General features: G+C 73.7%; 41 protein-coding genes. 18 read left to right on the forward strand and 23 right to left on the reverse strand.

Annotation, left to right across the window (positions count from 1 at the left end; all coding sequences use genetic code 11):
* A partial coding sequence (locus ABEB28_RS37250) for an AfsR/SARP family transcriptional regulator (protein ID WP_345733001.1) occupies positions 1 to 992 on the reverse strand: 992 nt, incomplete at its 3' end.
* Between the two features lie 157 nt (positions 993 to 1,149).
* On the reverse strand, positions 1,150 to 1,920 hold the full coding sequence (locus ABEB28_RS37255; protein ID WP_345733002.1) for a PIG-L deacetylase family protein: 771 nt from the start codon (positions 1,918 to 1,920) through the stop codon (positions 1,150 to 1,152).
* Positions 1,921 to 2,046: 126 nt separating this feature from the next.
* Between ABEB28_RS37255 and ABEB28_RS37260 the strand changes: the two genes are divergently transcribed.
* Positions 2,047 to 3,150 (forward strand): class I SAM-dependent methyltransferase, encoded by a 1,104-nt coding sequence (locus tag ABEB28_RS37260; protein WP_345733003.1) that lies wholly within the window; start codon positions 2,047 to 2,049, stop codon positions 3,148 to 3,150.
* Between the two features lie 70 nt (positions 3,151 to 3,220).
* On the opposite strand, the gene ABEB28_RS37265 is transcribed toward ABEB28_RS37260, so the two are convergent.
* Entirely contained in the window at positions 3,221 to 3,823 is a 603-nt protein-coding gene (locus tag ABEB28_RS37265) for a TetR/AcrR family transcriptional regulator (protein WP_345733004.1), read from the reverse strand.
* Between the two features lie 92 nt (positions 3,824 to 3,915).
* Between ABEB28_RS37265 and ABEB28_RS37270 the strand changes: the two genes are divergently transcribed.
* The 3 genes from ABEB28_RS37270 to ABEB28_RS37280 are packed head-to-tail and all read left to right on the forward strand — an operon-like array spanning position 3,916 to position 7,944.
* Positions 3,916 to 6,210 carry an MMPL family transporter gene (locus ABEB28_RS37270; RefSeq protein WP_345733005.1) on the forward strand — a complete coding sequence of 765 codons (2,295 nt, stop codon included), beginning with the start codon at positions 3,916 to 3,918 and terminating at the stop codon, positions 6,208 to 6,210.
* Entirely contained in the window at positions 6,197 to 6,874 is a 678-nt protein-coding gene (locus tag ABEB28_RS37275; RefSeq protein WP_376982048.1) for an RNA polymerase sigma factor, read from the forward strand. Before ABEB28_RS37270 ends, ABEB28_RS37275 begins: the two co-directional genes overlap by 14 nt.
* On the forward strand, positions 6,871 to 7,944 hold the full coding sequence (locus ABEB28_RS37280) for a hypothetical protein (RefSeq protein WP_345733006.1): 1,074 nt from the start codon (positions 6,871 to 6,873) through the stop codon (positions 7,942 to 7,944). Before ABEB28_RS37275 ends, ABEB28_RS37280 begins: the two co-directional genes overlap by 4 nt.
* A gap of 46 nt (positions 7,945 to 7,990) precedes the next feature.
* Here the strand turns inward: ABEB28_RS37280 and ABEB28_RS37285 are convergent, their stop codons facing one another.
* The 5 genes from ABEB28_RS37285 to ABEB28_RS37305 form a co-directional block, all read right to left on the reverse strand.
* Positions 7,991 to 9,028, reverse strand: coding sequence for a hypothetical protein (locus ABEB28_RS37285; protein WP_345733007.1), 1,038 nt, complete (start codon positions 9,026 to 9,028; stop codon positions 7,991 to 7,993).
* Between the two features lie 96 nt (positions 9,029 to 9,124).
* Positions 9,125 to 10,663, reverse strand: coding sequence for an FGGY-family carbohydrate kinase (locus ABEB28_RS37290; RefSeq protein WP_345733008.1), 1,539 nt, complete (start codon positions 10,661 to 10,663; stop codon positions 9,125 to 9,127).
* The gene (locus tag ABEB28_RS37295) at positions 10,660 to 11,682 is read right to left on the reverse strand and encodes a LacI family DNA-binding transcriptional regulator (RefSeq protein WP_345733009.1); all 1,023 of its coding nucleotides are present in this window, start codon (positions 11,680 to 11,682) and stop codon (positions 10,660 to 10,662) included. Before ABEB28_RS37295 ends, ABEB28_RS37290 begins: the two co-directional genes overlap by 4 nt.
* Positions 11,679 to 12,674 carry a 1-phosphofructokinase family hexose kinase gene (locus ABEB28_RS37300; RefSeq protein ID WP_345733010.1) on the reverse strand — a complete coding sequence of 332 codons (996 nt, stop codon included), beginning with the start codon at positions 12,672 to 12,674 and terminating at the stop codon, positions 11,679 to 11,681. The genes ABEB28_RS37295 and ABEB28_RS37300 overlap by 4 nt, the downstream gene beginning before the upstream one ends.
* A 154-nt stretch (positions 12,675 to 12,828) precedes the next feature.
* Positions 12,829 to 13,386: a P-loop nucleotide/nucleoside kinase family protein gene (locus ABEB28_RS37305; RefSeq protein ID WP_345733011.1), complete on the reverse strand. Its 558-nt coding sequence runs from the start codon at positions 13,384 to 13,386 to the stop codon at positions 12,829 to 12,831.
* A gap of 93 nt (positions 13,387 to 13,479) precedes the next feature.
* Between ABEB28_RS37305 and ABEB28_RS37310 the strand changes: the two genes are divergently transcribed.
* The 5 genes from ABEB28_RS37310 to ABEB28_RS37330 all read left to right on the forward strand — a co-directional run bounded on the left by ABEB28_RS37310 (position 13,480) and on the right by ABEB28_RS37330 (position 18,224).
* Positions 13,480 to 15,159: a RecQ family ATP-dependent DNA helicase gene (locus tag ABEB28_RS37310; RefSeq protein ID WP_345733012.1), complete on the forward strand. Its 1,680-nt coding sequence runs from the start codon at positions 13,480 to 13,482 to the stop codon at positions 15,157 to 15,159.
* 72 nt (positions 15,160 to 15,231) lie between these two features.
* Positions 15,232 to 15,669, forward strand: a complete 438-nt coding sequence (locus ABEB28_RS37315; protein WP_345733013.1) for a MarR family winged helix-turn-helix transcriptional regulator — start codon at positions 15,232 to 15,234, stop codon at positions 15,667 to 15,669.
* Between the two features lie 383 nt (positions 15,670 to 16,052).
* Positions 16,053 to 16,637 carry a YceI family protein gene (locus ABEB28_RS37320; protein ID WP_345733014.1) on the forward strand — a complete coding sequence of 195 codons (585 nt, stop codon included), beginning with the start codon at positions 16,053 to 16,055 and terminating at the stop codon, positions 16,635 to 16,637.
* A gap of 70 nt (positions 16,638 to 16,707) precedes the next feature.
* The gene (locus ABEB28_RS37325) at positions 16,708 to 17,463 is read left to right on the forward strand and encodes an ABC transporter ATP-binding protein (protein ID WP_345733015.1); all 756 of its coding nucleotides are present in this window, start codon (positions 16,708 to 16,710) and stop codon (positions 17,461 to 17,463) included.
* Complete coding sequence (locus ABEB28_RS37330; RefSeq protein WP_345733016.1) at positions 17,460 to 18,224, forward strand: ABC transporter permease; 765 nt, start codon at positions 17,460 to 17,462, stop codon at positions 18,222 to 18,224. Before ABEB28_RS37325 ends, ABEB28_RS37330 begins: the two co-directional genes overlap by 4 nt.
* 159 nt (positions 18,225 to 18,383) lie before the next feature.
* Here the strand turns inward: ABEB28_RS37330 and ABEB28_RS37335 are convergent, their stop codons facing one another.
* The 3 genes from ABEB28_RS37335 to ABEB28_RS37345 all read right to left on the reverse strand — a co-directional run bounded on the left by ABEB28_RS37335 (position 18,384) and on the right by ABEB28_RS37345 (position 22,018).
* Positions 18,384 to 19,406 (reverse strand): Gfo/Idh/MocA family protein, encoded by a 1,023-nt coding sequence (locus ABEB28_RS37335; protein ID WP_345733039.1) that lies wholly within the window; start codon positions 19,404 to 19,406, stop codon positions 18,384 to 18,386.
* Positions 19,407 to 19,520: 114 nt separating this feature from the next.
* Positions 19,521 to 20,183 (reverse strand): response regulator, encoded by a 663-nt coding sequence (locus ABEB28_RS37340; RefSeq protein ID WP_345733017.1) that lies wholly within the window; start codon positions 20,181 to 20,183, stop codon positions 19,521 to 19,523.
* Positions 20,180 to 22,018, reverse strand: coding sequence for a sensor histidine kinase (locus ABEB28_RS37345; protein WP_345733018.1), 1,839 nt, complete (start codon positions 22,016 to 22,018; stop codon positions 20,180 to 20,182). The genes ABEB28_RS37340 and ABEB28_RS37345 overlap by 4 nt, the downstream gene beginning before the upstream one ends.
* Before the next feature lie 156 nt (positions 22,019 to 22,174).
* Between ABEB28_RS37345 and ABEB28_RS37350 the strand changes: the two genes are divergently transcribed.
* A complete protein-coding gene (locus ABEB28_RS37350) occupies positions 22,175 to 23,113 on the forward strand; it encodes a glycoside hydrolase family 113 protein (RefSeq protein ID WP_345733019.1) in 939 nt (312 codons plus the stop codon).
* Positions 23,114 to 23,313: 200 nt separating this feature from the next.
* Positions 23,314 to 24,093 (forward strand): SGNH/GDSL hydrolase family protein, encoded by a 780-nt coding sequence (locus ABEB28_RS37355; RefSeq protein ID WP_345733020.1) that lies wholly within the window; start codon positions 23,314 to 23,316, stop codon positions 24,091 to 24,093.
* A gap of 61 nt (positions 24,094 to 24,154) precedes the next feature.
* Here the strand turns inward: ABEB28_RS37355 and ABEB28_RS37360 are convergent, their stop codons facing one another.
* The gene (locus tag ABEB28_RS37360; protein ID WP_345733021.1) at positions 24,155 to 25,489 is read right to left on the reverse strand and encodes an MFS transporter; all 1,335 of its coding nucleotides are present in this window, start codon (positions 25,487 to 25,489) and stop codon (positions 24,155 to 24,157) included.
* A 318-nt stretch (positions 25,490 to 25,807) separates the two neighbouring features.
* Here ABEB28_RS37360 and ABEB28_RS37365 point away from each other — a divergent pair, with 318 nt between their 5' ends.
* Positions 25,808 to 26,740 (forward strand): trypsin-like serine peptidase, encoded by a 933-nt coding sequence (locus ABEB28_RS37365; RefSeq protein ID WP_345733022.1) that lies wholly within the window; start codon positions 25,808 to 25,810, stop codon positions 26,738 to 26,740.
* Positions 26,737 to 27,750, forward strand: coding sequence for a hypothetical protein (locus tag ABEB28_RS37370; protein WP_345733023.1), 1,014 nt, complete (start codon positions 26,737 to 26,739; stop codon positions 27,748 to 27,750). Before ABEB28_RS37365 ends, ABEB28_RS37370 begins: the two co-directional genes overlap by 4 nt.
* Before the next feature lie 4 nt (positions 27,751 to 27,754).
* On the opposite strand, the gene ABEB28_RS37375 is transcribed toward ABEB28_RS37370, so the two are convergent.
* The 3 genes from ABEB28_RS37375 to ABEB28_RS37385 form a co-directional block, all read right to left on the reverse strand.
* Positions 27,755 to 28,432 carry a nucleotidyltransferase domain-containing protein gene (locus ABEB28_RS37375; protein WP_345733024.1) on the reverse strand — a complete coding sequence of 226 codons (678 nt, stop codon included), beginning with the start codon at positions 28,430 to 28,432 and terminating at the stop codon, positions 27,755 to 27,757.
* A 4-nt stretch (positions 28,433 to 28,436) separates the two neighbouring features.
* Positions 28,437 to 29,663: an NADH:flavin oxidoreductase gene (locus ABEB28_RS37380; RefSeq protein WP_345733025.1), complete on the reverse strand. Its 1,227-nt coding sequence runs from the start codon at positions 29,661 to 29,663 to the stop codon at positions 28,437 to 28,439.
* 71 nt (positions 29,664 to 29,734) lie between these two features.
* On the reverse strand, positions 29,735 to 31,876 hold the full coding sequence (locus ABEB28_RS37385; RefSeq protein WP_345733026.1) for an MMPL family transporter: 2,142 nt from the start codon (positions 31,874 to 31,876) through the stop codon (positions 29,735 to 29,737).
* A gap of 136 nt (positions 31,877 to 32,012) precedes the next feature.
* Between ABEB28_RS37385 and ABEB28_RS37390 the strand changes: the two genes are divergently transcribed.
* Both ABEB28_RS37390 and ABEB28_RS37395 read left to right on the forward strand, forming a co-directional pair.
* The gene (locus ABEB28_RS37390; RefSeq protein WP_345733027.1) at positions 32,013 to 33,191 is read left to right on the forward strand and encodes a sensor histidine kinase; all 1,179 of its coding nucleotides are present in this window, start codon (positions 32,013 to 32,015) and stop codon (positions 33,189 to 33,191) included.
* 13 nt (positions 33,192 to 33,204) lie between these two features.
* Positions 33,205 to 33,873: a response regulator gene (locus ABEB28_RS37395; RefSeq protein ID WP_345733028.1), complete on the forward strand. Its 669-nt coding sequence runs from the start codon at positions 33,205 to 33,207 to the stop codon at positions 33,871 to 33,873.
* 6 nt (positions 33,874 to 33,879) lie between these two features.
* On the opposite strand, the gene ABEB28_RS37400 is transcribed toward ABEB28_RS37395, so the two are convergent.
* From ABEB28_RS37400 to ABEB28_RS37420, 5 genes are read right to left on the reverse strand one after another with little or no spacing between them, the layout of a single operon-like run.
* Complete coding sequence (locus ABEB28_RS37400; RefSeq protein ID WP_345733029.1) at positions 33,880 to 34,362, reverse strand: GNAT family N-acetyltransferase; 483 nt, start codon at positions 34,360 to 34,362, stop codon at positions 33,880 to 33,882.
* Entirely contained in the window at positions 34,359 to 34,883 is a 525-nt protein-coding gene (locus ABEB28_RS37405) for a DUF3291 domain-containing protein (protein WP_345733030.1), read from the reverse strand. Before ABEB28_RS37405 ends, ABEB28_RS37400 begins: the two co-directional genes overlap by 4 nt.
* A 40-nt stretch (positions 34,884 to 34,923) precedes the next feature.
* Positions 34,924 to 35,532 (reverse strand): TetR/AcrR family transcriptional regulator, encoded by a 609-nt coding sequence (locus ABEB28_RS37410; protein WP_345733031.1) that lies wholly within the window; start codon positions 35,530 to 35,532, stop codon positions 34,924 to 34,926.
* Positions 35,533 to 35,568: 36 nt separating this feature from the next.
* Complete coding sequence (locus tag ABEB28_RS37415) at positions 35,569 to 36,600, reverse strand: LLM class flavin-dependent oxidoreductase (RefSeq protein ID WP_345733032.1); 1,032 nt, start codon at positions 36,598 to 36,600, stop codon at positions 35,569 to 35,571.
* Positions 36,601 to 36,622: 22 nt separating this feature from the next.
* Positions 36,623 to 38,449, reverse strand: a complete 1,827-nt coding sequence (locus ABEB28_RS37420) for an AMP-dependent synthetase/ligase (RefSeq protein ID WP_345733040.1) — start codon at positions 38,447 to 38,449, stop codon at positions 36,623 to 36,625.
* 166 nt (positions 38,450 to 38,615) lie between these two features.
* On the opposite strand from ABEB28_RS37420, the gene ABEB28_RS37425 reads away from it, so the two are divergent.
* Positions 38,616 to 39,233, forward strand: a complete 618-nt coding sequence (locus tag ABEB28_RS37425; protein WP_345733033.1) for a TetR/AcrR family transcriptional regulator — start codon at positions 38,616 to 38,618, stop codon at positions 39,231 to 39,233.
* Positions 39,234 to 39,309: 76 nt separating this feature from the next.
* Here ABEB28_RS37425 and ABEB28_RS37430 read toward each other — a convergent pair whose 3' ends face one another.
* Positions 39,310 to 40,170, reverse strand: coding sequence for a mycofactocin-coupled SDR family oxidoreductase (locus ABEB28_RS37430; RefSeq protein ID WP_345733034.1), 861 nt, complete (start codon positions 40,168 to 40,170; stop codon positions 39,310 to 39,312).
* Between the two features lie 79 nt (positions 40,171 to 40,249).
* Between ABEB28_RS37430 and ABEB28_RS37435 the strand changes: the two genes are divergently transcribed.
* Positions 40,250 to 40,801: a TetR/AcrR family transcriptional regulator gene (locus tag ABEB28_RS37435; protein WP_345733035.1), complete on the forward strand. Its 552-nt coding sequence runs from the start codon at positions 40,250 to 40,252 to the stop codon at positions 40,799 to 40,801.
* 36 nt (positions 40,802 to 40,837) lie between these two features.
* Here the strand turns inward: ABEB28_RS37435 and ABEB28_RS37440 are convergent, their stop codons facing one another.
* Complete coding sequence (locus ABEB28_RS37440; protein ID WP_345733036.1) at positions 40,838 to 41,794, reverse strand: DUF6282 family protein; 957 nt, start codon at positions 41,792 to 41,794, stop codon at positions 40,838 to 40,840.
* Between the two features lie 92 nt (positions 41,795 to 41,886).
* Between ABEB28_RS37440 and ABEB28_RS37445 the strand changes: the two genes are divergently transcribed.
* Entirely contained in the window at positions 41,887 to 43,119 is a 1,233-nt protein-coding gene (locus ABEB28_RS37445; protein WP_345733037.1) for a hypothetical protein, read from the forward strand.
* Positions 43,120 to 43,132: 13 nt separating this feature from the next.
* Here the strand turns inward: ABEB28_RS37445 and ABEB28_RS37450 are convergent.
* The coding region (locus ABEB28_RS37450; protein WP_345733038.1) for a GAF domain-containing sensor histidine kinase at positions 43,133 to 44,248 on the reverse strand (1,116 nt) is incomplete at its 5' end.

Here is a 44,248-nt window from a genome sequence, read left to right on the forward strand (position 1 = left end):
CCGAGTGACAGCCGGGTCTTGCCGGCGCCGCCCGGCCCGGCGACCGTGACGAGGCGTTGGGTGCGCAGGAGCCGACGGAGCTCGGCGGCGTCCCGATCCCGGCCGATCAGCGGACCGGCGGGTCGCGCGACGGTCCCCGGGCGGCGGGAGGCGTCGGACGCCGAGGCGGCGGGGGCCGGGGCCGTAGCAGCCGAGGCGGCGGGGGCCGTAGCCGCGGGCGCCCCGGCAGCGGCTGCGGGCCGGGGCGGCGCCGCCAGGGCTCCGGCCGCGATGCGCTGCTCGAGCACCGCCACCGCCGGACCCGCGTCCAAGCCGGTCTCCTCGACGATCCGCCGCCGGAACGCCGCACCGGCCGCGAGCGCGTCCCCGGCGCGTCCCTCACCCGCGAGCGCGCGGAGGAGCAGCACCGTGGTCCGCTCCCGCAGCGGCTCCTCGGCGGCGGCCGCGGTGGCGTCGGCGGTCACCGTCCCGTCGCCGGTCGCCAGCCGTGCCTCCAGCGCGTCGTCCCGGACCTGGAGGAAGACCTCGCGCAGCCCGGTCGCTTCGGCGGCGAGCGCCGGGACGTCCGCGAACTCGGCGAGCGCGTCTCCCCGCCAGAGCGCCACCGCCGCCGTGGCGGTCACGACGGCCGCCGCCGGGTCGCTGGCGAGTGCGGCCGCCGAGTGCCGGGCCGCGGCCCGCAGGCGCGCCGCGTCGACGTCGTCCGGACCGACCCGCAGCGCGTATCCCGCACCGGCGCGCTCCAGCCGTCCGGCGGCCGGACCGAGATGCCGGCGGAGCCGGGAAAGGTGGCTGTGCACGGCACGACGCCCGGTCTCCGGCGGGTCGGTCGGCCACAGCGTGTCCACCAGCGCCTCGGTGCTGACGGTCCGCCCGGCAGCCAGCGCGAGCAGCGCCAGCACCGCGCGGCGACGGTGTCCCGGCACGTCGACCGGCGCGCCGTCGACGAACAGGCGCAGCGGCCCGAGCACCTCGATCCGAACCGGAACCACTCCGCCCCCTGGCCGTTCGGCCCGTGCATCTACCCACCACTGTGCCCTATCGACCGGCCGCTCCGCAGGACGCCCACGCCCGCCCGGCCCGGGCTCGCCCAGCCGGTGTTCCTCCGGACCGGCGCCGAGCAGCCGGGGTTCCGCTGCCCGCATCCGCTCAGGCGTGCAGCGCGGCGTCCGCGAAGCTCTCGACGCCGACCCAGTCCGCATACCGCTCGACACCGAGGACATCGACCAGAACAGCGGTCTGGCTGGCGTGCGCGCGCAGCGCGCCGAGCTTACGGTCCAGCAGGCCGCCGGAGAGCTCCAACCGCACGGCGAGTTCCCCCGGCTCGCAGATCCGCGGCTCCCCGAGCGTGTAGACGCCGAAGAGGTCGGCGATGTCGCGTCCCGCGGCCCGGTCCGTGGCGGTCAGCACCGGGTGCAGCAGCCGTCCGCGCCAGCCCAGATCCCGCAGCGCACGGCGGGTCCAGAGGCCGACCGCGATGTGGTCCGGGTGGCCGGTGAACCCGTCCAGGCCGAACGTGACGACGGTGTCCGGCCGGGTCGCGGCCACTGCGCGGCGGACGGCCGCCGCGCCGGTGCTCAGCGCGACGTCGGCGCACCCGCCGTCCGCGAAGCCGAGCTGGTGGTGCTCGGCGACGCCGAGCTGCCGGAGCGCGGCGGCCAGCTCGTCGGCTCGGGACGGCGGCGGAAGGTCGGCGAAACCGGACCGGGGTGCCGGGCCGGCCAGCCCGGCCTCGCCCAGCGTGGCGGTCACCACGGCGGTGCGGCGCCCGGCCGTCTGCAGCGCGGACAGCAGCCCCGCGCTCAGGTACGACTCGTCGTCCGGATGGGCCCAGACGCAGAGCGTGGTGCCGAGCGCGGCGACGCCGTCGGCGTCCAGCGGCGACGTGGTGGAGGTCAGCGAGGTCAGCGAGGTATCCATGCCGGGAGCGTGAACCGTGCCGGTGTCACCGCGGTGTCACCGGCCGCGGCACCGCCGTGCCACCGCCGTGACACCCGAGCCCGCGACCGTCGTCGGGACCTGTTGATCGAGCCGGAAAGGCACATCATGACGACGACGACCGAGCCCGCCGCCATCGACCTGGAGCGCGTCCAGGCGTTCGCGCAGAAGGTCTCCGGCGACGGGGCACTAGCGGCCAACGCGGTCCTCGCGTACCTCGGGGACCGGCTGGGTCTGTGGCGGGCGCTGGCGGCGGTCCCACGGGCGACCAGCACCGAGCTCGCCGAGCGCACCGGGCTCGCCGAGCGGTACCTCCGCGAGTGGCTGGCCGCGCAGGCCGCCGCCGGGTATCTGGAGTACGACCCGGTCACCCGGGCGTTCACGCTGCCCGCCGAGTACGCCGCGGTGCTGGCGGACGACGACTCGCCGGCCGCGCTGGCCGGGGTGTTCGAGTTCATCGCCGCCGCCTGGGCGTCGTCCGACCGGCTCGCCCACGCCTTCGCCACCGGCGCGGGCATCGGCTGGCACGACCAGGACCCCCGGCTGACCACTGCGGTCGAGCGGAACTTCCGTCCGTTCTACACCGGCTACCTGCTGCAGGAGTGGCTGCCGGCGCTGGACGGCGTCGCCGAGCGGCTGCGGGCCGGTGCCCGGGTGCTCGACGTCGGCTGCGGGCTCGGAACCGCGACTCTGTTGCTGGCCGAGGCGTTCCCCGCCTCGGTGTTCACCGGCGTCGACGCGGACGCCGAGTCGATCCGCCGGGCGCGAGGCGCCGCTGCCCGGGCCGGTCTCGCGGAGCGGGTCACGTTCCGGGAGGCGCACGCGGGCGCATCCGACCCGGAGACGACGACCGACCCGGTCGAGGGCGAGTGGGACCTCGTCTGCTACTTCGACGCGCTGCACGATCTGGGGGACCCGGCCGGCGCACTGCGGCAGGCCCGCGCGTCGCTGGCGCCGGGCGGCGTCGTGATGGCGGTCGAGCCGTTCGCCGGTGACGCGCTGGAGGAGAACCTGAACCCGGTGGGGCTGACCTGGTACGCGTCCAGCGCGCTGGTGTGCGTCCCGAACAGCCTCGCGCAGCCGGGGGCCGCAGCACTGGGCGCCCAGGCGGGCCCGGAGCGGCTGCTCGCGACGTTCCGCGAGGCCGGCTTCACCCGGACCCGCGTCGCCGCCACCACCCCCTTCAACCTGGTGATCGAGGCGCGAGCCTGAGTCCTACGGATCGTCGGGAAGACCACTTCCCGCGAGGGGGTCTTCCCGACGATCAACCCCGGTACTACCTCTACGCGCCCGCCTCGATCGGGGCCAGGTAGCCCACGAGCGCCCGGCGCAGCTCGCCGATCAGCGCGTCCCGTTCGCTCCCCGACGCGGCGACGATCGGGCCCATCAGCGCCCGCACGATCTGCACGGCGACGGTGGCGTAGCGCGCGGCCTCCACGTCGGACAGCCGTGGCGACCGCGCCGCGAGCACGGCAGCAACCCGGCCGGTGACGGCCTCGTGCAGGGGGCGCGTGGCCGCCGCCAGCGCGGCGGGCATGTCGGTGTTGCCGAACAGCGTCTTCGCACCCGGGTTCCCGACGTTGAACGCGATCAGGGGCGCGGTCATCCGCTCGACGAGCTCCTCGAGCGGTAGCTCGACGACGTCCCGGTCGCCGAACGCGTCGGCGTGCGCGGCCCGGAGCGCCTCGACCAGCCGCTCCGACAGCGCGTGCGCGATCTCCTCCTTGTTGCGGAAGAACTGGTAGAGCGAACCGGGCGAGATGCCGGCCCTGGCGGCGATCGCGTTGGTCGACGCGGCCGCGTAGCCCACCTCGGCGAAGAGCGCGAGCGCGGCGTCCAGGATGTCGGCGATCCGCTGTTGACCACGCGCCTGGCGTCGAACCACGCGCACCCCTCCCTTGACTTTTACGAGTGGTCGCTCGTACTTTTTTACGAGCGACCACTCGTAAATCTACCCCGTCGGAGGGGCGGTTCCGCATGCCCGCAGTCGGTTCTATCCTCGTTCGCCACCGCGTCGCCGCACTGTGGACGGGCGTCGCACTCACCCTCGTGCTCGGCCTGGTGGCCGCCGGCGCGATGAACGCGTTCGTGCTGAGCCGCTGGGAGGCTCCGGGCAGCGAATCGGTCCGCGCCGAGGAGGTCCTCGCCCGCGACTTCGCCACCGGCAACGCCAACCTCATCCTGCTGGTCACGGCCCGCGACGGCACGGTCGACGATCCGGACGTCGCGGCGGCGGGCGCCGCGCTGACCAGGGAACTCGACGCGAATCCGCAGATCGGCGACGTGTGGTCGTACTGGTCCCAGGAGCGCGATCCGACGATGCGTGGCCGCGACGGGCGGCAGGCGGTGGTGCTCGCCTGGGTGACCGGGGACGCGACCACGACCCGGGAACACATCCGGGAGACGCTGCTGCCGGACTTCACCCGCACGTCCGAGGGCCGGACACCGGGTGCGATCGACGTCGCCGTGGCCGGGTCGGAGGCGGTGTCGGCGCAGGTGAGCGAGCAGGCCGCGCGTGATTTCGTGCGCGCGGAGCTGCTCATCGTGCCGCTGATGCTGCTCCTGCTCGTCGTCCTCTACCGGCGCGTCCGGCTGGCGCTGCTGACGCTCGGGATCGGACTGTTCGCGGTGATCACGACGCTCGCCGCGCTCCGGCTACTCACCGGCCTGGTCGAGATCTCGACGTTCGCCGCGAACATCACGCTGGTGATGGGCATCGGTCTCGGCGTCGACTACTCGCTGTTCCTGATCGCCCGCTTCCGCGAGGAGCTCACCGGCGGCGCCACCGTGCCGGACGCCGTCCTCACGATGCTGCGTACCGCCGGGCGCACGGTCGTCGTCAGTGGCCTGACCGTCGCCACGTCGCTCGCCGCGCTGCTGGCCCTGCCCTACCCGTTCCTGCGATCGTTCGGTTACGCCGGGGTCTTCGTGGTGCTGTCGGCGCTGCTCGGCGCGCTGGTCCTGCTGCCGGCGGCGCTGGCCGTGCTGGGCCACCGCGCGCTGAGTCGCGCGCCGCGCCCGGCCGCCCGTCCGGCGACGGGCTTCTGGCACCGCGCCGGCTCCGCGGTGATGCGCCGCCCACTGCTCTTCTCGCTGGTCGGGTTGCTGATCGCCGGCACGCTGGCGGCGCCCGCGGCGGGCCTCCGCATCGGGCTTCCGGACGACCGGGTGCTGCCACCGACCGCCTCCACCCGGCAGACGTACGACGCGCTGCGCGCTGCGTTCGCCACCGAGGCCAACGACGCGGTCCACCTGATCGCGCCGGACGGCCGGGACACGTCACCGGCGGCGGTCGAGCGGTACGCCGCAGCGCTCTCGACGGTGCCGGGCGTCGCGCAGGTCAACTCCACGGCGGGTGTCTTCGCCGAGGGCCAACGGGTGCGGCCGGCGATCCGCGCCGAGCGGCTGGTGAGCGCGGACGGCGTCCGACTGGAGGCCGTCCCGACGCGCGAGGTGCTGGCCGGGATCGACGTTCCCGGGTTCCTCGACCGGATCCGCGCCGTGCCCACCCCGTTCGGCGACGACCTGCTGGTGGGCGGGTACCCGGCCGAGCTCACCGATTTCCGGGCCGCGCTGGCCGATCGGGTACCGCTGGTCGGGCTGCTGATCCTGGGCATCACGTTCCTGCTGCTGACCGTCGCGACCCGGAGCCTGCTGCTCCCGCTGAAGGCCACCGTGCTCAACCTGCTGAGCCTCGCGACGATGTTCGGCGCGCTGGTGTTCGTGTTCCAGAACGGCGCATTCGCGGACGTGCTCGGCTTCACGCCGATCGGGACGCTCGACCCGGCGTTCCCGATCCTGATGTTCTGCGTCGCGTACGGGCTGTCGATGGATTACGAGGTGTTCCTGCTGTCCCGGATCGTCGAGCGGTACCGGGCGACCGGGGACAACCGGCGCGCGGTGCTGGAAGGGTTGGAGCGGAGCGCGCCGCTGGTCACCGCGGCCGCGGCCATCCTCGCCGTGTCGTTCGCGCTCTACGCGACCGGCGAGGTGATGTACCTGCAGATGATCGGGGTCGGCACCGCGCTGGCGATCCTGGTGGACGCGACGATCATCCGGACGGTCCTGGTGCCCGCCTTGATGACGCTGGCCGGCCCGGCGAACTGGTGGTTCCCGTTCCGCCGCCGCTCGACCGCGGAGGCCACACCCGACGCGGTGGCGGCCCGGGCGGACGCCGATGCGACGATGCACCGTCGGACCGACGTCCACGATGGCGCGGACCCTGCAACACACCGGCCGGTGCCGGTCTCAGGAAGATGTGACGACTACTGATCCACCCGACGACCGCCAACTCTGGGCGGCCGCGGCCGGTGGCGACCGGGACGCGTTCGGAGTGCTCTTCGACCGGCACGCCCGGGCGGTCTACAACCACTGCTTCCGGCTGTCCGGGAACTGGGCGATGGCCGAGGACGCCACCGCGGCGACGTTCCTGTCCGCCTGGCGCCACCGGAGCGATACCACGCTGACCAGGGCGTCAGCGCTGCCGTGGTTGTTGACCGTGGCGACCAACACCGTGCGCACCGAGCACCGATCGTTACGCCGCCAGGTCGCGCTGGTGCAGCGGGCCGGGCCCCCGGCAGCCGTTCCCGACCACGCCGACGACATCGCCGGCCGCGTCGACGACGAACGCCGGATGGCGGTCCTCCTGGCCGCTGCCCAGAAGCTGCCGCGGGCCGAGCGCGAGGCGCTGGCGCTCTGCGTCTGGTCGGAGGTCTCGTACGCCGACGCCGCCGCGGTGCTCGGCATCTCCGAGACCGGCGTCCGGTCCCGGATCAGCCGCGCCCGGGCACGCCTCAGCGCGATGTTCGCCGATTCACGGGGCGCCGAGACCCCCCGCGGCACGGAGAAGCCGGTCGGCACGGAGAAGCCGGTCGGCACGGAAACGCCCGCCGGCACGCACCGCTCGGCCGACACGGAGACGAGGACCCAGCGATGACCGATCTTCCCCCGCCCTCCCGCGACCTGCCGCCCGGTGCCCACACCGCCCTGCGATCGCGCGTCCTCGCCGCGACCTACGAGGAGGAAGCGCCGCGCCGTCGCCGGCTGCTCCCGCTCGCCGCGGCCGCGGCCGTGCTCGTCGTCGTGTTCGGCGCGATCGGCGTGCTCCGCAGCACCGGGGAGAGGCCGATGCCGACCGTGAGCGGTCCGGGAACCCCAGCCCCGACCGCGGTGGCGCCGACCGGCGTGGCGACGACCGGGGTACCACCGACCACCGTGGTGGCCCCGGCCGCGTTCGAGCCATTGTTCACCCGGCTGGCGCCGGGCTGGCTCCCGGACGGCGCCACCGTGGAGTCCCACGGGGTGTCCCGCAGGTCCGAAGGCTTCCGCGCCGCCGACCGGAGCGGGGTCGAGGTCGAGGTGGATGTCGAGCTCCTGCTGCGCGGTGGACGGTCCGTCCTCGACCCCGGGCTGCCGGGGGCCCGGCCAGGACCGGACGTCAACGGAGCGCCCTCCACCTGGGTGACGGGGGCCGGCAACGGCGGCGGTTGGCTCCGCTGGGAGTGGGCGCCGGGCGCCACGGCCGTGCTCCTGGTCAAGGGTGTACCGGACGCGGAGCGGGTCGCCGCTCGCGTCGCGGAGAGCCTGCGGCCCGGCACCCGGCGGTCGGTGGCGATGCCGTTCACGATGGTCCGCCCTGCCGGGCTTCCGCTCGCCAGCCACTCCGTCGTCGAGTGGGCGGGCGGAGGGTACGAGGCCAGGTTCCAGTTCGGACCGGGGACCGGACCTGTCCGAAGCATCAACGTCACCTGGATCCCCGCGCGGTACGCGACCAACTACCCGCCCAACGTCACGGTCGGCGGGCGTGACGCGAACGTGCGGACCGAGGGCGAGTACCTCGTGGTGTGGCAGCGCTTCGGCCCGGACGTGGTGGAGGTGCACTGCCGGACGCAGAAGAGTGGATCGGTCGATGCGGTGCGCGCCGAGTGCCTGCGGACCGCCGGGACGCTACGGCCGGCCGGCACGAACGAGCAGCCGTCGACGTGGAGCACGGAGCCCCTGCGCTAGTGGCGCGCCCGGGCGCCTCGCCGGATCAGGATCCCGCGGGGCGCCGTCAGTGGCGCGCCACCTCCCGCCACGAACGGGCCCGGCCCGCGACCGCGGTCAGGCACTTCTCCAGCCGCGGCCGGGCCGTGTCCGCGAAGAACCGCTCGCGCTCGGCGGCGTCCATACCGATCGCTTCCTTCCAGACCGAACGCCCGGCGATGAAGCCGGAGGCGCCGCCTTCGTCGCAGGAGATCGCCAGGACCTCCTGGAACTCCTCGAACGCGACGCCCGCGGAGAGCACGGCCCACGGGCCGGTCAGCGCCTCCGCGATCCGGCGGCAGCCCGCCGCGGACCCCGGGTACTCCAGCTTGAGCAGGTCGGGCCCGAGCGCGTCGAGGGTGCGGGCCGACTCGACGATCAGGTCTTCGCGCTGCCGCGCGGTCAGGTCCTCCCCCGGCTGCGCGTAGATGAGATTCTCGACGACGGACGGGATGCCCGCCGCGGAGCAGTCCGCAACGACCTGGCGGACGACGTCGAGCGCCTCGGCCTCGAGGTCGGGCTCGCCGAGGGTGCGGCTGCGGTGCGGGCGGTACTGGATGAGGAACTTGACGGCGTCGCCGCCCAGCTCCTGCACCCACCGGCCGTTCTGCTCCGGGTCGCGGGCCGCGCGCGGCTCACCGTTCCAGGTGGGACGCTTCTCCGGCTCGGCCGCGATCAGCAGGCCGCAGCGTGGGGCGAGCGCATTCGCGGCGTTCACGGCGGGGACGCCGATCGTCGGATCGAGCAGGATGCCGCTGGCCAGCGGTGTGAGGGCGGCGGCAACGTCGACCTTGGCGCGGTTCATGTCCTCCGGTGTCGCGTCGACGCCGACCGCGGTGAACATCCGGCGCAGCGTGTTGCGCTGGTCCATCGCGATGATCGAAAAGACGCCGTCCGCGTCGGCGATGTCGTCCAGTGCGGTGAACCGCCGGTTGGACTCAGCGGTGAACCGCCGGTTGGACTCAGCGGCGAGCCGCCCGTTGGACTCAGCGGCGAGCCGCCCGTTGGACTCAGCGGCGAGCCGCCGGTCGGCGTCGGAGGTGGCGGTGACCGAGTCGGTCGTCATGAGGTCCCTTTCGTCGGACTCTTCGAGGGAAGGAGGGTTAGGTAATCGATTACCTAGGCGGCCCGCCGGTGCGGCGGTGGAACGGCGGACCGAGGTCTAGGAGCTGAGGACGGACTTCGAGTGGTGCATTCCGGCGGCGTTCGCCGGAGCCCCCGCAGGGTGCGACCCGACGCCGTTGGCGGGGTGCGACGCGACGCCGTTCGCCGGAGCTGCCGCACGGTGCGGTCCGGCGCCGTTCGCGGTGCGGCCCGGGGTCCGCGGCCCGGCCGCGTCGGCGGAGCGCAGCGCGGCGGCGAAGTCGGCGACCGTGCCGGGGTTGCCGGCCGCCGCCCACGCCGCGAGCACCGCCGCACCGAACGCGCCGGGCTGGTCGAGCGTGCTGAACCGGAGTCCGGGCAGGATCGCGCTCTTGCTCGCCCGGATCCCCGCGAGCCGGAGCCAGCCCCCGGCCGCGACCGCTCGCCCGTACTCGCCCGCGACCGGCGCGACCCGGGCGAGGAGGTCCGCGGTGTGACCGGCGGTGTGGCGCAGCGCGGCGGCCCAGACATCCGCCGGTGTCGCCCCTTCGCGCACGGCGATCACGACGTCGTCGGCCTCGATGTCGCTCCCGGTGACGACCGCGCGGGACGGATCGGCGTCGGCCCACCCCGCGTCCAGCCGGGCGGTCGCGTCCGGACCGGACGCACCGAGCGCCAGCAGTACCCGGCGCAGCACCAGCCCGGCCCGCGACGGCGCGTTGACCAGCGTCGTACCGGGCAGGATGTGCCGGCCGACCTCGACGTTCGCCCCGGTCAGCAGTCGCCGCTCGGCCAGGGTCACGACCCGGGGGATCGCCCGGAGCAGCGTGTCCGCGGTCCCGCACGAGTTGAACAGGTCGTCGCTGCCGACCGCACCGGCGCCGAACGCCGCGACCGGGTGGTCGTGGCCGGCCACGCTGATCGTCGCTCCGCGTAACGCCGCCGGTGCCGCGTCGCCGCGCACGACGCCGGCGGGCTGACCCGCGTACCGCCGCTCCGGCACGAACGCCGGGGCGACACCCAGCAGGTCGAGCGCCGCGCTCCACGTCGTCCCCGTGTCCAGGTCGAGCAGGCCGGTGCGGGAGGCCAGCGACGGCTCGGACACCGGGTGCGCGCCGAGTGCGAACGCCACGTACTCGGGGACGTTCAGCCAGCGGCTGCCCGGCACCAGTTCGAGCCCGTGCTCGACAGCCCAGAGCAGCTTCGCCACCGTCCACTGCTGATGGAACGGCAACCCGGTGGTGACACTGAACGCGTCGCGGAACGCGTCCGGTACCCGGGCCAGTTGGTCGGCGCCGCGGGGATCGTGCCACGCGATCACCGGCCCCCGCGGCCGTCCGGCGGCGTCCACGACGACACCGGACTCGGCCAGCCCGGTCAGGCCCAGCGCCGCGACCGAGGGTCGCTCCGGTCCGAGTGCGGTCAGCGCATCGCCGATGACCGCGAGCACACCGTCGAGCAGTGTCTGCGCTTCGGTCTCGACCCGCTGTCCGGGTAGTCGACGCCAGACCGTGGGCCGCCGCCAGGTGCCGATCCGGCTGCCGTCCGCCCGTAAGACGAGGACCTTCGTGTCGGAGGTACCGAGGTCGACGCCGAGCAAGAGTCCGGTGGCGCTCATGTCCGTCCCGCCGGAGGTTGCTCGCCGGAGCCCCGCATCACCAGCCGCAGCGGCAGCGTGCGCTCCAGGTCGACGGCGGGCGCACCGGCCAGCCGCTCGAACATCGTCTCGGCGGCCAGCACGCCGATCGCCTGCGGGTCGTGGTCGATGACCGTGACGCCGGGCGCCAGCACGTCGGCGAGCGCGAAGTCACCGAAGCACACCAGCGCGACGTCGGTGCGCTTGCAGGCGTGCAGGGCCGCGACGACCCCGAGCGAGCAGCGAGTGTTCGACGAGAAGATGGCGGTCGGCGGCTCCGGCAGCGCCAGCAGCTCGGTCGTGGCCGCGCGGCCCTCGTCGGCGGTGTTGCGGGCGGCCCGGACGAGGCTCTCGTCGGCGTCGAGCGCGGACGCCGCGATCTGGTCGCGGTACCCGGCCAGCCGGTTGCGGGTGGTCGCGACGTCCATCTTGCCGCCGACGAAACCCACCCGCCGGTGTCCCTGCGCGGCCAGGTGCGCCACGGCCTGACGCGCCCCGGCGTTGTCGTCGACCAGCACGGTCTCGCCGTCGAGACCCTCCGGGCGGCGGTCGACGAACAGCACCGGGCAGGGCGCGTGCCGCAGGTAGGAGTGGTCGGTGGCGGTGGGCGCGATGATCAGCCCGGCGACGCGGCGCGCGAGCAGGTCGTTGACCACCGTGCTCTCGATCCGTGGGTCGCGCCCGGTGCTGGCGATCATCACCCGCAGGCCGCGCGCGATCGCCAGCCGCTCGATCGTGCCGGTGACGCTGGCGAAGAACGGGTCGGCGATCGAGTCGACGACGATGCCGAGCGTGTCGTCGGTGCCCTTGCGCAGCGACCGGGCGGTCGGGTCGGGCCGGTAACCGAGTTCGCGAACGGCGGCGAGGATCCGGGCGCGGGTCTCGTCGGCCACGCGGGGGTCGCCGTTGATCACACGCGAGGCGGTCTTGGTGCTGGTGGCGGCCATCTCCGCGACGTCCTTCAGCCGAACCTGCGTCTTCACCGTCTGCCGAGGAGTCACCGGGCACCCACTTTCGCCGAGAGTGCCTCGATCTTGCCGCGCAGTGCCTCGGCGCGCGCAGGGTCCACCCCACCGGCGAGTGGGGTCTCGCAGGACGCGGTGGCGGTGGCCACGCCGCGCACGACGGCGGCCCGCCAGTCGTCCCGCCCGGCGTGCGCCGCTCCCTCGCGAGCCAGGAGTTCCAGGGCGAGGCCACCGACGAACGAGTCCCCGGCGCCGACGGCGCTGACCACGGTCACCGGCACGGTGGGGATCCAGTCGAGGGACTCTCGCGTGGCGAACGCGGTTCCGGCGGCGCCCGCGGTGACCGCGGCGCGGCGCGCCCCGGCGTCGACCAGGGCCTGGGCTGCGGCGCATGCGCGGTCCCGGACGTCGGAGCCGTCCGGGACCGGCCGGACGTCGTCCGATGCGCCGGACAGGGCGGCCTCGGCCTCCTCCAGGTTGGGGGCCACCAGGTCCGGACCGGCGGGCAGCGCAGCCGCGAGCGCCCCCGGGGCGGCGTCCAGCACGACGACGGCGTCGCCGCGGTGGGCCAGCTCGACCAGCTGCCGGTAGCCGGAGGCCGGCACGCCGGTCGGCAGGCTGCCGGACGCGGTGAGCAGCTCCCCCGGACCCAGCCGCGCGGCCGCCGCGTCGAGATAGGCGTGCCAGGCGGCGGGGGGCACCGGATCGCCGGGTTCGTTGACGACCGTGATGCGTCCGGCCGCCGCCTCGCGGAACACCAGCGCCTGCCGGACCGTGCCGGGCGTCGGCACCGCGACGAGGTCTGCCCCCTCCTCGGCCAGCAGGCCGGCGAGCAGCGCGCCGTCGCCGGAGCAGAGCAGACCCAGCAGCGGAACGCGGACGCCGTGCGCGCGCAGCACGCGCGCGACGTTGACGCCCTTGCCGCCCGCCGACAGTTCGGTCCGGCGGGACCGCATCACGGCGCCGGGCACGATCTCCGCGAGCGTGACCAGCCGGTCGAGAGCCAGGTTGGGGTTCGCGATCAGCATGGGGGCAACACCGCCTCTCGCGGTAGGTAATCGTTGTCACGGATTCGGCCGCCGGTCCGATGCGGAGCGTTGGGAGGGGAGGACCAGAGGGCGAGCGGAGCGTAGGTAATCGTTGTCACGCCTTACCCAGCGTGCGCTCCGCCGCGCGAAGATGTCAAGCGAGTGAGGAGACGATCTCCGCCAGCTGCGACTCGGGTGGGGCGCCTGCGTTCACTGCGATGTGCGGGACCATCGGGGCGGCGAGCACGCCCGGGGTGAAGTAGCCCGCGGGGTCGGCGAGCTTGCCCGCGTCCCGGTCGGCGCCGCGGGCGGCCATGCGTGCGAGAAGCACCCGCATCGGGGCGGTCAGCCACACCAGCGTCGTCGTGGCGCCCACCGTCGCGAACCGCTCGGCGAGCACGCGGTACGCGTCCGCATCGGACCGTTCGGTGGTGAACGGGGCAACCAGGACCGCGGACGTGCCCACCGCGAGGCAGTCCTCGGCGGCGGCCACGATCGCTTCGTACCGGGCCGCCCGCAGCGCGCGGCCCACCGGACCGTCGAGGCCGGCGTCCCCGGTCAGCGTCTCGACCGCGGCGACGAGCGGCCCGGTCACGACGTCCTGGTCGAGCAGGGCGGCGTGCAGGGCCCCGGCGACCAGCCGTCCGACCGTGGACTTGCCGGTGGCGGGCGCACCCGTGATCAGAACCGCTCGCGGTCGCGGCGTCGGCATGGTCGGCCAGCCTAGGGCCTTCCGGGGGCGGGTGACGGAGCGTCCGGCGTCGACAAGGTGTAGGCGACCGGGCAGGCGGGGTACCGCGCAGCCGTGACGACAGACGACGAGCGGCGCCGCCGCCGCAGGCGGTCGCCCCTCACCTGGGCCCGCCGCCGCAACGACCTGAAGAAGCTCCGGACGATCGCCGCGAAGCTCTACGGCTGGGACGAGCTGCGGCCTGTTCAGGCCGACGCGATGCTGCACCTGGCCAACGGCGTCGACACCCTGGTGGTGGCGCCGACCGGCTCCGGGAAGTCCGCGATCTACCAGGTTCCGGCGGTACTCATCGACGGTCCGACGGTCGTCGTCTCCCCGTTGCTCGCGCTGCAGCGCGACCAGATGGAGGCGTTGGCCGACCACGGTGCGCCGACCGCCGTCGTGGTCAACTCCGACCAGTCCGAGAGCGAGAACGCCGCCGCGTTCGAGGCGCTCCGCGAAGGCCGGGCCGAGTTCGTCTTCCTCTCCCCCGAGCAGCTGAGCAAGGCCGAGGTCCTCGACGCGCTCGCGGCGGCGAAGCCGTCGCTGTTCGTCGTCGACGAGGCCCACTGCGTCTCGGCGTGGGGCCACGACTTCCGCCCGGACTACCTGCGTCTCGGCGAGGCGATCGAGTACCTGGGCCACCCCACGGTGCTGGCACTGACCGCGACCGCCGCCCCGCCGGTCCGCAGCGACATGATCGCCGTGCTGGGGCTGCGCGACCCGGAAGAGGTCATCGGCGGCTTCGACCGCCCGAACCTCTGGCTGGAGGTGTCGCGCCAGGTCACCGCGGACGGCGTCCGCAAGGCGGTGATCGAACGGGTCGCCACCGAGTCCCCGAGCGGCCTGGTCTACGTGCAGACCCGTCGCGAGGCCACCGACTACGCGGACGCGTTGCGCGAACTCGACGTCCCCGCCTACGCCTACCACGCCGGGATGAAGCAGTCCGAGCGCGAAGCCGTCCACGATGCGTTCCGCGGCGACGAGCCGGTGGTCGTCGTCGCGACGTCCGCGTTCGGGATGGGCATCGACAAGCCGGACGTCCGCTTCGTGATCCACGCCGGGCCGGCCGAGTCGCTCGACTCGTACTACCAGCAGATCGGCCGGGCCGGACGCGACGGCGAATCGGCCGTCGCCGCGCTCTACTTCCGCCCCGAGGACCTGCACATCCCCCGGTTCTTCACCGGTGGGACGCCGAACGAGGACCTGCTCGTCCGGGTCGGCACCGGCCTGAAGCACCACCGTGGGCCGGTCCGGATCGCCGCGCTCTGCGAGGAGTTGGACCTCACCAAGGCCCGGGTGACCCGCGCGGTGAACCTGTTCGAGCAGTCCGGTTCGGTGCTGGCGACGCCGGATGGTCCGCGGTGGCACGGACGCCGCACCGTGGAGAAGGCGGTGGAGGCGGCGGTCGAGTGGGCCGCGCAGCGCCGCCGGATCGAGCAGACGCGGGTCGAGATGATGCGCGGCTACGCCGATACCGAGGGCTGCCGGCGGCAGTTCCTGCTCGGCTACTTCGGCGAGGACCTCGCGGAGCCGTGTGGCTTCTGCGACACCTGCCGGGACGGCACGGCGGAGGAGACGCCGTCCGGTGAGACGGGGTTCCCGGTGCAGTCGCGCGTGCGCCACAAGGAGTGGGGCGAGGGCACGGTGATGCGGGAGGAGGAGGACCGGCTCACCGTGCTCTTCGACGAAGAGGGCTACCGGACGCTGTCGCTGGCGGCGATCCGGGAGAACAAGCTGCTGGTGCCGGTGTAGGCGGCGTCCGGCTGGCGGCTTACGCGTACCGCGGGTCTAGGTGCGCGCGCACGCTTCTCGTAGGCTGCGCCCATGGCCGACGAGGACCGGATCGCCGCATGGGCGGGGGTGCTGCGTACCCAGGCTGCGGTGGTGCCGAAGCTGGAACGCGCGCTCGCGTCCGTCGGGCTGCCGTTGACCTGGTACGACGTCCTGCTCGTGACCAATGCCGCCGAGGGGCGCCGGCTGCGGATGACCGAGCTCGGCAAGCAGGCGGTGGTGAGCCGGGAACGGGTCAGCCGGGTGGTGACCGAGTTGGAACGGGAAGGGCTGATCGAGCGTCAGGCCAATCCGGACGACAAGCGGTCGTCGTTCGCGGCGATCACCCCGGAGGGGCGCCGCCGCCTGCGCGCGGCGGCGCCGGTGTACTTGGCGGCGGTCGAGAAGCACTTCCTGTCGCACCTCTCCCCCGCCGAGACGGCGACCCTCGCCGCGGCACTGGGCCGAGTGACGCGGGCCGAGGAGTCCTGACGCGGCTCGTTGTCACCGAGTCCGGGTGGGTGCCGGGGATGGTTGTCGCCGTTCCTGGGCGGGTTCGGCGTGATTGTCGCCGTCCCGGGCGGACGCCCCGACGGGTGTCGCCGAGTCCGGGCGCGCACCCCGGTGGTTGTCGCCGTTCCCGGGCAGGCGCGCGAGTGGTTGGCGCGGATTCCGTGCCATTGCGCGGAGTCGACGACAACCATCCGACCGGGCACCCGGAGTCGGCGACAACCACACCTGATCCGATAGCTCATCCTCGGCGCGAGGCCAAGAAATGTGCGCACGCACGCACTTGACGCGCTCCTTCAAACCGAGCTATAAATGTGCGTGCGCACGCAAATGTCGAGCGCTTCCGGAGCGACAGGAGCCCCACGATGAGCACCACCACCAACCACGCCGCCACCCGCACCCTCGCCGGCGCAGTCCTCCCCGCCCCCGGCGTCTGGGATATCGATCCCGGCCACGCCGACGTCGCCTTCGTCGGGCGCCACTTCATGGTCACGAAGGTGCGTGGCCGCTTCACCGGCGTCTCCGGTGCGGTGACGATCGCCGACGACCCCGCCGACTCCCGCGTCGACGTCGTCATCGACCTCGCGACCGTCGAGTCGGGCAACCCGACCCGCGACGAGCACCTCAAGTCCGCCGAACTGTTCGACGTCGAGACGTACCCGCAGGCGACGTACAGCAGCGTCGCGGTCGACTGGCACGGCACCGAGGGCACCGTCGAGGGCAACCTCACCCTGCACGGCATCACCCGCCGGGTCCCGCTCCAGGTCTCGTTCGAGGGGTACGTCCGTGACCCGTGGGGCGGCGACCGGGCGATCTTCGCGGCGCGCGCCGTCGTCGACCGGGAGGACTTCGGGATCACCTGGAACGTCGCCCTGGAAGCGGGTGGCGTCCTGGTCTCCAAGGAGGTGAAGCTCGAGATCGACCTGGAGACCGTGCTGCGGCGATCCTGACGAAAGTCAGGGGTCACCGCTGCCGAACGGCGGCACCGGACGCCCTCCCCCGGTGCCTAGCGTCACCGCCATGATCACCCTCCGACATGTGACCAAGAGGTACGGCGACCGGGCGGCCGTCGACGACCTCACCGTGGACGTCCACCCCGGCCGCGTCACCGGATTCCTCGGCCCCAACGGGGCCGGTAAGTCCACGACGATGCGGATCTTGCTCGGTCTCGATCGTGCCGACGCCGGCGAGGCGCTGATCAACGGCGCCCGGTACCCGGAGTTCCGGTGGCCACTGCGGGAGGTCGGAGCGATCCTCGACGCACGCAGCGCTCACCCCGGCCGCACCGCCCGCGCGCACCTGCTCGCGCTGGCGCACAGCAATCGGATCCCGCTGCGGCGCGTGGACGAAGTCCTGGCCCAGGTCGGCCTCGAATCGGCGGCGGGAAAGCGCGCGGGCCGGTTCTCGCTCGGCATGGGACAGCGGCTCGGCATCGCCGCCGCGCTGCTCGGCGATCCGCCGGTGCTGATGTTCGACGAACCGGTCAACGGCCTCGACCCGGAGGGGGTGCGCTGGGTCCGGGAACTCGCCCGGTCGCTGGCGGCCGAGGGACGCACCGTGCTGCTCTCCTCGCACCTGATGAGCGAGGCGCAGCTCACCGCCGACCACCTGGTGATCCTCGGTCGCGGGCGGTTGCTCGCCGATGCTCCGCTGGCCGAGTTCGTCGCGTCCCACGGTTCGCTGGAGGACGCCTACCTCGCGCTGACCGCGGACGCCGTCGAGTACGGGACCACCCGGGAGCAGGGGACCACCCGGGAGCAGGGGGCAGCGCGATGAGCGCCGCGCTGGCTTTCGAGTGGACGAAGCTGCGGACGCTGCGCTCGACCTGGTGGTGTCTGGCGGTGGCCGCGATGCTGCAGGTCGCGTACGCGGTGCTGGTCGGGCTCGACGCACGGCTGGACCTGGAGGGCAGCGGTGGCTCGTCGACGCTGCCGGTGGGCGACGCCGGCCTGCTGTCGATCCAGTTCGCCCAGTACGCGCTCATCGCCGCCGCGCTGCTGGCGATCACCGGCGAGTACTCGACCGGCACGATCGGCGTCACGCTGCGGGCCGTGCCGCTACGCGGGCGAATGCTCGCCGCCAAGGCCGCCGTCGTGGCCGGCGGCGCGGCGCTGACCGGCGTCGTCCTGATGCTCGTCGCGGCGGTCGCGGCCGGCCTCGCCGCCGGGACACCGGCCGTGTGGGGCATCGGCGACCTGCTGGTCGACTGCGCAACGGGCGCCGGTTACGCCGCCGCGCTCGCGGTCTTCACGCTCGGCCTCGGCACGGCGGCACGCAGCGCCGTCGGAGGGCTGACCGCCGTGCTGGTGATCGCGGTGGTCCTGCCCACGGTCCTGCCCCGGATCGGTCTCGACGTCGTGGCCGACGTCAACGACTACCTGCCGGGCTCGGCCGGGGTCGCGGTCCTCTACGGCGCCGTGTCGGACGCCGCCACCGACCAGCCGTACGGGCCGGCGATCGGGCTGCTCGTGCTCGCCGCGTGGGCGGCCGCCGCACTCGGTACCGGCTACGCCGTCCTGCGTCGCCGCGACGCCTGAGCCGGCATCCGTCGCCGCGTCAACCGGCCGACGCGCGCGGCGACGGCGGAGCGGCGGAGCGGCGGCCACCGAGTCGCCGCCGCTCCCAGCCGGAGCATCGTGCCCGCCCATGGCGCTGAAAGACCACGGAGCGTCTGGTCGCGTGCGGCCTGGGCGGGGTCACCATGCGGAGACGTCGGGAAGGGCCACCGGTCGGGAACCTTCGGCCAACGACCTCGCGCCGTACACGCCGACCAGCGACGCCGCGACCGCTGGACGGACCGGTACCCGGGGCGGCACGGACGCAGTCACCGTGTCCCGGAACGCCGCGACGATGAGGGCGGACCCCTCCTGGCCGCGCGGGACCGTCGAGTCGCCGGTGAGGGTCAGCGGCGGCGGGACGATCGTCTCGTCACGCAGGTGGCCATCGTTGGCCCACGGCTCGCTGCGCCACCGCACCGACCAGGCTGCCTCCCCCGGCATCCGCAATGACTCGGCCAGGCCGCGGGTGCCTCGCACGGACAGCCAGGACGAGTGGCTGTCCGGCTCGCCCTGCAGGAACGTCTGCCGAGTGAGCGCGAGGGCGCCACTGGACAGCCGGAAGGCGAGGACGGTGGCCATGGGGCGATCCTCTGACTGCACCGGCAACGCGGTCACCTCCGTGGGCCACGCCTGGGTGACGTCCAGAACGGGAGACACAGTGTGGGTGCAGTAGGCCGTCGGCGAGATCCGCCCGCGCCAGTGTCGCGGGTCCCCGGTCAGTGCGGCCACGTCGGCAGGCGCGAGCCCGTGCAGGTAGTCACACTCGATCAGCTCGACCGCGCCGATCTCGTCGGCCGCGACGATCTGCTTGATCAGTCGCACGTGCGGGTGAGCGACGTAGTTCTCCGCGAACGAATAGGTCGCGGTCGACCGCTTGTCGGCGGCGATCAGTGCCTGCCCTTCGGCCTCGTCCACGCAGGCGGCCGTCTCGCTCAGGACGTGGACGCCACGATCGAGGAAGGCGATGGCCAGAGCGGCGTGCTGGTCGAAGTCGTTGGCCAGCACCACACCATCGAGCCCTCGGTCCAGCATCTCCTCCCATTTCGTCAATCGTGCGGCACCGGGGAACTCCCGTGCTGCCGCGGTCAGCAGGTCCGGATCGTGGTCGCAGAGCGCGCCGATACGAAGCCCCAGGCGCTCGCACCACCGGGCGAGCACCATCCCCCGCTTGAGTCCGACCACACCGACGTGCGTCACCGGAGCAGTATTCGACTGCACGAAACCGCGCACAACCGGATAAACAACCGGCCTGGCCGGCCGCTGCCACGACCCCGGTCAGGCGTCGGCGTCGGCCGCGAGCCCGGCCTCGTGGGCGAGCAGGGCGGCCTGCACCCGGTTGCGGACGCCGAGCCGGCTCAGGATCGTGCTGACGTACGCCTTGACCGTTCCTTCGACGAGGAACAGCCGCCCGGCGATGTCGGCGTTGGACAGTCCCGCCCCGACCAGCGACAGCACCTCCCGCTCCCGATCGGTGAGCGCCGCGATCCGCTCCCGGGCCGCCGCCGCCCGACCGGTGCGGCCGGTGTTCCAGGCCGCGATGACCCGCTGGGCCACCTTGGGCGAGAGGAACGCGGCGCCGTCGGCCGCGGCGTGCACCCCGGCGAGCAGCTCACGAGGGTCACCGGACTTCAGCAGGAATCCGGCCGCGCCCGCACTGAGCGCCCGGTCGATGTACTCGTCCTCGCCGAACGTCGTGAGCACGAGCACGGCCACCGACGGCGCGGCCCGCTTGAGCTCCTCGGCCGCCGCGAGGCCGTCCATCAGCGGCATCCGGACGTCGAGCAGCACGACGTCCGGCCGGTGCCGACGTGCCGCCTCCACCGCCTCCCGGCCGTCGGCGGCCTCGGCGACCACCTCGATCTGCGGATCGGTGGTGAGGATGGCCCGGACACCGGCCCGGATCATCGCCTCGTCGTCGGCCACTACGACCCTGATCACCCACGACCTCCTCGTGCGGTCCGTCCGGGGATCAGGTCGATCCCGGCCACCCGTCCGTCGGCGAAACACACCCGGTACACGTCCCGGACCGGGGGAAAGAGCGTGCCGCTGGTGTTGTAGTACTCGCACTCCGCGCCGGGTGGACGCGGTGGCTCGGGAACTTCCGGTCGTTCGGTGACCTGCAGCAGCGGAAGCAGCTCCCGGGCCTCCTCTTCGGGCTGGCCGACGTGCAGGCGGGCCGCATCGGCGGGGCTGAGCACCGAGCCGGTGGTCTCGATCGCGTACCCGCCGACGACGATCCCGACCAGCAGAACCGCCGCCGCCATCGGCACCAGCACGGTCAGCGCCAGGCCGCGGCGGGTGCGCCGACGCGCGAGCGCGAACCGTCCAGACGTCGCCGCCGCTGCGGCTTGCGCTCCGGTCGGCCCGGAACCGGCGAGCGCTCCAGCCGCGCCGTGTGCCGCCACCCCGTCCGGTGCCCCAATTCCGTCCGGTGCCCCAGCTCCGTCCGACACCGCCGCCCCGAGCGGGTATGCGCGGGACGCCGCCGGATCGGCGCCGGATGCTGCCGCCGGATCGGCGCCGGATGCTGCCGCCGGATCCGCGTCCGTCTGCGCCGCCTGAGCCGCCTGCGCGGGATCGCGGGGCAGCGTCGCGGTCACCGTGAAGAGGTCGGAGGCATCGGTGTGGAACGTGCCGCCGGCCAGCCGGACGCGCTCGGCGAGGCCGAGCAGCCCGGAGCCGTCCTCCGCGACAGGCGCGCCGGTTCCCCCGTTCGCCGTGCGGTCGACCCGCTCACCGGAGATGTGACCCGATCGGCGGACGGCCCTCGGGTCGCCGACCGGGTTCGACAGCACGACGGTCACGGCCGACGGCCCGACCGTCAGGCGCCCGGTCACCGCCGTTCCGGGCGCGTGCCGGGTGGCGTTCGTCAGCCCTTCCTGCACCACCCGGTGGAGCGCCCGGTCGGCCAGCGGCGCCAAGCCGAGATCCGCGCTCGCCCCGGCGTCCGCACCGGGCTGAGCAACCACCTGCCAGTCGATCACCAGACCGGCGCGCCGGACGCGGTCGACCAGCGTGTCGAGGCTCTCTTCGGCGGGCTGCAGCGGCGCGTCGGCGCCGGCCCGCAGCACCCCGATCACCGCGCGCAGGCGCTCGGTGGCCGCGGCGGCACCGGCGCGCAGCTCCCCGACCGTCTCGCGCTGCGCGGGTCCGAGCGACCCGTCCAGCTCGAGGGCGCCGGCCCGGAGCGCGATCAGGCTGAGCTCGTGGCCCAGGGCATCGTGCATGTCCTCGGCGATCCGCGCGCGCTCCCGCAGCCGGGCGCGCTCGACGACGAGCGTCTGGCCGCGCTCCAGCTCCTCCGCGAGGGCCCAGCCGCCGACCGCGAGCTCGCGGCGCTGGCGGAGGTACCGCCCGACCAGCCAGGGGAAGATGCCGCAGAACACGACCTCGGCGACCACGTAGTACGCGACCCAGCGGTCGGTGCCGACGACGATCGCGCGGGCCAACGCAGCGGCCGCGCCGCCGACGCCGATCGCGGCGAACGTCCGGAGCGCCGAGCGGGGCCGCACCGCGGAGCGTCCGACCAGGAACGCCAGGACCGCGAACGGACCGGCGAGCCACACGTCGACGACCAGCAGACCGGCCGCGAGCACCAGGGACGCCAGCGGTGCGATCCGGCGCACACCGACGGCCACCGCAAGGACCAGGCTCGCCACCACCAGCCCGTTGACGTACGGCCCCTCGTCGATCCGCTCGCCGTTGAGGGGCAGCAGGGCGGACAGCAGGAGCCAGAGCAGCACGTCCGCCGCGAATCGCCGCAACACCGTCACGGGCGCGACGGTACCGACACCGGTCGCGTCGGCACACTGCCGAAAGACAGGAGGTTGGCCGGACCGCCTCGGAGCTGGACGCGATGTGCTTCCCTGCCCACCACGGCCGGCGACGCGGACCGGATCGCGGCGCCGGCACCAGGACGGAGTGGGATCATGCGTGCACGCGGCATCAACTACGACACCGGTTTCCTGCCCGGGACCGCGTCCCGGCCCACGTTCTCCCCGGCCGCCGTGCGGCACCACCTGGACGTGATCGCCGGTGACCTGCACTGCGACGTGGTGCGGGTCTCCGGCGGCGATCCGGAGCGGCTCCGGGTCGCCGCGACCGCGGCGGCGGAGGTCGGTCTCGAGGTGTGGTTCGCGCCGTTCCCGGTCGATCTGCCCGCCGACGACGTGCTGCCGTTCCTGGAGCAGTGCGCCGAGGTGGCGACGGAGGTCCAGCGCGGCGGCGCCGAGGTGGTGTTCGTCGCCGGCTGCGAGATCAGCGCGTTCTGCGGCGGCTTCTTACCGGGCACTACCTACGGCGACCGGATGGCGACGATGGCCACGGCCGACGTGGAGTTCTGGTCGTCGCTCGGCCCGGTGATCGAACGGTTGAGCGGATTCCTGGCCCGGGTCGCGGCGGCGGTCCGCACCCGGTTCGACGGCCGGGTGACGTACGCCGCCGCGCCCTGGGAGTTCATCGACTGGACGCCGTTCGACATCGTGGGGGTCGACGCGTACCGGGCCGCGTACAACGCCACGACGTTCCGGGACGAGATACGCGGGCACCTGGCGCACGGCAAGCCGGTGGCCGTGACCGAGTTCGGCACGTGCGCGTACCGTGGCGCCGCCGACCGAGGCGGCATGGCGTGGCAGGTACCGCCCGGCGCCGTGCGCGACGAGGACGAGCAGGTGCGGTACTTCACCGACTTGATGGACGTCTTCGAGGCCGAGGGGGTGGACACGGCGTTCTGGTTCACGTTCGCCGGGTTCCACCGCCCGGACGAGGAAGACCTGGGGTCGTACGGGGTGGTGCGGTTGCTCGACGAGACGCGCTGGGAGCCGAAGGCCGTGTTCGCGACGATGGCCGAGCGGTACGCGCGGCGCTGAGCCCCGGGTCACCCCACCGACCGACGAGTGCACGCCGGCCGACCGGTGGCGAGCGGCCGGTCGCGGGCGCGGGGTGGGTTAGTCGGGTGGTGGGTCGAGGAGGAACGGCGTCGGCCGCGCACGAGATCGACGTCATACGCGGCGGCGTCGCCCGGCCGCCCGTCGGCGCCTCCCCGCCACGCCTTTGATGCAATACGCCCATGCGGTACGCAGCGATCGGGGACAGCTTCACCGAGGGCGTCGGCGACGCGCGGCCGGACGGCAGCGTGCGCGGATGGGCCGACCGGGTCGCGGAAGGGCTGAGCGCCGCGCTGGCACCGGCCGGGGAGCGCGTGGAGTACGCCAACCTCGCGATCCGCGGACGGCTGCTGCGGCCGATCGTCACCGACCAGCTCAGCGCCGCCCTCACGCTGCGTCCGCTGCCGGACCTCGTCACGGTGAACGGCGGCGGCAACGACATGCTCCGCCCGGGCGTGCGCCTCGACGACCTGCTGGCCCTCACCGAGAACGCGTTCCGCCGCTGCGCGGACGCCGGAGTGCGCCTCGTGGTGCTCAGCGGCGCGGACCCCACCGCTCAGCTGCCGCTCGGTCGGGTCGTCCGTCGGCGCGGGGCCTACCTGACGGCCGGCCTCGCCGACCTCTGCGCGCGGTACGGACTCACGTTCGTCAACGTCTTCGGCGACGACGAGATCCGCGATCCGCGCTACTGGTCGCCGGACCGGCTCCACCTGGCCGCGGCCGGGCACGCCCGCGTCGCTGGACTGGTCCTGCACGCGCTCGGGCACGGACCGGTCCCGGCGCCCGCTCCCCCGGCGCCGCCGATCGTCCGCTCACTCGCGACGACCACCCGCTACTACCGCGAGCACGTGCTGCCGTGGGTGAACCGCCGGCTGCACGGGACGTCGTCCGGCGACAACCGCGACCCGAAGCACCCGGTCTGGTACCCGGTCGCACCCGCCGAGCCGACCGCCACCGGCTGAGCCGAGCCGACGGCCGCGGCTGAGCCGAGCCGACCGGCGGCCCCGGGCTGAGCCGACCCGCTCACCGTGCCGGGAGGTCGGTGAGCAGCGCGTCCGGATGCGCGGGCGTCCGCACCCGGGACGCCAGCCCCGCCGCCACCACACACGCCACCGCGCCGACCAGCAGCCCGGCGCGCGGACCACCGAGATCGAGCACCCATCCGGTCACCGCGCTACCGATCGGCGTCGTCCCGAGGTAGACGAACACCCAGAGCGCCATGATCCGCCCGCGGTAGGCCGGCGACGAGTGCAGCTGGAGCGTCGTCGACGCGAGCGTGACGAACGTGAAGCCCGCCGCGCCGGTCAGGAACAGCGTGACGTACGCGACCGCCGGCGTCGGCGCAGCCGCGGTCGCCGCCAGCGCCAGGCCGAACGCGAGCGCCGCCCCGACCAGGTACGGCCGCCGCGGATGGCGGATCAGCCCGACGCCGAGCGAGCCCAGCACCGAGCCGACGCTCAACACCGTCGACATCGCGCCGTACGTCCCGCCGGACCCGTCGAACGTCTCCTTGGCCAGGACCGGCAGCACCACGCCGAAGTTGAACGCCAGCAGCCCGACGATCGCCATCATCGTCAGCGGAACCCACAGCTGCTCCCGCCCGCGGGCGTACCGGAGCGCGTCCCGGAGGCCGCCTCCGCCCGACCGCACCACCCCGGCGGAGAGCGGACGGACGAAGACCAGCGCGACGAGCACGGCCAGGTAGGACACCGCGTTGACCGCGAAACACGGCGTCGTCCCGATCGCGGCGATCAGGACGCCCGCCAGCGCGGGGCCGACGACCCGGGCGCTGTTCATCACTACACCGTTGAGGCTCACCGCGCTGGCCAGGTCGTCCGGCGGCACGAGCGCGCTGACGAACGCTTGCCTGGCCGGCGAGTCGACGACGCCGACCAGCGCGCCGGCGACCGTGATCCCGATGACCACCGGCACTCCTGCCGCACCGTTCGCGGCCAGCAGCCACAGTGCGGCGGCCAGCAGCCCGTAGGTCGCCTGGGTGACGATCAGGAGCCGGCGGAGGTCGAACCGGTCGGCCAACCCGCCTCCGAACGGCCCGAGCAGGAGCGACGGGATGCCCCCGACCGCGAGCACCAGCCCGAGGGACGCCGCCGAGCCGGTCAGCTGGAGCACCAGCCAGGCGACCGCGGTCTGCTGGACGAACGTGCCGCTCGCGGACGCGATCTGCCCGGCGAAGTACCAGCGGAACGGCGTCGACCGCAGCGCACGGAACGCCCCCCGGCGCCGCGCCCCGGACGCGGCGGAACCCGCCGCCCCGGTCCCGGCGGAACCCTCGGAACCGGCCGGACCGGCCGGACCGGCGGTCGCTTCCGGCACCACCGCGAGCCCGTCCCGATCCATGCGCGCCGCCTCTCCGGAGCCGGCCACCGCAGCCGACAACCGGCACCGACGCTGCCACCGCGCATCCGGGCGTACATCTGTCGAACTACTGCATCCGCCGCGGAACTCGTCACACCGGACGGTAGGGACGCCCGCCGGAAATCGTCCCCAGCGGAATGTGCCCGGCCGATTTTCGGTCTTGTTCCCGACGACCACTCAAAAGCGTCTTCCGCGCGCGGAGTACGCGTGCCACCCTCGGTTCCAACTTCTCGGGGGAGGAACGATGACCGAGGTTTCATCGCACGCTATTTCGCTGCACCCGACGCGCGGGTGATCCCAATGGCGCACATCATTACGGATAAACAGCTCCGCGAGGCACGAGACGGCACGGCGTGGCGCCGGGAACCGCTCGATCGGCGAATCGCCTACGCGAAACGACAGGGAATTCCGACCGCGGGAAATCCGCCGGAGGTGGTGGACGCCGCCCTCGAACGGCTCCTGGAAGGCTCCGACCTGCTGCCGGCGCTCTGGTTGGCCGCGGGATTACGGCGGGCGGACGCCGTCGCGCTGGTGAGGACACCCAGCGGCCCCGGCACCGGCTTCCTGGTCTCGCCCGAGCTGCTGCTGACCAATCACCACGTCCTGCCCGATCCGGACGTCGCGCACGCCTCGTCGGCGCGATTCCGGTACGAGGAGGACTCCGACGGCAACATCACCCGCGCAAAAGCATTCGATTTCCGACCCGATCGGTATTTCGTCACCAGTCCCGCCCACGAACTGGACTACACGGTCGTCGCGGTCGAATCCCCTACCGACGGAACGCCGGTCGGCGCGGAGTACGGCGTGATCCCGTTGATCGCGGCGACCGGAAAAATCATGATCGGACAGCCGGTCAACATCATCCAGCACCCGCGCGGAAGTCCGCGCGAGATCGCGATTCGGAACAATGTCCTGCTGACCGTCGACGGAACGACCCGGATCACGTATCTCACCGACACCGAGCCCGGCTCGTCCGGCTCACCCGTGTTCAACGACCACTGGGAATGCGTGGCACTGCACCACAGCAGCGTTCCCGCGCGCGACAGCGAAGGGCGCGAGATCGACGTCACCGGCGACCCGGTGACCCCGGACACCCCGGACGCCCTCCGGAAGTGGATCGCCAACGAGGGCATCCGCGTCTCCGCGATCGTCGCCGACCTCCGGGCGCGCACGTTCCTCCCCGACCAGCAGAACCTGGTCGGCCGACTCCTCGACCCGGTGGAGGACTCATGAGCACCGGTCTGGTCTTCATCCACGGCCGCGGCCAGCAACTGTCCCGGGGCCTCCGCGGCGACCCCGACCGCGTCACGGCGCACATCGCCCGCCGGAAGCGCGCGTGGCTCGCCGGTCTCTCCAAGGGGCTCGTCCTGGCCCGCCGCCCCCTCGTCGCGGAGAAGGACGTGTGGTTCCCGTTCTACGGCAACACGTTCGCCGACCGCATCGACGCGCACGTCGCGGCGGGCGGCCACACGCCCGACCTGGAGCGTGCCGCCGAGAGCCGCCCGGACGCGGCGGCGGCCGCCACGAAGGAACGGCTCGTCCTGGAAGCGGCGGCGGAACTCGGCTTCCGCGCCGACCGGGAACTCGGGTACAGCGACCCGGAGGCCGCCGCACAGGCCCGGCAGCGCCCCCCGACGGTGGATCCGGCCGCGGAGATCGCCTGGGGATCGGTGCTCCGGCTCCCGGTGGCGCGGTCGGCGCTGCAGTTCCTGGCCCGAAAGACCGGCGCCGCCGAGTGGGTCATCGAGGAGTTCCTCGACGACGTCGCCTACTACCTCGAGGTTCCGGCGATCCGCCAGGCGGTGATGGGTACCGTCCGCCGGGCCGTTCTGGAGGCGCGCGGGGCGCACGACGACGTTATCCTGGTGTCGCACAGCCTCGGCACGATCGTGGCCTACGACCTGTTCGACGACCTGCCGGCCGACATCCGGGTGCGCCTGCTGGTGACCGCGGGCTCGCCGCTGGGCTACCCGATCGTGCAGAAGAACCTGCGCCCGGCCGCCCGGCGCGGGCTGCCGCTCGTCCCCCGCATCCAGCCGGCAACCGACGTCGCCTGGCTCAACGCCTACGACGTGCGCGACTTCGTCGCGCTGGTGCACCCGCTCGGTACCCGGTTCCACAACGGACGAACGGCGATCCGGGACGAGGTGACGCACAACGCGTCCGATCCGCACTCGATCGCCGACTACCTCTCCGACCCCGACGTCGCCGGTCCGATCGGTGCGGCCATCGGCGGCGGCTGACGGGTCACAGGTAGGCCTTCCGGACCCGGAGCAGCCAGTCCTCGACGGCCCGCTCGTCCGGCGCGGAGGGCAGCGGCGAGCGGGCCGCGGCGAACCGCTCCCGGGCGTCCGCGAGCACCGGTCGCGCGGCGTCGGGGTCCGCGGCCACCTCCTCGCCGAACGCGCGGTACTTCTCCGGGTCGTCGACGCGCAGCGTGAGCCGTCCGGTCGTGTAGTACTCGTAGCCCTGGTCGAGCAACCGGAGCAGGTGCCGTGCGTGCTTGGCCTGGCGCTTGCGCATCTTCGACTGGAACTGGCCGGTGGCGAGCAGCCGTTTGAACTGACTGGCGGCGTAGCCGTAGTACGCGTCCCGGACGCGCGGCGCGCTGGCGAACGCGCAGCGGATAGCGACCAGCTCGGCGCCGAGATCGGTGCGGACCTCGTAGAGCTCGTCCGGCAGCCAGAGTAACTCGGTGACGGTCGGATTGGCGTCCAGGCACAGCATCGCCAGCTTGCGCGCCTCGTGCACGGTCTGGTCAGGATCGTGGCGGACCACGGTGGCGGCGCGATCGATCGGCGGGCGCAGGCCGTGGAACGCCTCGGTGGGGGCGGCGAACACGCCGAGGCGGTCCACGTCGGAACCGGCGTGCGCGAGCCCGTACGCCATCGACCCGACGATGCCCAGCAGCAGGGTGTTGTTCACGCCCTCATTGTGCGGCGGTGTGTGATTCCGTAGGGGGCACCCTCGGCGGCACCAGCACGCACCGGCTGCGCTGGAACGTCGTCGGCATGCACTTGTTGTTGTGGTTGCAGAGCGAGCGGGCGCCGGGGTCGGCGCGCAACCGGTTGATCAGGTCGGGCTCGCGGAGCAGCGCCCGGCCCAGTGCGACGAACTCGAAGCCCTCGGCCATCGCGGTGTCCATGATCGCCTTGTTCGTGATGCCGCCGAGCAGGATCATCGGCAGTTTCACCGCGGCGCGCACCTGGCGGGCGTCGTCCAGCAGATAGCCGTCGGAGTAGGGGTACTCGCGCAGGAAGCGGTGCCCGGCCAGCCGCGCGCCCGTGCGCACCGGCGCCGGGAGCACGGCCGCGAACTCCCGGACCGGCGCGTCCCCCTTGAACAAGTACATCGGGTTGAGCAGCGAGCTGCCCGCGGTCATCTCCAGCGCGTCCAGCGTGCCGTCCTGCTCCAGCCAGCGCGCGACGACGATCGCCTCGTCCAGCCAGAACCCGCCGCGCACCCCGTCGTCCAGGTTGAGTTTCGCGAGGACCGCGATCCGGTCGCCGGCGGCGTCGCGCACCGCACGCATGATCTCCCGCGCGAGCCGCGCGCGGTTGGCCAGGCTGCCGCCGTACTCGTCCTTCCGCCGGTTCAGGCGAGGGCTCAGGAACGCGCTGGCGAGGTAGTTGTGGCCTAGGTGGATCTCGACCGCGTCGAACCCGGCGTCGATCGCCAGGCCGACCGCGGTGCCGTACGCGCCGACGATCCGCCGCAGGTCGGCACGGCTCGCGGGTGTTCCCGCCAGCGTCGCCGGGCTGCCGGACCGGCTGGGCACCAGCACCGGCTGCCCCAGGCCGCGGGAGATCCCGACCGGCCCGGAGTGGCCGATCTGCGCCGAGGCCGCCGCACCCTGCTCGTGCACCGCGTCGGTCAGCCGCCGCAATCCCGGGACGGCCTCCGGCTGCCAGACGATCTGGTGCCGGTCGGTGCGCCCCTCCGGTGAGACCGCGCAGAACGCGACGGTCGTCATGCCGACGCCGCCGGCCGCGTGCTCGACGTGGAATTCGATCAGGTCGTCGGTGACCAGGCCGCGCCGGGCCCGGTTCTCGTAGGTGGCCGCCTTGATCGTCCGGTTCCGCAGCGTCACCGGACCGAGGCGGGCCGACGCGAACACGTCCGCTCCGACGGGTCCCGTCCGGTCCGGTTCGGCCATGTCCGCACTCCCTCGCACCGCCTGGAAGCGGCCACCGTACCAAGCAATTGCTAGGTCGGTGGCCGCATTCGTCAGTGCAAGCGGACGTCCGGCAGGCGGGCGTCGAGGCGGCGCGGCAGCCACCAGGCGCGATCGCCGGCGAGGGCGAACACGGCCGGCACCACCAGGCAGCGGACGGCGAGCGCGTCCACCAGCACGGCGGCCGCGAGGCCGAGCCCCATCTCACCCAGCATCCGGTCGCCGCTGAGCACGAACGATCCGAACACGACGATCATGATCGCGGCGGCGGCGGTGATCACTCCGCCGGTGGTGGCGAGCCCCTCGCGCATCGCGGCCGCGGCGTCCGCGCGGCGACGCCACTCCTCGTGCACCCGGCTGACCAGGAACACCTCGTAATCCATCGAGAGGCCGAACACCACCGCGAACACGATCACCGGCAGGAACGCCTCGATCGGTCCGGGCTGAGCGCCGAGGTTCCCGTCCCCGTAGACGAACGTCATGACGCCGAGCGCCGCCCCGATGCTCAACAGGTTCGACACCGCGGCCTGGATCGGCACCAGGATCGACCGGAACACGATCAGCAGCATCAGCGCGGACAGTCCGACGACCGCGCCGATGAACCAGGGCAACCGTTCCGACACGGTCTCGGCGAAGTCGATCGCCGCCGGCACCGAGCCGCCCACCGCGTAGTCGTCGCCGACGGTGCCGAGCGTGTCCCGCAGCCGGTGCACCAGATCGGCGGTGCGCTCGTCGGCCGGGCCCCACTGCGGGACGACGAGCACCGTCTGCGGCGCCGGCTGGTGCGGTACCACCGAGGCGACGCCCTGCACCGACCGCACGGCGGCGGCCGCCTGCTCCGCCGAGGCCTCGTCCGGCGCCAGGACCAGCAGCGGACCGTTGGTACCCGGGCCGAACCCCTCGGCGATCAGGTCGTACGCCTTTCGGGTGGTGGAGTCCGGCGCGTCGGTGCCCGCGTCGGCGAAGCCCAGACGCATCCCGAGCGCCGGAACGGACAGGACCAGCAGGACGAGCACGCCACCGACGAGCGCCGGAACCCGGTGCCGGTGGATCAGCCGCGCGAGCCCGCGCCAACGATCCCCGGCCGCCGGCGCCCCGGACCGCGACCCGGACGGTTCCCCGGACGGCCCCCCGGACCCGGACGCGCCGCGCCGCGCCGCCCGCCGGGCCTCCTGGCGCAGGATCCGCGCCTCCAGCCGACGACCGAACAGCGTCAGCAGCGCCGGCAGCAGCGTGATCGACGCGAGCATCGTCGCCAGCACGGTCAGCGCGACGCTCAGCGCGAGCGACTGGAACGCGGCCAGCCGCAGCGTCAGCATGCCGAGCAGCGCGACGATCACCGTGATACCGGCGAACAACACCGAACGGCCGGCGGTATCCAGCGCGCGCTCGGTCGCCGCCGCGCGCGGAGCGCCCTCCCGGATCTCCTGCCGGTAGCGGACGAAGACCAGCAGCGCGTAGTCGATGCCCACCCCGAGCCCGACCAGCGCCATCATCGCGGTCGCGTAGCTCGGGACGCTCAGCAGGTGCGACGCGAGCACCACCGCGCTGACCGCGCTGCCGACTGCGAACACCGCCGTGACCAGCGGCATCGCGGCCGCGAGCAGGGAGCCGAACAGCGGCACCAGGATCACGATCGCGGCGAGCAGCCCGATCCCCTCGGCCGGGCCGCCCGACTCGTTCGCGGCGCGCACCGCGTCGCCGCCCCACTCGACCTGGTAGCCGTCGAGCTCGGTGTCGATCAGCGCGGCGACGACCTCCGGGTCGCTCTCGCCCGGTGCACTCTCCAGCGTCACGGTGGCGAGTGCGGTCCGGCCGTCCGGTGCGACCGATCCGGGGCCGGCGAACGGATCGGAGACCGCGCGGACGCCTTCCTCGTCCGCGACGCGGTCGAGCAGGCCGCGGATCGCGTCCCGGGAGGCGGGTTCGGTGAGGCCGTCGTCCCGGTGGACGACGATCGTCACCTCGTCCCGGGCGGGGCCCTGATCACTCGCGGCGAGCGCGTCGGCGACCCGTTGCGACTCGCTACCGGGCAGCGTGGTGTCGTCGGCGAACGCACTGCCGACGCGGCCCGCGGTGACGGCGAGCGCGCCGACGACGAGGACCCAGGCGACGATCGCAGCCCAGTGGTGGCGCTGCGACCAGCCAGCGAACCGGCGGAGCGGACTACGGCGGCGGACAACGGTATCGGTCACACCGGCGACGCTAGGGAGCGCGCCGGGACACCACATCGGTCGACGATCGGCCCGGCAATCGCTCACCGACGTACCACCGTACGTCGAGAGGCGACAGTTCCTCGCCCGGCCGCGAGCCCGTGGTTACGCTCGCCCCATGCCGAGGTTCCCGGGGAGGGCGGTGCTGCTCGACGGCACGCTCGCCGTCCTGACGACGACCGTCGTCGCGGTGGCGATCGCCGCGGACATCGGCGACCACCGCACTCCCGGCGTCCTCGCGTACGGGATCGCGGTCGCCCTCGGCGCGGTGCTGCTGGCCCGCCGCCGGTTCCCCCGGCTGGTCCTGACGGTCAGCGCCGCGCTGCTCATCACCTACTACGTGCGCGACTACCCGCCGATCGGCATGCCGGTGCCGCTGGGCGCCGCGCTCTACTCTGCGGGCGAGGCGGGTCGCAGCGGGTGGGCGGCCACGATCTCCGTCGGGATGCTGAGCATCTCCACCGTCGCCCGGCTCTTCGACGACGAGGACCCGGCCTACCTGCTCGGGTACGAGCTGCTGGTCACCGCGACCGCGATGGCCGCCGCGATCGCGCTCGGCGACGGCGTCCGCTCGCGCCGGCTGCTGCGGGCCGAGCAGCGCGAACGATCCCGGCGGGAACGGGAGGCCCACGACCGGGAGCTGGCCGGCGCGATCCAGGCCGAGCGCCTGGAGGTCGCCCGGGACGTGCACGACGTCGTCGGCCACACGCTGACCGTGGTGTCGCTCCACACCGACGTGGCGCTGGAAGCGGTCGACGACGATCCGGTCGCGGCCCGCCGGGCGCTGGAGAACGTGCGGACGGCCTGCGACACCGCGAGCGCGGAGCTGCGGCGCACGCTCGGGATGATCCGTAGCGCGGACGCGCCGGGGGTGGCGGCGCTGCCCGCGCTCGCCGCCGACCTGGGGCCGGGCGTCACCGTCGACGTACCGGCCGACCTGGGTCCGCTGCCGCCGGTGGTGGAGGCGGCGGTGTTCCGCATCGTCCAGGAAGCGGTGACGAACGCGCGCAGGCACGCCGGTACCGCGCCGATCACGGTCCGGCTGCGCCCGGCCGGTCCGGACGTCGAGGTCGAGGTGTGCGACGAGGGAGCGCCCGGGGTGGCCGGGTCGGCCGGCGGTGGGCTCGGCCTGGTGGGGCTGCGCGAACGCGTCGCGCTGCTCGGCGGGCGCACGGAGATCGGGCCTCGCCCGGAGGGCGGCTACCGGGTCTGGGCCGCGCTGCCGGTGGGCGCTTCCCGGCCCCCTGCGGAGACGCCGCCGATCGAGGCGGCCCGGTTGGTCGAGGAGGCCCGATGAGCGAGGAGGCCCGGTGACCGGCGTCCGGATCGTTCTGGTCGACGATCAGGACCTGGTTCGCGCGGGCCTGCGTGCGCTGCTCACCCACGACCCGGATCTCGCGGTCGTCGGCGAGGCCGCCGACGGGGTGTCCGGTGTGGCGCTGGTGCGCCGCCTTCGTCCGGACGTCGTCCTGATGGACGTGCGGATGCCCGGCGTCGACGGCGTCGAGGCCACCACCCGGATCACCAGCGACGCCGCGCTCGCGGGCGTCCGGGTCGTCATGCTCACGACGTTCGACACCGACGAGCACCTGTTCGACGCGCTGCGGGCCGGCGCGTCCGGCTTCCTGCTCAAGGACATCCGGCCGGGCCCGCTGCGCGACGCCGTCCGCACGGTCGCCGCCGGTGAGGCGCTGCTGGCGCCCGCGGTGACGCGGCGGGTGATCGAGGCCGCCGCGCACGGGACGCCCGGAGCGGCGGAGGCCGACCCCCGGCTGGCCGCGCTCACCGGACGGGAGCGGGAGGTGCTGGCCCAGGTCGGCGCTGGGCGCTCCAACGACGAGGTGGCCGCCGCCCTGTACCTGAGCCCGGCCACCGCGCGGACCTACGTCAGCCGCCTGCTGACCAAACTCGACGCTCGCGACCGGGCCCAGCTCGTGGTGCTCGCGTACGAGACCGGGCTGGTCCGGCCCGGTTCCTGAACCGGCTCAGCCGAGGTCACGCACGTACCGGCGGGCCGGTACGGCCACCGTCGTGCCGTCCTCGGTGAACGCGCGGTAGTCGAACGGGCCGGCGTCGCGCCAGCCGGACCGCTCGTAGAACCGGCGGGCGCGGAGGTTGCCGTCCACGACGGCGAGCCACGCCCGCCGGTGGGCGGCTCCGATCACGGTCTCGGCGTGGCGCAGCAGCGCGGTGGCGACGCCGCTGCCGCGCGCCGCGTCCGCCACGTAGAGCTGCTCCAACTCGTCCCCGTAGACGACCGTGAAGCCGACGACCTCGTCCTTCACCTCCGCCACCGTCGTCACGTCCAGCCGGATCGGAACCCGGCGGACCAGGTCCTCGAACGTCCGGTGGGCCAGCAGCGCGTCCGGAACGCGTCCGAGGTGCGCGTCCGCCCAGCCGAGGTGCCAGACCTCGGCGATCGCACGCACGTCGGCGTCGGTCGCCGGACGCAGCACCGCGTCGCTCATGCCGGGCACAGCCAGTCGTCGTGGCCGGGATCCGGCGCGCCCGTCGCCCCACCCGCGGTGGACTCCGGCGGCGGGAACGACGCGCGGAGCGTGAACGCGGTCGGCGTCGGCCCGTGCAGGCGCAGGTGGCGGATCCGCGCCTCGGCGTTCGCGGTGGTCGGCCGCTCCCCGACAGGCACCCACCACAGCGCCGTGTAGGCCTCGCTGATGCGCTCGAACCATTCCCGGCGGCGACGCAGCACCGCGCGGTGCAGCTCGCCGAACGTGAACGCGGCGAGCGAATCCAGCGAGTCCCAGGTCGACATGTTCACGATGACGCCCGCGCTGTCGGCGGCGTCCCACTCGAACGCCCGGATCGCGGTCGCGTCACCGTCCTCGGTGGCCAGCCGCCACCGGAAGCCGGGGGCCGCGTCGGCGGCGGCGTTGACCGGCTCCAGCGCGGCCACGAAGTCCGCGAGCGCCGGGTCGTCCAGTGGAGCCCGCAACCGACCGATGTTCACCTGCGCCAATTCCCACGCCATGCCCGCACCGTACCGGGGCGGCGCACGGCCCCGAGTCGCGTCAGCGCACCAGCGTTCCGTCGAGGAAGGCGTCGACCGCGGTGGTGATGCTGGTCTCCACCTCGGCGGGCGTCGGACGGGACGGCGAGTTCGTCAGCAGCCGCATCTGCGGATCGCCGAGCATCGCCTGGTACAGCTGCGCGCCCGCGGCCCGGGCGTCCTGCACCCGAATGACCCCGGCGTCGTGCGCGGCCTGCAGGTATCGGCCGAGCACCGCCTGGCCGGACGCCGGACCGTGCTCGAAGAACGTCTGCCCGACCCCGGGAATGCGCTCGGCCTCGGACGTGACGAGGCGGTGCAGCGAGATCCCGCTCGGGTCGAGTACCACGGTGGCGACGAGCCGTCCCAGGGTGACGAGCGAGCCCCGGACGTCCGGGTCGGTCGGGGTGAACGCGCGCAGCGGCGCGGACTTCTCGTCCAGCAACGCTTCGACGGCCGACCGGAACAGCGCGGACTTGCCGGTGAAGTGCCGGTACAGTGTCGACTTCGAGCCGCCCACGACGTGCCGGACGTCCTCCATCGACACGCCCTCGTAACCGCGTGCGAGGAACAGCACACCCGCGGCGTGCATGATCACGGCACGCCGGTCCGTTCCAGGCTTCGTCGGCATGCACCCATGATCCCGCACGGTGCTGAGGCGGCGACCTCAGGCGGTGCGGAGCCACCCGCTGACACCCGGCAGGACGTCCGCGGCGAGACGGTGGATGGACTCCAGCGTCCGCTGCCGGTCCCCTGCCGCCTCGACCGCCAGCAGCAGGCGTCCGGCGCCGGTGACCTCGGCCGACCGGCGCAGCCGTTCGACGCAGAGGTCGGCATCGCCGACCGGGTGCAGGTCGAGCAGCCGGTCGGCGTAGGCGACCGGATCGGTGCGGCCGACGCTGCCGTCGATCCGGACGTACTCCGCGGTGCGCGCGAGCCAGGCCAGCAGCGCCGGGCGCACGGCCGCGCGGGCCTGCTCGACCGTCTCCCCGACGTACGCCAGGTGGGCGACGGCGGGGCCCGGCACGGCGGCTCCGAACGCCGCGGCGTACCGGTCGAGCAGCACCCGGTGCTCGGCCGGCGCCGCGTGCATGCCGAGCAGCAGCGGGAGGCCCCGCGCGGCGGCCAGGTCGACGGTGGCCGGCGAGGTCGCTGCGATCCGGACTCGCGGCGGACGGGTCGGCCGGGGCACCACCCGCACCGGCCGGAACCGGTGGTGCGGCCCGTCGGCGCCGACGGTGGCCGCGCCGGAGAGCCAGCGCAGCAGCACGTCGACCGAGTCCGGGAAACCGTCGGTGAACCGGGGCAGCCCGGTGCCGAACACCTCCAGGTCGACCCACGGTCCACCCCGGCCGATCCCCAGCTCGAACCGGTCGTCGGCGACCGCGGCCAACAGTGCGGCCTCCTCGGCGAGCGCGACCGGGTGGCGGGCCGGGAGGACCGCGGCGGCGGTGCCGACCGTGATCCGGCGGGTGCGGCCGAGGACGTACGACGCCAGCGCGACCGCGGACGGGCAGGCGCCGTACGTCAGGAAGTGGTGTTCGGCGAGCCAGACGCCGTCGAACCCCGCTTCCTCCGCGGCGACCGCGTAGTCGACGGTGTTCCGCAGCGCCTGCCCGTGGTCGTCGCCGCGCGCGTCCCCGTGCGCGTCGTCGACGACCCCGGCGAGCAGGAACAGGTCGACGGCGGGTGCGATCACCTGCAGATGAATATCACGTTCATCAGCTGGTGTAGTGCGCGTCCAGCAGGTCGGCGTGGCGTCGCTCGACGACCCGGCGCTTGAGCTTGAGCGACGGCGTCAGGTCGCCCTCCTCGACGGTCAGCGGACGCTCCAGCACCGTGAACTTCTTGATCGTCTCCCACTTGCCGAGCCCGGCGTTGAGCTGCTCGACGTAGCCGGCGATCTCGGTGTGCAGGGCCTCCGACCGGGCGATGTCGGCGAGCGACGCTCCGGCGAGGCCGTGCGTCGCGGCCCAGGCGGCCGCCGCGTCCGGCTCCAGGGCGACCAGCGCGCTGACGTAGTTGCGGCCCTCGCCGTGGACGACGATCTCGCTGGCGAGCGGGCAGAGCGCCTTGAACTGGACCTCGATCGTCTGCGGGGCAACGAACTTTCCGCCGGACGTCTTGATCAGGTCCTTCTTGCGGTCGGTGATCTTCAGCGAACCGCGGGCGGTGACCTCGCCGATGTCGCCGGTCCGCAGCCAGCCGCCGGTGAGCGTGTCGGCGGTCGCGTCCGGGAGGCCGTGGTACCCCTCCATCACGCCCGGGCCGCGGACCAGGATCTCGCCGTCGCCGTCGAGCGCGACCTCGGTGCCGGGCAGCGGTAAGCCGACCGTCCCGAACTCGACGTGGTCCGGCCGGTTGACGAACGACGCCGCGGACGTCTCGGTCAGGCCGTAGCCCTCCAGCACCAGCAGGCCGACCGCGTCGAACCACTCGGCGATGTCGCCGGAGAGCGGCGCGGCCCCGGAGATGAAGTACCGCATCCGGCCGCCGAACCGCTGCCGGACCTTCGCCGAGACCAGCCGGTCGGCCACCGCGTGCTGCAGCGCGAGCAGCGGCCCGGGCCGGTCACCCCGCCGCTTGGCCCGGGACACCTGACGACCGACGTCGACCGCCCAGTCGAAGAGGCGCGCCTTCGCGCCGCCCTGCTCCCGCATCATCGCGTTGACGCCGGCGTACACCTTCTCGAAGATGCGCGGCACGGCGGGCATCACGGTGGGCCGGACGGTGGGCAGGTTGTCGATGATCTTGGTGACGTCACCGGCCACCGCAGCCGCGTGGCCGACGGCGAGCTGCCCGCCGAGCAGGGTCTTGCCGAACGCGTGGGCCAGCGGCAGCCAGAGGTAGGCCAGGTCGTCCGTTTTCATCAGGCCCATGGCCTGGATCGCCAGGCCTTCGTAGACCCAGGACTCGTGCGTCAGCCGCACGCCCTTCGGGCGGCCGGTGGTGCCGGAGGTGTAGATCAGCGTTGCGAGCTGCCCGGATCCGACCGCTGCGGTCGCGTCGAGGACGATCTGGGGACGCTCGGCGAGCACGTCACGACCCCGGGCGCGCAGGTCCTCCAGCGTCACCACCCGGGGCTCGTCGCGCGGCGGCTCGCCGTCGATCAGCACCACACGCTCGAGCGGGGACTCCAGCACGAGCGCGAGGTGAGCGATGGTCTCCACGACCGCGAACCGGGCCCCGGAGTCGGTGAGGATGTGCGCGACGTCCTCCGGCGTCGACGTCGGATACACGGTCGTCGTCGTGCCACCGGCGCAGGCCACCGCGAGGTCGGCCTCGATCCACTCGACGCGGGTCGCGGACATCAGCGCCACCCGGTCCTCGGGGCGGAGTCCGAGGTCGAGCAGGCCGGCGGCGAGCTCGCTCACCGCGCGCCCGGTCTCGGCCCAGGTCTGCGACCGCCAGCCACCCGCACCGTCCGGGCGGCGGTAGGCCTCGCCCTCCGGCGTCTGCTCGACCCGGTCGAGGAAGAGCGCACCCAGCGACGCCGGGGCCTTGGCCCGCAGGTCGGTGAGCCGGGCTCTCTCCTCGGTCGGCGCCACGCAGGTGGCGGAAATCTGGTACTGATCGGACGATCCCACGCCTGGCTCCTCGCTGAATCACCGCGCAGGTCGGGGCGTGCTCGCCACCGGCCGCCGTAACTTACGACGCGTAAGTTACCGGTCGTTAAGTAGGCTGGGAAGCGCTTCGGCGAGAAAGGCGGCGACCGTGGCCGAGGGCGAACCACCCCGCCGACGACGCATGACCCGGACGGCCCGCGAGCAGCAACTGCTCGACGTCGCCGAGGAACTGTTCCTCGGCGCGGGCTACGAGCGGACCTCGATCGAGGACATCGCGCGGGCAGCCGGCATCACCCGGCCGGTCGTCTACGAGCATTACGGCAGCAAGGAAGGCATCTACCTGGCCTGCGTCCGGCGGGCGCGGGTGCCGCTGAACGAGGCGCTGCACGCCGCGTTCGAGAGCAGCGACGACCCGGTGGAGCAGTTCACCCGGGGCCTCGACGCGTACTACGCGCTGCTCGAGCGGGACGCGAACCGATGGCGGCTGCTGTTCAGCCCGAACGGCGTACTCACCGGGCCGCTCGCCGACGACCTGCTCCGCGAGCGGTTCCGGACCGCGAACCTGATCGCGGATCTCGTCGAGACGCACCTGCCGCACGTCGACCCGCAGCGGATCGACGCCTTCGCGCACGCGATCTCCGGCGGCGTCGAGCAGCTCGGACGGTGGTGGCTCGCGCATCCGGAGGTCGAGCGGGCGCAGGTCGTCGAGTACCAGGTCGCGTTCTTCATCCCGGCGTTCGAGGCGATGCGGTCCGCGCGGCCCTAGGCGGCGTGGTCCAGGCGTTGCACACCTCTGATCCCGTATAACGGCTCGAAGCGTGCAACGCCCAGGGCGCGGACGGTCAGCCGGGCGCGTTGGCCGTGGTGACCGGGAGAAGCGCGCCGGCGTCGACCCTGAGCTGCTGGCCGGTCACGTACCGGGCCGCGTCGGACGCCAGGTAGAGCACCGCCTCGCTGATGTCGACCGGGTCGAGCGTGTTGACCGGCAGCTTGTGCATCGAGCCGAACGCGGGCTCGGCGTCCTCCCGGGTGGGGTTCTCCAGATCCGGCCGGAAGACCCGGTACATCATGTCGTTGAGCAGCATCGGCGTCGCGATGTTGCCCGGGTGCACGGCGTTGACCCGGATCGACAGCGGCGCGAGCTGCAGCGCCAGGTCGTGCACGAGGCGGGCCACCGCCCGCTTGGCGTGGGCGTAACCCGCACCGCCGGGGCCGGCCGAGTCCACGGCACCGGGCATGAACGCCGCCATCGAGCCGGTGACGACGATCGAGGCACCCGCCCCGAGGTGCGGGAACGCCGCCTCCAGCGTGTTGATCACCCCGACCAGATTGGTCGAGACCGTGTCGAACCAGCCGATCGCCGGCACCGAGTTGCCGATCGGGCTGATCCCCGCGTTCGCGACCACGACGTCCAGGTGCCCTAACTCGGCGACGCCGGCCTGGACCGCGGCCGCCAGCTGCGCGCGCTCCCGCACATCCGCGACCCGGGTCACCACGCGGCGGTCGAGCGCCTCCACCAGCCGGGCGGTCTCGACGAGATCCGCTTCGGTGGCCATCGCGTAGGGCACCGAGTCGATCTGCGCGCAGACGTCGACCGCGAGGACGTCCGCGCCCTCCTGCGCCAGCCGCACGGCGTGGCTGCGGCCCTGTCCGCGCGCAGCGCCCGTCACGAAGGCGACTTTGCCTTCCATTCTCCCGGCCATCTCGCTGCTCCTCTACCGGTTACCGACCATTCTGGTCGGCAAAGCTACCGCAATGGTCGGACCTCCGTAAGATGAAGAAGTGGCGAGAGTTTTCCGGCAGCAGATCGACGAAGGCATCCTCAATCGGGCGGCGACGCTGTTCGCGCGCTACGGCTACGCGCAGACCTCGGTGCAGGCGATCGCGGACGCCGTCGGCATGTCCAAGGCCGGACTCCTGCACTACTTCCCGACGAAGGACGCGCTGCGGGATGCCGTCGTCGCGCACAGTGCTGCGCTCGCCGCCGAGGTACTGGACGCCGTCGCCGGCGAACCGATGGGGCCGGCTCGGGACCGGCGGGTGATCGAGACGCTCGTCGACCAGGCCCTCGCTCGGCCGGGCATGGTGTCGTACCTGGTCAGCGCGACGTCGACCGGGTCGGCCGAGCCGCTGGAGCCGGGCCACGAGCGGATCGGCCGGACGGTGTTCGAGGCGTTCGGGGTCGACGCCGACGCTGAGCCCGAGCGGGCGATCCGCGTCCTGGGTGCGGTCGGGGCGCTTTCGATGACCGTGCTGGCAGCGCACCGCGCCGGCAAGGCGGTGGCGTGGCGGCCGTACGTGGTGGCCACGAGCTTCGACGCGCTGGGTCACTGATCGCGACGTCGCTCGGGCGTTGTGCACTTCGGCAACCTATGACCGGCCGAAGTGCACAACGCTACCCGCGCCGGAGGGCGGGCCCACCAGGCGGCGGGAGTTGTCGACGGCCATCGTGTGGACCTCGTCCTCGGTGAAGCCGTTCGCCAGCAGTTGGTCGGCCAGCAGCGCCAGACCGTCCTCGACCGGCGGGTTGAACGGCTGGCCGAGGTCGCTGGAGAGCACCGAGTGCTCCGGGCCGACCGCACGGATGTGCGCGAAGAACGTCTCCCACGCCACCTTGCCGGTGTAGGGGGTGGTGAAGCACCGCTCCATCAGCGCGCCGCGGGCGGCGAGACGTCGCTGCACCTCGACCGGCACCCGCTGGGACGTGAACTCGGGGTGGGTGACGACGATCCGCCGCACCCCGGCGTCGACCGCGGCGTCCACCGTCGCGACGATCTCGTCTCCGGACAGGTGCCCGGTGGCCAGCACCATGTCGTGCTTCGCGACCAGCGACAGCACGTCGCGCAGCGCGGGCACCACCCGGCCGTCGTCGTCCACCACCGCGATGGCCGGCGCCAGGATCCCGGCCTCGGCCAGCTCGTCCTGGACCTGCGCCCACATCGGCGGCGCCGCACCGGCCGGTGCCTGCGCTCGGCTCGCCCGCTGGTTGGCGCAGTCGACGGTGGGCAGCCAGACGATCCGCGCGCCCTGACGTCCGGCGACCTCGACCGCGACCGGGTTGAGGCCACCGACCGACGCGTTGAGGGTGATCGCACCCAGCGTACTCACCGCCGGGACGACACCCCGGACCACCTGCGCGCGCTCGGCGGTCGGGGCGTAGTGGGACTTGAGCACGACGCCGGCCAGACCGACCTCCGCCAGGCGCCGGGCCAGGCCGACGTCGTCGATGCGGCGTTCCATGATGTCCGGCGCGACGTGGACGTGGGTGTCGTACGCACCCCGGACGAGGTGCCGCGCCAACGGGCTGGGGACGGGGTGCTCGGCCATGAGGCCCACTCTGCCCCCCGCGACCGGGCTCCCGCCTGCGAGATGGCACACCGGTGCTCCCGGTGGTGGACGCCGTGCGGTAGGACGGTGCCATGCCGACTGCCTCCATTCCGGACCGATTACCGCCGGAGCCACCCTGGACCGTCCGGGTGGCCCGGTTCGCGTCCCGGGCCGGGATGGCGGGTGTGCTGGTCCAGTGGACGGCGTTCCTGCTGTGGATGGCCTCCGACCTGCTGGGACACTCGTCCGGCGGCGTCTGGATCGGCCTGCTGTCGCTGACCGTGCTGGCCGGGGTCACGCTGGTTCCGATCGCGGTGCCGTGGGCCGGGGTGCAGGCCGCGGCCGGGCGCCCCGGTGGTCGCACGGTGCTCTGGGTGTTCGGCCCGCTCGCGGTCGTGGTGAATGCCGCTCTCTGCGTCACCGACCTGGTCCTGCTCACCGAGGACAACCTGTCGCTCGGCGCCCGTCTGTTCCCCGCCGCCGGCCTCCCGGGCGCGCTGCTGGTCCTGCTGGCGCTGCCGGTCGCGGCCGCCGCCCTCGCCACTCCGTCGGCGCGGCGCTACCTCGCGGGGTTCCGCCGTCCGGAGCACAGCCGCCGCGGACGCCGCGCGGTGACTATCGCGGCGTTCCTGCTGGGCGCCACGGTTGCCCTGAGTACCGCCGCCGCGGTGCTGGTGCTGCGGGCCCGCGCCGCGATCGCGTACCCGGAATGGGCACTCCCCCGGGACGACCCGGAGCCGTACCTGGTGGCCGCCGCCGTCCTCGCCGCGGTCACGGCCTCGGCCGAGTTGGTGTTCCTCGCCGCCGCGGTGACCACCCGGCGCACCGGCAGCCGTGCGATCCGCGCGCTGGCTTTCGGGCTCGGCATGGCGACGCTCGTCCTGGTGCCGCCCGGCGTCTACGCGATCGCGCTCGCCGTCGAGGTGGCCGCGGGCGAGCTGGCCGGCGACGCCACCCGATCGGCCGGCATCGGCGGACTGGCCCTGTACGTCATCGCCGCCGCGGTGCACGTACTGGTCGTGACGCTGCTCGCGTCTCCGTCGGTGTCGACGTGGGTGGCGCGCCCCACCCCGGAACCCGCACCGGAGCCGGACGACGACCGGCCCGCGGACGGCCCCCCGAACGCCGGCGGCTCACCGAGCACAGAGGATCGTCCGGCCACCGAGGATCCGGCCGCCGAGGATCCGGCCGCCGCAGAGAGGACAGTCCTCCCGGCCGGGGCCGAGGACGGAGAGGCGCCCGCCGAGGATGCGCCCGAGCCCGCCGGGCCGGACCGCGACGAGAGCCCGGCCGTACCGCGCGGCGAGGTGACGCCCGCCCGATGACCCCGGACGGTCGTCAGTCGGCGAGACGCAGGGGCACCGACCACACCAGGCGCGCACCCCGCTCGCTGCCGCCCTCCAGGCGGCACTCCCCGCCGAGCCGGCGGGCGCGGGTCGCCATGTTCACCGTGCCGTGGCCGGTTGGGTCGTCGGCGCTCGGCCCGACGCCGTCGTCGCTGACGACGAGCGTCACGGTGCCCGCGGCGGTGTCGACACCCACCTCCACGTCCGCGCTCCCGGCTCGGGCGTGCCGGGCGACGTTCGTGAGCGCCTCGCCGAGCACGGCCAGCAGGTCCGGGCGGATCGCGTCCGGCACCGCCGCGTCGAGCGGCCCATCGAGCCGCAGACGTGGCTCGAACCCCAGCGTGTCGGTTGCGGCGTTGACGACCCGGAGAACCTCGCCACGCAGCCCGCTGGGCCGGTCCGGCGGCTCCTGCAGGGAGAAGATCGTCTTCCGGACGTCGCGAATCGTGTCGTCCAGGTCGTCGACGAACGCGCTGAGCTTGTCGGCGACCTCGGGACGGCCGACCATCGCGCCCACTCCCTGGAGACCCAGCCCGACCGCGAACAGCCGCTGGATGATCAGGTCGTGGAGGTCGCGGGCGATTCGGTCGCGGTCCTCCAGGACGGCGAGCCGCTGCCGGTCGGCTGCGGCCCGGCTGAACTCGACGGCGAGTGCGGCGTGCCCGGCGAACGCCTGCAGCATCCGGACGTCGGCGTCGCTGAGCGCCGGCCGGCCCTCCTCCCGCACCACCGAGACCACGCCGACGACCCGGCCGCCGGACGAGAGCGGCACGAGCGCGCCGGGTCCGAGATACCGGTCCGGCGGCGGAGCGTGGTCGAGCGCGACGAACGGCTGGCTTCCCCCGTCGAAGCGGCACGAAGCGCCGTCGCCGGTGAGCAGCGCGGCACGAGCGCCGTCCAGACCGTACCGGCAGCCCAGGAACCGTTCGGTTCCGTCGCCGTAGCCGGCCCGCACCGTCAGCTGCGGACCACCGTCCGGCCCGCCGTCCGCGCGGAGCAGCAAGAACCCCGCGTCGGCCTGGGTGATCTCCGCCGCCTTCGCGACGATCACGTCCGCGGTCTCGGCGAAGTCGGCGCCGCGGAGCAGCCGGTCGGTGACGTCGGTGGA

The sequence above is a fragment of the Cryptosporangium minutisporangium genome, from assembly GCF_039536245.1.
GTDB lineage: Bacteria > Actinomycetota > Actinomycetes > Mycobacteriales > Cryptosporangiaceae > Cryptosporangium > Cryptosporangium minutisporangium.

Excerpts from the sequence above, each read along its gene's own strand:
- ABEB28_RS37430 (WP_345733034.1), bottom strand. The coding sequence starts at position 40,170 with ATGGCCGGGAGAATGGAAGGCAAAGTCGCCTTCGTGACGGGCGCTGCG.
- ABEB28_RS37280 (WP_345733006.1), top strand. The coding sequence starts at position 6,871 with ATGACCGATCTTCCCCCGCCCTCCCGCGACCTGCCGCCCGGTGCCCAC.
- ABEB28_RS37410 (WP_345733031.1), bottom strand. The coding sequence starts at position 35,532 with ATGCCGACGAAGCCTGGAACGGACCGGCGTGCCGTGATCATGCACGCC.
- ABEB28_RS37360 (WP_345733021.1), bottom strand. The coding sequence starts at position 25,489 with ATGGATCGGGACGGGCTCGCGGTGGTGCCGGAAGCGACCGCCGGTCCG.
- ABEB28_RS37315 (WP_345733013.1), top strand. The coding sequence starts at position 15,232 with ATGGCCGACGAGGACCGGATCGCCGCATGGGCGGGGGTGCTGCGTACC.
- ABEB28_RS37260 (WP_345733003.1), top strand. The coding sequence starts at position 2,047 with ATGACGACGACGACCGAGCCCGCCGCCATCGACCTGGAGCGCGTCCAG.
- ABEB28_RS37305 (WP_345733011.1), bottom strand. The coding sequence starts at position 13,386 with ATGCCGACGCCGCGACCGCGAGCGGTTCTGATCACGGGTGCGCCCGCC.
- ABEB28_RS37320 (WP_345733014.1), top strand. The coding sequence starts at position 16,053 with ATGAGCACCACCACCAACCACGCCGCCACCCGCACCCTCGCCGGCGCA.
- ABEB28_RS37335 (WP_345733039.1), bottom strand. The coding sequence starts at position 19,406 with ATGGTGCTCGCCCGGTGGTGCGAGCGCCTGGGGCTTCGTATCGGCGCG.
- ABEB28_RS37400 (WP_345733029.1), bottom strand. The coding sequence starts at position 34,362 with ATGAGCGACGCGGTGCTGCGTCCGGCGACCGACGCCGACGTGCGTGCG.
- ABEB28_RS37350 (WP_345733019.1), top strand. The coding sequence starts at position 22,175 with ATGCGTGCACGCGGCATCAACTACGACACCGGTTTCCTGCCCGGGACC.
- ABEB28_RS37270 (WP_345733005.1), top strand. The coding sequence starts at position 3,916 with ATGCCCGCAGTCGGTTCTATCCTCGTTCGCCACCGCGTCGCCGCACTG.
- ABEB28_RS37390 (WP_345733027.1), top strand. The coding sequence starts at position 32,013 with ATGCCGAGGTTCCCGGGGAGGGCGGTGCTGCTCGACGGCACGCTCGCC.
- ABEB28_RS37355 (WP_345733020.1), top strand. The coding sequence starts at position 23,314 with ATGCGGTACGCAGCGATCGGGGACAGCTTCACCGAGGGCGTCGGCGAC.
- ABEB28_RS37440 (WP_345733036.1), bottom strand. The coding sequence starts at position 41,794 with ATGGCCGAGCACCCCGTCCCCAGCCCGTTGGCGCGGCACCTCGTCCGG.
- ABEB28_RS37365 (WP_345733022.1), top strand. The coding sequence starts at position 25,808 with ATGGCGCACATCATTACGGATAAACAGCTCCGCGAGGCACGAGACGGC.
- ABEB28_RS37330 (WP_345733016.1), top strand. The coding sequence starts at position 17,460 with ATGAGCGCCGCGCTGGCTTTCGAGTGGACGAAGCTGCGGACGCTGCGC.
- ABEB28_RS37300 (WP_345733010.1), bottom strand. The coding sequence starts at position 12,674 with ATGCTGATCGCGAACCCCAACCTGGCTCTCGACCGGCTGGTCACGCTC.
- ABEB28_RS37380 (WP_345733025.1), bottom strand. The coding sequence starts at position 29,663 with ATGGCCGAACCGGACCGGACGGGACCCGTCGGAGCGGACGTGTTCGCG.
- ABEB28_RS37290 (WP_345733008.1), bottom strand. The coding sequence starts at position 10,663 with ATGAGCGCCACCGGACTCTTGCTCGGCGTCGACCTCGGTACCTCCGAC.
- ABEB28_RS37325 (WP_345733015.1), top strand. The coding sequence starts at position 16,708 with ATGATCACCCTCCGACATGTGACCAAGAGGTACGGCGACCGGGCGGCC.
- ABEB28_RS37255 (WP_345733002.1), bottom strand. The coding sequence starts at position 1,920 with ATGGATACCTCGCTGACCTCGCTGACCTCCACCACGTCGCCGCTGGAC.
- ABEB28_RS37370 (WP_345733023.1), top strand. The coding sequence starts at position 26,737 with ATGAGCACCGGTCTGGTCTTCATCCACGGCCGCGGCCAGCAACTGTCC.
- ABEB28_RS37405 (WP_345733030.1), bottom strand. The coding sequence starts at position 34,883 with ATGGCGTGGGAATTGGCGCAGGTGAACATCGGTCGGTTGCGGGCTCCA.
- ABEB28_RS37445 (WP_345733037.1), top strand. The coding sequence starts at position 41,887 with ATGCCGACTGCCTCCATTCCGGACCGATTACCGCCGGAGCCACCCTGG.
- ABEB28_RS37285 (WP_345733007.1), bottom strand. The coding sequence starts at position 9,028 with ATGACGACCGACTCGGTCACCGCCACCTCCGACGCCGACCGGCGGCTC.